The sequence below is a fragment of the Sporosarcina sp. 179-K 3D1 HS genome (assembly GCF_047228905.1).
Taxonomy (GTDB): Bacteria; Bacillota; Bacilli; order Bacillales_A; family Planococcaceae; genus Sporosarcina.
In genome coordinates, this window is the sequence record NZ_JBFEGI010000001.1 from 460,793 (window position 1) to 518,463 (window position 57,671).

General features: G+C 45.8%; 61 protein-coding genes, 1 tRNA gene and 1 other annotated feature (2 of these 63 running past the window's edge). Of the genes, 13 read left to right on the forward strand and 49 right to left on the reverse strand.

The window, feature by feature from the left end:
• From AB1K83_RS02270 to AB1K83_RS02285, 4 genes are all read right to left on the reverse strand, one after another.
• Positions 1-2,445 carry the 5' portion of an efflux RND transporter permease subunit gene (locus tag AB1K83_RS02270; RefSeq protein WP_413056524.1) on the reverse strand. The gene continues 648 nt to the left of window position 1, outside the view, so 2,445 of the gene's 3,093 nt are visible here — the first part of the coding sequence; the start codon lies at positions 2,443-2,445; the stop codon falls past the left edge of the window.
• Between the two features lie 202 nt (positions 2,446-2,647).
• Positions 2,648-4,222: a peptide chain release factor 3 gene (locus tag AB1K83_RS02275; RefSeq protein ID WP_413056525.1), complete on the reverse strand. Its 1,575-nt coding sequence runs from the start codon at positions 4,220-4,222 to the stop codon at positions 2,648-2,650.
• A gap of 431 nt (positions 4,223-4,653) precedes the next feature.
• Entirely contained in the window at positions 4,654-6,138 is a 1,485-nt protein-coding gene (locus tag AB1K83_RS02280; protein WP_413056526.1) for a UDP-N-acetylmuramoyl-L-alanyl-D-glutamate--2,6-diaminopimelate ligase, read from the reverse strand.
• Between the two features lie 211 nt (positions 6,139-6,349).
• Positions 6,350-7,738: an aldehyde dehydrogenase gene (locus AB1K83_RS02285; RefSeq protein ID WP_413056527.1), complete on the reverse strand. Its 1,389-nt coding sequence runs from the start codon at positions 7,736-7,738 to the stop codon at positions 6,350-6,352.
• A gap of 335 nt (positions 7,739-8,073) precedes the next feature.
• Here AB1K83_RS02285 and AB1K83_RS02290 point away from each other — a divergent pair, with 335 nt between their 5' ends.
• Positions 8,074-8,217, forward strand: coding sequence for a hypothetical protein (locus AB1K83_RS02290; RefSeq protein WP_413056528.1), 144 nt, complete (start codon positions 8,074-8,076; stop codon positions 8,215-8,217).
• A 114-nt stretch (positions 8,218-8,331) separates the two neighbouring features.
• On the opposite strand, the gene AB1K83_RS02295 is transcribed toward AB1K83_RS02290, so the two are convergent.
• The 14 genes from AB1K83_RS02295 to AB1K83_RS02360 all read right to left on the reverse strand — a co-directional run bounded on the left by AB1K83_RS02295 (position 8,332) and on the right by AB1K83_RS02360 (position 20,621).
• Positions 8,332-8,832 carry a hypothetical protein gene (locus tag AB1K83_RS02295; RefSeq protein WP_413056529.1) on the reverse strand — a complete coding sequence of 167 codons (501 nt, stop codon included), beginning with the start codon at positions 8,830-8,832 and terminating at the stop codon, positions 8,332-8,334.
• Between the two features lie 266 nt (positions 8,833-9,098).
• The gene (locus tag AB1K83_RS02300) at positions 9,099-9,929 is read right to left on the reverse strand and encodes an urease accessory protein UreD (RefSeq protein ID WP_413056530.1); all 831 of its coding nucleotides are present in this window, start codon (positions 9,927-9,929) and stop codon (positions 9,099-9,101) included.
• Position 9,930: 1 nt separating this feature from the next.
• Positions 9,931-10,542: an urease accessory protein UreG gene (gene ureG, locus AB1K83_RS02305; protein ID WP_413056531.1), complete on the reverse strand. Its 612-nt coding sequence runs from the start codon at positions 10,540-10,542 to the stop codon at positions 9,931-9,933.
• 39 nt (positions 10,543-10,581) lie between these two features.
• Positions 10,582-11,268 carry an urease accessory protein UreF gene (locus tag AB1K83_RS02310; RefSeq protein WP_413056532.1) on the reverse strand — a complete coding sequence of 229 codons (687 nt, stop codon included), beginning with the start codon at positions 11,266-11,268 and terminating at the stop codon, positions 10,582-10,584.
• A complete protein-coding gene (ureE, locus tag AB1K83_RS02315) occupies positions 11,261-11,716 on the reverse strand; it encodes an urease accessory protein UreE (RefSeq protein WP_413056608.1) in 456 nt (151 codons plus the stop codon). Before ureE ends, AB1K83_RS02310 begins: the two co-directional genes overlap by 8 nt.
• A 10-nt stretch (positions 11,717-11,726) precedes the next feature.
• Positions 11,727-13,439 carry an urease subunit alpha gene (gene ureC / locus AB1K83_RS02320; RefSeq protein WP_413056533.1) on the reverse strand — a complete coding sequence of 571 codons (1,713 nt, stop codon included), beginning with the start codon at positions 13,437-13,439 and terminating at the stop codon, positions 11,727-11,729.
• Positions 13,436-13,759 (reverse strand): urease subunit beta, encoded by a 324-nt coding sequence (locus AB1K83_RS02325; RefSeq protein ID WP_413056534.1) that lies wholly within the window; start codon positions 13,757-13,759, stop codon positions 13,436-13,438. The genes ureC and AB1K83_RS02325 overlap by 4 nt, the downstream gene beginning before the upstream one ends.
• 23 nt (positions 13,760-13,782) lie before the next feature.
• Positions 13,783-14,085, reverse strand: coding sequence for an urease subunit gamma (locus AB1K83_RS02330; RefSeq protein WP_413056535.1), 303 nt, complete (start codon positions 14,083-14,085; stop codon positions 13,783-13,785).
• A gap of 629 nt (positions 14,086-14,714) precedes the next feature.
• Positions 14,715-15,767 (reverse strand): ketopantoate reductase family protein, encoded by a 1,053-nt coding sequence (locus AB1K83_RS02335; RefSeq protein WP_413056536.1) that lies wholly within the window; start codon positions 15,765-15,767, stop codon positions 14,715-14,717.
• Between the two features lie 36 nt (positions 15,768-15,803).
• Complete coding sequence (locus AB1K83_RS02340; RefSeq protein WP_413056537.1) at positions 15,804-16,988, reverse strand: acetyl-CoA C-acetyltransferase; 1,185 nt, start codon at positions 16,986-16,988, stop codon at positions 15,804-15,806.
• The gene (locus tag AB1K83_RS02345; RefSeq protein WP_413056538.1) at positions 16,985-17,947 is read right to left on the reverse strand and encodes a 3-hydroxyacyl-CoA dehydrogenase family protein; all 963 of its coding nucleotides are present in this window, start codon (positions 17,945-17,947) and stop codon (positions 16,985-16,987) included. The genes AB1K83_RS02340 and AB1K83_RS02345 overlap by 4 nt, the downstream gene beginning before the upstream one ends.
• Before the next feature lie 16 nt (positions 17,948-17,963).
• Positions 17,964-19,274, reverse strand: coding sequence for a GntP family permease (locus AB1K83_RS02350; protein ID WP_413056539.1), 1,311 nt, complete (start codon positions 19,272-19,274; stop codon positions 17,964-17,966).
• A 20-nt stretch (positions 19,275-19,294) separates the two neighbouring features.
• Positions 19,295-19,951 carry a CoA-transferase gene (locus tag AB1K83_RS02355; RefSeq protein WP_413056540.1) on the reverse strand — a complete coding sequence of 219 codons (657 nt, stop codon included), beginning with the start codon at positions 19,949-19,951 and terminating at the stop codon, positions 19,295-19,297.
• On the reverse strand, positions 19,935-20,621 hold the full coding sequence (locus AB1K83_RS02360) for a CoA transferase subunit A (RefSeq protein WP_413056541.1): 687 nt from the start codon (positions 20,619-20,621) through the stop codon (positions 19,935-19,937). The genes AB1K83_RS02355 and AB1K83_RS02360 overlap by 17 nt, the downstream gene beginning before the upstream one ends.
• Before the next feature lie 173 nt (positions 20,622-20,794).
• On the opposite strand from AB1K83_RS02360, the gene AB1K83_RS02365 reads away from it, so the two are divergent.
• Together AB1K83_RS02365 and AB1K83_RS02370 are read left to right on the forward strand one after the other, a co-directional pair.
• A complete protein-coding gene (locus tag AB1K83_RS02365) occupies positions 20,795-21,409 on the forward strand; it encodes a TetR/AcrR family transcriptional regulator (protein ID WP_413056542.1) in 615 nt (204 codons plus the stop codon).
• Between the two features lie 137 nt (positions 21,410-21,546).
• Positions 21,547-22,335, forward strand: a complete 789-nt coding sequence (locus AB1K83_RS02370; RefSeq protein ID WP_413056543.1) for an SDR family oxidoreductase — start codon at positions 21,547-21,549, stop codon at positions 22,333-22,335.
• A gap of 62 nt (positions 22,336-22,397) precedes the next feature.
• On the opposite strand, the gene AB1K83_RS02375 is transcribed toward AB1K83_RS02370, so the two are convergent.
• From AB1K83_RS02375 to AB1K83_RS02405, 7 genes are all read right to left on the reverse strand, one after another.
• Positions 22,398-22,664, reverse strand: coding sequence for a YciI family protein (locus AB1K83_RS02375; protein WP_413056544.1), 267 nt, complete (start codon positions 22,662-22,664; stop codon positions 22,398-22,400).
• Between the two features lie 165 nt (positions 22,665-22,829).
• Positions 22,830-22,902, reverse strand: a tRNA-Val gene (locus AB1K83_RS02380).
• A gap of 472 nt (positions 22,903-23,374) precedes the next feature.
• Positions 23,375-24,025, reverse strand: a complete 651-nt coding sequence (locus AB1K83_RS02385; RefSeq protein ID WP_413056545.1) for an amino acid ABC transporter permease — start codon at positions 24,023-24,025, stop codon at positions 23,375-23,377.
• A 12-nt stretch (positions 24,026-24,037) separates the two neighbouring features.
• Positions 24,038-24,655 (reverse strand): amino acid ABC transporter permease, encoded by a 618-nt coding sequence (locus AB1K83_RS02390; RefSeq protein ID WP_413056609.1) that lies wholly within the window; start codon positions 24,653-24,655, stop codon positions 24,038-24,040.
• Between the two features lie 114 nt (positions 24,656-24,769).
• Positions 24,770-25,621 (reverse strand): transporter substrate-binding domain-containing protein, encoded by an 852-nt coding sequence (locus AB1K83_RS02395; protein WP_413056546.1) that lies wholly within the window; start codon positions 25,619-25,621, stop codon positions 24,770-24,772.
• Between the two features lie 21 nt (positions 25,622-25,642).
• Positions 25,643-26,371, reverse strand: coding sequence for an amino acid ABC transporter ATP-binding protein (locus AB1K83_RS02400; RefSeq protein ID WP_413056547.1), 729 nt, complete (start codon positions 26,369-26,371; stop codon positions 25,643-25,645).
• Positions 26,372-26,595: 224 nt separating this feature from the next.
• Positions 26,596-27,165, reverse strand: a complete 570-nt coding sequence (locus AB1K83_RS02405) for a phosphatidylglycerophosphatase A (protein ID WP_413056548.1) — start codon at positions 27,163-27,165, stop codon at positions 26,596-26,598.
• 109 nt (positions 27,166-27,274) lie between these two features.
• On the opposite strand from AB1K83_RS02405, the gene AB1K83_RS02410 reads away from it, so the two are divergent.
• The 3 genes from AB1K83_RS02410 to AB1K83_RS02420 all read left to right on the forward strand — a co-directional run bounded on the left by AB1K83_RS02410 (position 27,275) and on the right by AB1K83_RS02420 (position 29,078).
• Positions 27,275-27,997, forward strand: a complete 723-nt coding sequence (locus AB1K83_RS02410) for an esterase family protein (RefSeq protein WP_413056549.1) — start codon at positions 27,275-27,277, stop codon at positions 27,995-27,997.
• 86 nt (positions 27,998-28,083) lie between these two features.
• Positions 28,084-28,599 (forward strand): YjcG family protein, encoded by a 516-nt coding sequence (locus tag AB1K83_RS02415; protein ID WP_413056550.1) that lies wholly within the window; start codon positions 28,084-28,086, stop codon positions 28,597-28,599.
• Between the two features lie 2 nt (positions 28,600-28,601).
• Complete coding sequence (locus AB1K83_RS02420; RefSeq protein WP_413056551.1) at positions 28,602-29,078, forward strand: GNAT family N-acetyltransferase; 477 nt, start codon at positions 28,602-28,604, stop codon at positions 29,076-29,078.
• 141 nt (positions 29,079-29,219) lie between these two features.
• Here the strand turns inward: AB1K83_RS02420 and AB1K83_RS02425 are convergent, their stop codons facing one another.
• The 7 genes from AB1K83_RS02425 to AB1K83_RS02455 all read right to left on the reverse strand — a co-directional run bounded on the left by AB1K83_RS02425 (position 29,220) and on the right by AB1K83_RS02455 (position 32,473).
• Positions 29,220-29,519: a hypothetical protein gene (locus tag AB1K83_RS02425; protein ID WP_413056552.1), complete on the reverse strand. Its 300-nt coding sequence runs from the start codon at positions 29,517-29,519 to the stop codon at positions 29,220-29,222.
• Between the two features lie 113 nt (positions 29,520-29,632).
• The gene (locus tag AB1K83_RS02430; RefSeq protein WP_413056553.1) at positions 29,633-29,884 is read right to left on the reverse strand and encodes a stage VI sporulation protein F; all 252 of its coding nucleotides are present in this window, start codon (positions 29,882-29,884) and stop codon (positions 29,633-29,635) included.
• Between the two features lie 116 nt (positions 29,885-30,000).
• Complete coding sequence (locus AB1K83_RS02435; protein WP_413056554.1) at positions 30,001-30,135, reverse strand: YjcZ family sporulation protein; 135 nt, start codon at positions 30,133-30,135, stop codon at positions 30,001-30,003.
• Between the two features lie 105 nt (positions 30,136-30,240).
• On the reverse strand, positions 30,241-30,603 hold the full coding sequence (gene spoVAE, locus AB1K83_RS02440; protein WP_413056555.1) for a stage V sporulation protein AE: 363 nt from the start codon (positions 30,601-30,603) through the stop codon (positions 30,241-30,243).
• 9 nt (positions 30,604-30,612) lie between these two features.
• Positions 30,613-31,617: a stage V sporulation protein AD gene (locus AB1K83_RS02445; protein ID WP_413056556.1), complete on the reverse strand. Its 1,005-nt coding sequence runs from the start codon at positions 31,615-31,617 to the stop codon at positions 30,613-30,615.
• Positions 31,611-32,066: a stage V sporulation protein AC gene (spoVAC, locus tag AB1K83_RS02450; protein ID WP_413056557.1), complete on the reverse strand. Its 456-nt coding sequence runs from the start codon at positions 32,064-32,066 to the stop codon at positions 31,611-31,613. The genes AB1K83_RS02445 and spoVAC overlap by 7 nt, the downstream gene beginning before the upstream one ends.
• Positions 32,066-32,473, reverse strand: coding sequence for a hypothetical protein (locus AB1K83_RS02455; protein ID WP_413056558.1), 408 nt, complete (start codon positions 32,471-32,473; stop codon positions 32,066-32,068). The genes spoVAC and AB1K83_RS02455 overlap by 1 nt, the downstream gene beginning before the upstream one ends.
• Positions 32,474-32,590: 117 nt before the next feature.
• Between AB1K83_RS02455 and AB1K83_RS02460 the strand changes: the two genes are divergently transcribed.
• Positions 32,591-33,172, forward strand: a complete 582-nt coding sequence (locus AB1K83_RS02460; protein WP_413056559.1) for a CotY/CotZ family spore coat protein — start codon at positions 32,591-32,593, stop codon at positions 33,170-33,172.
• A gap of 108 nt (positions 33,173-33,280) precedes the next feature.
• Here AB1K83_RS02460 and AB1K83_RS02465 read toward each other — a convergent pair whose 3' ends face one another.
• On the reverse strand, positions 33,281-33,700 hold the full coding sequence (locus AB1K83_RS02465) for a hypothetical protein (protein ID WP_413056560.1): 420 nt from the start codon (positions 33,698-33,700) through the stop codon (positions 33,281-33,283).
• 88 nt (positions 33,701-33,788) lie between these two features.
• Positions 33,789-35,162 (reverse strand): magnesium transporter, encoded by a 1,374-nt coding sequence (gene mgtE, locus AB1K83_RS02470; RefSeq protein WP_413056561.1) that lies wholly within the window; start codon positions 35,160-35,162, stop codon positions 33,789-33,791.
• A 90-nt stretch (positions 35,163-35,252) separates the two neighbouring features.
• Between mgtE and prpE the strand changes: the two genes are divergently transcribed.
• Positions 35,253-35,993, forward strand: a complete 741-nt coding sequence (gene prpE, locus AB1K83_RS02475; RefSeq protein WP_413056562.1) for a bis(5'-nucleosyl)-tetraphosphatase PrpE — start codon at positions 35,253-35,255, stop codon at positions 35,991-35,993.
• A 6-nt stretch (positions 35,994-35,999) separates the two neighbouring features.
• Here the strand turns inward: prpE and AB1K83_RS02480 are convergent, their stop codons facing one another.
• From AB1K83_RS02480 to AB1K83_RS02495, 4 genes are read right to left on the reverse strand one after another with little or no spacing between them, the layout of a single operon-like run.
• Complete coding sequence (locus tag AB1K83_RS02480; RefSeq protein WP_413056563.1) at positions 36,000-36,911, reverse strand: RluA family pseudouridine synthase; 912 nt, start codon at positions 36,909-36,911, stop codon at positions 36,000-36,002.
• Positions 36,904-37,713 carry an NAD kinase gene (locus AB1K83_RS02485; RefSeq protein ID WP_413056564.1) on the reverse strand — a complete coding sequence of 270 codons (810 nt, stop codon included), beginning with the start codon at positions 37,711-37,713 and terminating at the stop codon, positions 36,904-36,906. Before AB1K83_RS02485 ends, AB1K83_RS02480 begins: the two co-directional genes overlap by 8 nt.
• Positions 37,710-38,387 carry a GTP pyrophosphokinase family protein gene (locus AB1K83_RS02490; protein WP_413056565.1) on the reverse strand — a complete coding sequence of 226 codons (678 nt, stop codon included), beginning with the start codon at positions 38,385-38,387 and terminating at the stop codon, positions 37,710-37,712. Before AB1K83_RS02490 ends, AB1K83_RS02485 begins: the two co-directional genes overlap by 4 nt.
• An 18-nt stretch (positions 38,388-38,405) precedes the next feature.
• Positions 38,406-38,795, reverse strand: coding sequence for a hypothetical protein (locus AB1K83_RS02495; protein ID WP_413056566.1), 390 nt, complete (start codon positions 38,793-38,795; stop codon positions 38,406-38,408).
• A gap of 141 nt (positions 38,796-38,936) precedes the next feature.
• Between AB1K83_RS02495 and AB1K83_RS02500 the strand changes: the two genes are divergently transcribed.
• The 3 genes from AB1K83_RS02500 to AB1K83_RS02510 all read left to right on the forward strand — a co-directional run bounded on the left by AB1K83_RS02500 (position 38,937) and on the right by AB1K83_RS02510 (position 41,005).
• Positions 38,937-39,635 carry a lytic transglycosylase domain-containing protein gene (locus tag AB1K83_RS02500; protein ID WP_413056567.1) on the forward strand — a complete coding sequence of 233 codons (699 nt, stop codon included), beginning with the start codon at positions 38,937-38,939 and terminating at the stop codon, positions 39,633-39,635.
• A gap of 168 nt (positions 39,636-39,803) precedes the next feature.
• Positions 39,804-40,196 (forward strand): globin, encoded by a 393-nt coding sequence (locus AB1K83_RS02505; protein WP_413056568.1) that lies wholly within the window; start codon positions 39,804-39,806, stop codon positions 40,194-40,196.
• A complete protein-coding gene (locus AB1K83_RS02510) occupies positions 40,193-41,005 on the forward strand; it encodes a DsbA family protein (protein ID WP_413056569.1) in 813 nt (270 codons plus the stop codon). Before AB1K83_RS02505 ends, AB1K83_RS02510 begins: the two co-directional genes overlap by 4 nt.
• 814 nt (positions 41,006-41,819) lie before the next feature.
• Here AB1K83_RS02510 and pepF read toward each other — a convergent pair.
• The 10 genes from pepF to AB1K83_RS02560 form a co-directional block, all read right to left on the reverse strand.
• Entirely contained in the window at positions 41,820-43,637 is a 1,818-nt protein-coding gene (gene pepF / locus AB1K83_RS02515; protein WP_413056570.1) for an oligoendopeptidase F, read from the reverse strand.
• A 41-nt stretch (positions 43,638-43,678) separates the two neighbouring features.
• A complete protein-coding gene (locus AB1K83_RS02520) occupies positions 43,679-44,821 on the reverse strand; it encodes a competence protein CoiA (RefSeq protein WP_413056571.1) in 1,143 nt (380 codons plus the stop codon).
• Between the two features lie 285 nt (positions 44,822-45,106).
• Positions 45,107-45,766, reverse strand: a complete 660-nt coding sequence (mecA, locus tag AB1K83_RS02525) for an adaptor protein MecA (RefSeq protein ID WP_413056572.1) — start codon at positions 45,764-45,766, stop codon at positions 45,107-45,109.
• Positions 45,767-46,023: 257 nt separating this feature from the next.
• Positions 46,024-46,419, reverse strand: a complete 396-nt coding sequence (spxA, locus tag AB1K83_RS02530) for a transcriptional regulator SpxA (RefSeq protein ID WP_340745664.1) — start codon at positions 46,417-46,419, stop codon at positions 46,024-46,026.
• Between the two features lie 759 nt (positions 46,420-47,178).
• Positions 47,179-48,339 carry a putative glycoside hydrolase gene (locus AB1K83_RS02535; RefSeq protein ID WP_413056610.1) on the reverse strand — a complete coding sequence of 387 codons (1,161 nt, stop codon included), beginning with the start codon at positions 48,337-48,339 and terminating at the stop codon, positions 47,179-47,181.
• Positions 48,340-48,474: 135 nt separating this feature from the next.
• A complete protein-coding gene (locus AB1K83_RS02540; protein ID WP_413056611.1) occupies positions 48,475-49,404 on the reverse strand; it encodes an ABC transporter ATP-binding protein in 930 nt (309 codons plus the stop codon).
• Positions 49,404-50,468, reverse strand: a complete 1,065-nt coding sequence (locus AB1K83_RS02545; protein WP_413056573.1) for an ABC transporter ATP-binding protein — start codon at positions 50,466-50,468, stop codon at positions 49,404-49,406. Before AB1K83_RS02545 ends, AB1K83_RS02540 begins: the two co-directional genes overlap by 1 nt.
• 13 nt (positions 50,469-50,481) lie before the next feature.
• A complete protein-coding gene (opp3C, locus tag AB1K83_RS02550) occupies positions 50,482-51,501 on the reverse strand; it encodes an oligopeptide ABC transporter permease (RefSeq protein ID WP_413056574.1) in 1,020 nt (339 codons plus the stop codon).
• A complete protein-coding gene (opp3b, locus tag AB1K83_RS02555) occupies positions 51,501-52,430 on the reverse strand; it encodes an oligopeptide ABC transporter permease (RefSeq protein WP_413056575.1) in 930 nt (309 codons plus the stop codon). The genes opp3C and opp3b overlap by 1 nt, the downstream gene beginning before the upstream one ends.
• Positions 52,431-52,576: 146 nt before the next feature.
• Positions 52,577-54,292: a peptide ABC transporter substrate-binding protein gene (locus AB1K83_RS02560; protein ID WP_413056576.1), complete on the reverse strand. Its 1,716-nt coding sequence runs from the start codon at positions 54,290-54,292 to the stop codon at positions 52,577-52,579.
• A 240-nt stretch (positions 54,293-54,532) separates the two neighbouring features.
• Here AB1K83_RS02560 and AB1K83_RS02565 point away from each other — a divergent pair, with 240 nt between their 5' ends.
• Together AB1K83_RS02565 and trpS are read left to right on the forward strand one after the other, a co-directional pair.
• Positions 54,533-54,877: a DUF3899 domain-containing protein gene (locus tag AB1K83_RS02565; protein ID WP_413056577.1), complete on the forward strand. Its 345-nt coding sequence runs from the start codon at positions 54,533-54,535 to the stop codon at positions 54,875-54,877.
• 55 nt (positions 54,878-54,932) lie between these two features.
• Positions 54,933-55,148: a binding site (T-box leader), on the forward strand.
• Positions 55,149-55,197: 49 nt separating this feature from the next.
• On the forward strand, positions 55,198-56,184 hold the full coding sequence (gene trpS / locus AB1K83_RS02570) for a tryptophan--tRNA ligase (protein ID WP_413056578.1): 987 nt from the start codon (positions 55,198-55,200) through the stop codon (positions 56,182-56,184).
• A 626-nt stretch (positions 56,185-56,810) separates the two neighbouring features.
• On the opposite strand, the gene fabF is transcribed toward trpS, so the two are convergent.
• Positions 56,811-57,671: the 3' portion of a beta-ketoacyl-ACP synthase II gene (gene fabF, locus AB1K83_RS02575; RefSeq protein WP_413056579.1), read on the reverse strand. The gene runs 381 nt beyond the window's last position; only the last 861 of its 1,242 coding nucleotides appear in the window; its start codon lies off the right edge, out of view; the stop codon is at positions 56,811-56,813.

The following is a 57,671-nucleotide window of genomic DNA, read 5'->3' on the forward strand; positions in this document are numbered from 1 at the left end:
CTGCGTCGATTCATATTTCACATTGAACGTCACAGAATGGGCTTGGTCAACCCGGCGGATGTTCACAGGCCCTTCTTCAATTTTGATGTTCGCCACTTCACGTAATTCAATGAACGTGCCATTCGGCGTCCGGAGTTTCAAGTTCTTCAATTTATTAATGCTGTTGCGGAAGCTCTCGTCATACAGCACATTGACGGAATACACTTCTTCCCGCTTGCCGATGATCTGCGTTGCAAGAGCACCTCTGGTCACATTATTGACCGTTTGTGCAATTTGGTAAGGCGCCAAACCATATTCGGCTGCCCGCTCCCGATTCACTTCAATCCGTATTTCCTCCACCGTATCTTGCAGGTCGTTCGACACTTCCAAGACGGACTTCATATCGGCAAGTTCCGTATTCAATTTCAGAACCGCTTCATCCAATCGAGCTTTATCGGTGTCATTCAACGAGAAGGTCAATGTATTCGGTGTGGAGCCGGATGCGGTCTGAAGATTGAAACTGACCGTCGCTTCATCTCCGACCTTCTTTAATACTGTCGGCTGTACTGCGTCGACAAATTCAAATACAGAACGCTTCCGGTCAGCCAGCGGTACGAGCTTGACATACAATTCCGCAACATTCGCTTCCGAACTGCCTTGTGCCAAACTTTGTTGTGTCCCGCCGACCAGGCTGACATACACTTCCACATCGTCCTGCTGTCTCAATTCAGATTCGATCCGTTCCACGATATCATTAGTGGCAGAAGCGGAAGAGCCATTCGGCAGCTTCACCGAAATGCTCACGAACCCCTCGTCAGTTGGAGGCAGGAATTCGGTTCCCACTTTCATTAAGCCTAGCGCACCGGCTCCCAGGAGCACCGTGGTAGCAACTAACACGAGTGTCCGATGTTTCAGGGACCATCTGACCGATCGCTCGAAGTTATTCAAGGATTTTGAGCGACGGCGGCGGGCCTCGATATTCTTTCTCGGTTTCTTTAGCATCCGGCTTGCCATCATCGGGACAACAGTCAATGCCACAACGAGCGAAGCGAACAAGCTGAACGATATCGTCAGGGCAAACTCCGTGAAGATTTGACCGATCAGACCGCTAATGAAAATAACCGGTACGAAAACGGCCAGTGTGGTCAAGGTGGAGGCCGTAATTGCACCGCCAATCTCTTTCGAACCTTCCCGTGCCGCCTGTTTCGGCCCTTTCCCCATCGCCAAATGTCTTTCGATATTTTCGATCACGACGATCGCATTGTCGACAAGCATCCCGATTCCGAGCGCGAGTGCACCAAGCGTCATAATATTAAGGGAGAAGTCTGCAAAGAACATCAAGACGAACGTGACGATCACTGAATATGGGATTGCGATACCGATGATGATCGGGCTCTTGATTCCCCGAAGGAAGAAAAATAAGACCAGCATCGCAAATAGACCGCCCAGCAACAGCGATTGACCAATATTCCCAATGGCCAATTTAACGTAATCCCCTTGGTCGAATAAAATATCCGCCTCAATATCCTTGAATTCGTCAGTCGAGAGAAGATGATCCAACTCCTGTTTGAAGGCCGTGGATACATCTGCTGTATTCGTCCCCGACTCTTGCAATACGGACATAAGAACCGCCGGATCTTCATTGGCGCGTGTTTCCGTTGCAGAATTGGCTTCGACCAGTGCCACGTCAGACGCGACATCCGCGACAGTGACCGATTCGCCCGTCAACGGATTCATGCCGACTGTCACATTCCGAATATCGGTGATCGTAGTCAATGTACTGATGATCCGGGTCGTCAGTTGCTTACCATCCGTCGTTTCGATCGGCTCTCCCGGCATCGATACATGGCTTGCTTGAATGGCTTGTACGATATCCGATTGGATCAACCCGTTGTTCTCCAGTTTTTCCGGGTCCAGGACAATTTGCACTTCCTCGACTAGCTTACCGGAAACGGTGACGCTGGCCACCCCTTCTGTCCGGCGCAGCTCGGTCTCCAACTGCTCTGCCAACTTGCGGATATCCGCTTCATCGCTCGTAGCCCTCAACGAAAGTTGAATAACCGGGAACTGAGCCGGATCAAACTTCATAAACCGTGGTTTTTGTGATCCATCCGGCACGGGCACTTGGTCGATCCGCTGCATGACCTCCAATTGGATATCGTCGATCGCCGTCGACCAATCAAACATAAGTAAAATGAAGTTCGCCCCTTCTTGGGACGAAGATTGCATCGATTTCAGACCAGGCGTTGTAGACAAACTTGCCTCAAGCGGCTTCGTCAATTTCTCATTCACTTCGATCGGTGAAGCTCCCGGATAACTGGTCACAACCACCGCAACCGGCGGGTTCAATTCAGGTATCAACGTTACCGGAATCCGGAAAAATGATACAGCCCCCAGAATGATTACGAGAAACATAGTTACGATCGTAAATACAGGTCGTTTAATCGAAAAATCACTAATTCTCATCTATCACACTACCCTCTCATCGAAAAAAACGTTACCTTCATCATATGCAAAGTTATACTTGACTTCAAATAGGAGCATCCCATTTCGAGGAATTAACGGATTTGGTACATTATGTAGAATGGAGCAGCGAGGCATTTCGGAAGTCTCTTACCAACAAAAGAAAACCCGATAAGAAGGCTAGACCCTCTTACCGGGATTTTCATTACAACAGACTATATAGTTGGATATCCGGATATTTATCATGGAACCAGCGCATCGCAAAGTCATTTTCAAACAGGAAGACATAATTGTCATAACGGTCTTTCACGAGCATCGCCCGCTGACCTGCCATCGACTCTTTAACATCTCTTTCATTTTCAATCCACCGGGCTACCTTCGAACCGATATGCTCCATCCGGACTTCCACATTATATTCGTTTTTCATCCGGTGTTCGAACACTTCGAATTGCAGCTGGCCGACCGCACCGAGCAGGACTTCTTCGGTATGGAGCGTCCGGTAATATTGGATTGCCCCTTCTTGCACGAGCTGTAAGATCCCTTTATGGAAATGCTTCGATTTCATGACGTTCTTCGCCGTCACTTTGACGAATAATTCGGGGGTGAATTGCGGCAGGGCGTCGAACTGGAAAGAGGACTTTCCGCCGATCACCGTATCGCCGATCTGATAGTTCCCTGTATCATGCAGGCCGATGATATCACCCGCGACCGCTTCGTTGACCGTTTCCCGATCATCCGCCAAAAACTGTGTCGTTTGCGTCAATTTGAACGTCTTTGATATTCGCGGAACCGTCACCGTCATACCGCGCTCGAACGCACCGGACACAATCCGTACAAAAGCGATCCGGTCCCGGTGCATTGGGTTCATATTCGCCTGGATTTTGAAAATGAAGCCGGAAAACTCCTCTGAATACGGGTCGACTTCCTGTTCCTCTTTCGTCAGGCGAGGTTGTGGCTCTGGGGCAAACTGGAGGAATGTTTCGAGAAAGGTCTGAACCCCGAAATTCGTCAGCGCACTGCCGAAGAAGACAGGAGTCAATTCCCCTTTAGCCACCCGTTCCTCATCGAATTGATTTCCGGCTTCATTCAACAGAAGGACGTCCTCCAAAGCTTGCTGATAATAGGAAGTTGCTTCCATTGGATGAGGCTCTGCCAAACCGCCTTCTTCATTTAAAGCGAGAAAATGTTGATCGCCATCAACACGTGCCTGCTCGATCCGATTATTGAACCGGTCGTAGATGCCGAGGAATTCCTTCCCCATCCCGATCGGCCAATTCATCGCATAGGATTCGATGCCTAGCACTTCTTCCAACTCTTCCATCAAATCGAGCGGCTCTCTTCCCTGGCGGTCCATTTTATTTATGAACGTGAAAATCGGGATGCCCCGCATACGGCATACTTTGAACAGTTTGATCGTCTGCGGCTCGATCCCTTTCCCCGAGTCGACCATCATGACAGCGGCATCCACCGCCATCAATGTCCGATACGTGTCCTCACTGAAGTCCTCATGTCCAGGAGTGTCGAGGATATTCACCCGTTTCCCGTCATAATCGAACTGCATGACCGAGGATGTGACTGAAATTCCCCGTTGCTTCTCAATTTCCATCCAATCTGAAGTTGCAAACTTGCCGGTCTTCTTCCCTTTTACCGTCCCTGCATCACGGATCGCTCCGCCAAAATAGAGCAATTTCTCCGTGATCGTCGTTTTTCCCGCATCCGGGTGAGAAATAATCGCAAATGTCCGACGGGACGCTATTTCTTCATGTATCGGTTTATCCATAATCGGTAATCTCCTTCTGTTCTGCTTTTCTTAGCATAGACAGATTGGAAGCTGATTTCAACAATTATTTATTGACGGAATGAAGGACAGGCATGGTTGGGATAAGGAGCCCGGGTGAAACCGTCATGTTCCAGCAAAACTCTCATGGCAAATTCCAAAACTGTTAGGGCAAATTGCCGAACTCTCATGGCCCCGCTCGAAACTGTCATGGCGCAGACTAACTCTCATGGCAATTCCCATAACTGTCAGGGCAATCCACCGAACTCTCATGGCCCAGCGCAAAACTGTCATGGCGCGGACTAACTCTCATGGCAATTCCCATAACTGTCAGGGCAATTCGCCGAACTCTCATGGCCACACTCGAAACTGTCACGTCCTCGCCCAATGGACCAACGGAAAAAGACCGTCCCTCAACAGGACAGCCTCCTCCGTCATTTCTTCATTTGTCCCGCTCCGAACTTCTGCTCTGCGGCTTCCAGTGCTATTTGGGCATCGGAATGTGGGTATTTCACGTTGCCGATGATTTGAAAATCTTCATGGCCTTTGCCTGCGAAAATGATGATGTCATCTTCATCCGCTACGGACACCGCATGGCGGACAGCTTCTTCCCGGTCACCGATACACGCATATTGATCATGGGTCATGCCCGCTTCCAGTTCGGACAGGATGGATTCATACGGCTCGTCCCTTGGATCATCGGTCGTCAGGACGACATAGTCGGCGACAGATGCTTTTTCCGCCATGACAGGTCTTTTTTTCCTGTCGCGATTCCCACCTGTCCCAATCACGAATATCAACTTCTTCTTTTTGTATGGCAACACGGCATGGATCGCCTTCTCGATTGCGTCCGGTGAATGAGCGTAATCGATATAGATCGTCAACGGCAAAGAAGTCTCGACCTTTTCCATCCGGCCCTTCACGGAAGGAATTTTCTCCAAGTGACCGATGATTTCTTCCGTCGCCATTCCTTTTGCGAATAAAGCCGCAGTAGCCGCCAGCGCATTATAGACACTAAATTCACCGATCAAATTCATCCCAACTTCGAATTCGCCATCCGGAGCGGCCAACCGGAACGACGTTCGATCTGGAGCCAGCACAATGTCCGAAGCACGGAACATCGCATCATTGCGGACCCCGTATGTCAAAGCAGGAAACGGCGTCATCTTGCCCATCCGGCCGCTCCACTCATCATCCGCATTCAAAACCGCAAACTTTCGCTTCTCCAAGTCTTGTCCAAGCTGGGCAAATAAAAGCCCTTTTGCATACCCGTAATCTTCCATCGTTCCGTGGAAATCAAGATGGTCATGCGTCAAATTCGTGAAAATGGCAATATCGAACTCCGTGCCCGCCAATCGACCCTCCACCAATCCGTGCGAGGACACTTCCATCGCCATCGTCGTACACCTTTCCTGGACGGCACGGGCAATCATCCCTTGCGTTGTCAGGACATCATTCGTCGTATTCTCGGTTTCATACAGAATTCCATCCAAATTAAAGCCGATCGTCCCGGAAACGGCCGTCCGCTCTCCGCTCTCTTGCAAAATTGCGTGGATAATATTGCTGACGCTTGTCTTTCCGTTCGTCCCAGTTACGCCGATCATGGTCAATTTTCTAGATGGATACCCATAAAAGCGGGAAGCCAGCAAGCCGACTGCCCGGGATGTATCATCCACCCGCACGACCGCCACTTTTTCTGGATCGATATCGACCTGCTTGGAAGCGACGATGACCCGGGCTCCGTTGTCCACGGCTTTTCCGACATAATCATGGCCATCGACCGTGAATCCCTCGATGCAGATAAACACGCCTCCTGCGTTGACCGCCCGCGAATCGACTGCCATATCCGTCACAGTCGCCGGCAGCTCGCCGATCACTTCCTTGATCGGTAATATTGCAAATAATTTTTCTGTATCCATATTTATCTTCCTTTCATCTCATTATGGCGCTCTATTGCAGCTTAGCCATCCCCAGCCGCGCCTACAACGGTTACTATATTCTCAACCGCCTTTTGCGGTATATCAGAATTTCTCTCCATTAGGTCGCTATGGTCAGCGCCCTTTCATCCATTCATTATACTTTTTTTCTGGCCCGATTACACTTCTCTACCTACAAATCAAAAAACCGCTCTTATCGAAGGAGCGGTTTGATCCATTTTAATTTATTTTTATAGGGCGGAAAGGCGATGCGCATCGGAATGGCGGTGCTTCTTTGGAACATCGACTTGGCATGGGTGAACGTCTCGAAGCTCGTTTTTCCATGATAGGCATTCATCCCGGATGGACCGACTCCGCCAAACGGAAGATGGACATTGCCGGCGTGGGAAATCGTGTCATTGATGCACCCGCCGCCAAATGGCACGTTTTCGATAAAGTAGTCCGCAGCCTTCTTGTTTTCCGTAAACATATAAGCCGCCAATGGTTTTGGCAATAGGCGGATCTGATGAATGGCTTCGGCCAAATTATCATATAGTAGAATTGGTAGGATTGGACCAAAAATCTCTCCCTCCATCGCAGGACCATTCCATGCGACGTTACAAAGCAGCGTCGGTTCGATAAATAGATCTTCCCGGCTGCTGTTTCCACCGAAGAAAAGATGCTGCCGTTCCTGCTGAATGATTTTCGTTAAACGATCAAATTGTTTTTCATTGACGATCCGTCCATAATCGGGACTGGCAGCGACATCCTTACCGTAGAATCTATGGATTGTCCGCACCATTTCCGAAACAAACAGCTCTTGAACGGATTGATGAACCAGAACATAGTCCGGCGCGATGCAAGTTTGTCCATTATTAATAAATTTCCCCCAGACAATCCGTTCCGCCGCCTTTGCCAAGTCCGCGGTCTGATCGACTACGGCCGGGCTTTTGCCCCCCAACTCCAGTGTAATTGGCGTCAGCCGTTCTGCTGCTGCCTTCATGACAATTTTCCCGACCTCTGCACTTCCTGTGAAAAAGATATAATCAAACGACGCATGGATGAGCGTCGCTGTCTCTTCCCGCTCCCCTTCGATGACACAGATGTACTCTGCCGGAAACGTTTCCGAAATGATCTTTTTTACAATCGCGACAGTGTGAACCGCAGTTTCCGACGGTTTGACAACCGCACAGTTCCCGCCTGCTATTGCACCGATCAACGGTTCCATAACCAGTTGAAATGGATAATTGTAAGGACCTATAATTAATACCGACCCGTACGGCTCCCGGACGATAAAGCTGGAGGCCGGTTGAAGATGAACGGGTGTCTTGACGACTTCCGGTTTCACCCACTTATCCAAGTGTTCGACCATATAAGAAATGCTTGCTAATACAAGTCCATTTTCTGTGGCATACGATTCAAATCGGCTTTTTCGCAAATCTTGATGCAGCGCCTCAAAAATTTCACGTTCATACGATTCGATTGCTTGTTTTAACTTCTGTAGCATATCTTTACGAAAGGCAACACTTTTCGTGATTCCAGTGAAATAAAAGGCGCGTTGTGAGGCAATGACGCTTTCTGCCTGTTCGGATGTAAATTTCATTAAAATTCCCTCCCCCTTTGATATTCTTTCCATTATAATGTCTCATTATGTTTTTCCGCAAAATCATGCTCCAAATTAAACCCAATCGTAAGCGCTTACAGCTCTTCTAAAAGTCAATCTTTCAAAAGAACTGTCTTTTTTCATTAAAGTTCCGACCAAATGCGCAGTTTCGAAATGAAACCAACTCCATATACTATGTTTGACACTCGATTCCTATTCCAATTTTACATACGAATTTCAAATAGGCCTTCCGATTCTTTTTCAGTGATTGACGTTTTGCTTTTCCGGAGTCTGGGGTAAAGATAGGACAACAGCAATTAGAGGAGGAAATGGTTATGACATCTACAGAAACTTGGTGGGAAACAATCTTTGAAGGAAACCTTGCATTAGGGATCAATAAAGAGCGACTTACCGAACTGGACGAAGAAAGTTTCCTCTACTTCGACGAGGAACACCAAGCGCTAGAACCAACCCAATAATTAGCGAGAAAATAATAACAACATATCATGCTAAAAGCATAAAACCACTTTTCCTATCTCCTTGGAAAAGACCGAAAAGCCCGGGATCACCGTTAAATGATCCCGGGCTTTTCATCATAATTGATTTTCTCCTTCGGTGCGAAGGGCATCGCCCATATCTTCAGTAGTATCGAGCTCTTCCTGGATCTGAGATTCAAGCGCTTGGACCTGCTCCTCTTCCAGTTTCTGTTGGGGTTGTGGATGAAACCATTGGATTTTCCCTTTATGAATTAACCCCTTAAATTCTTCCCCATCGACCTGCATCGTGAATTGGTAACATTCATGCGGCCGATCTTCGAACGCCGCCTTCACTTCGATGTACTTCTCTTCCTCAAGAATTCCCGCTTTCTTCATCAGCTTATGAATGGCGGTTTCGATTAATTTGGCAATATCCTCGCCGATAAGCTGTTTTGGATGCGGATGTAACCATTGGATTTCCTCTTTATGAAAATGCCCCTTGAATTCGTCCCCCTCGATTTTGAAGGTAAAGGCATAACGCTCATGCGGCCGGTCTTCGAATACCCGTTCCACTTCGAAATTATCAAGTACCGGTTCGGGTGCTTGGTTCTCATACATCGTATGATTCCTCCTTCTCTTAATTTTTGGTTTCCCTCACCTTAAAGCAATCAAACTTTTTTTTCAAATGAAAAGAGGCCTGTTTAGCTAAGAAAAAAATTTAAAAAAACTTCATAAAAAAGGGTATTTTTTAATTATACTGAAAATAATAAGGCGATCCCTAAGCAGAGTTCAAACATAGCATGGCTTCTTAAAATGGTTTCCACACCTTCAGTTTTGATAAAATGAAAAAAATCCGGGGCCATTTCGGCTTCCGGATTCATAAATCAATATTTCCTTAGAGAGGCGGGAGTAAGACCCAGCCATTCTTCGCTGATCTTCCGGTGACAGGCAGCCAGCATTTTTTCGATCTGTCCGGTGGAGCCGGCAAGAATCCGGATGCTGAAGCCTGGAACCGCAAGGCGTGAAATCCCAAATCTTACTTCTTTATCCCCTCGGACGCTCTCTAATAGGTCATGAAGCGCATCGATAAGCCCGTCAGTCGTCTGTTCTCCGACGGCAATCATCGAACCGAGATGTGTAAAACCTTCCATAAATCCAAGACTGCCGATGCCCTGATCGGCAGGAATGAGTTTAATATGATCGAAGACCGCCGGCTCACCGTCCAGATAGATTTCATTGAGGAGCTGTACGGATTTATACGTGAATCTGCCCCCGTCAGGAGACCAACCTGGCGTTAGGATATCGGTGTAGAGAAAAGTCGATCCCCGCTCCATATGGACGACGTTCTTTTGTCGGTAGCGCGCATTCTGGTAGGCAATAAGCGGATCAGGCAGGAATTCCAAGTAGCTGCCTTCCCGTAGATTGATCGTGGTCTCTTGGTACGCATGGTCGGACGGCGTCTTGTAGACTTTCGTAGCAGACTGGGTCGTCAGCGTTACACGGGCGCCGCTATCCGCCGTGATGTCCATCCGATAGCGGTCTCCGTCCAGATAGCCACCTCCCGGGTTCAGGAGGTAGTAGCAGACCATGCCCGAATCATCGTGATAAATGGGACGCATCACTTTGAATGCACCCTGGAAGTAAACGTTCCGGGCAACAGTCCTGCCGCCCCGATCTTCGAGGGAGAGGGAAAGCTCCCCAGTCCATTCCGTCATATCACGACAGCCCTTTGAGCAGGGCATGTTTGTTAATCCAGTCGACTACTTCTTCAAGGCCATCTTCCGTTTTTAAATTCGTGAAGACGAACGGCTTGGTGCCCCGGAATTTTTTCGTATCTTCCGCCATAACTTCCAGGCTGGCGCCGACGTACGGTGCAAGATCTGTCTTATTGATAATGAACAAGTCAGATTTAATCATCCCTTGTCCGCCTTTACGCGGAATTTTCTCTCCTTGCGCTACGTCAATGATATAAATTGAAAAATCGACGAGTTCCGGACTGAACGTTGCGGCAAGGTTGTCCCCACCGCTTTCGACAAAAATCAGTTCAACATCCGGATGGAGGCTGATGAGATCATCAATTGCTGCAAAGTTCATGGAGGCATCTTCCCGGATGGCGGTGTGCGGGCATCCACCAGTCTCAACGCCAATAATACGGTCTTCACCAAGGACGCCGTTTTCGACTAAATACTTCGCGTCTTCCTTCGTATATATATCATTTGTCACAACTGCCATGTTAATGTCGTTGTGCAGACGGCGCGTCAGCTTCTCGACGAGCATCGTTTTGCCCGCACCGACTGGACCGCCAACTCCGATTTTAATTGGTTCCATACAAACACTTCCTTCTTCTGCGAATTGATTTTTTCGTGATTAAGACATGAAAATGCGGACATTGACCCGCTCATGCTGCATTTGTGAAAGCTCTAGGCCAGGTGCCACGATCCCAAAATCATCCTCTGAAAGTCCGAGGATCTTTTCAACCGTATCTTGGAGCACAGATCCAAACCGATAGAGGATATGTTGCCCTGCTGTTTGGCCAAGGGGAATTGCTCTTACGGCATTTTGGACAAGACCTGAAATAGAGGAATAGAGATAATAGAGGATGGCCTCCTCCCGGCTGCAACCGAATTCATAGGCGATGATTGTGAAAACGATTGCGGGGTGAGGAACAGTTCGCCCGTCTGAGACGAGGGTCTGATAATTATGGAGAAGCGGAAGATCAAATAGGTCGACAGTAAGCTTTAACATTCGCTCCCCCATCATCCGGGACCCTTGGCGTGTTTCTCTCGGCAAATTTTGGATATGGAGAAGCTGCCCTAGCCTACCAATCTCGTTCATCTCACCGCTGTCCAGTGCATCATAGGTCATCCGGCAAACCAACCCATCCGTATAGGCGAGCTGTTCTTGGACATAACAAACTAGCCACTCTTCAAAGGAAGGGCCATCCGTAACGGCCCCGGTTTGAATATAAGTCTCCAGACCGAACGAGTGGCTGAAAGCCCCCGTCGGTAAACTGGAGTCACAGAGCTGAAAAAGCGGAAGTAGCCGGTTAATCATGGCTGTGTCCGATATGCCGGAAAGCTTCCTTCACTTTCCTGTTTTCACGAGCGTAAGGAATGCCGAGCTGTCCCAATAGCTCCTCTACGAGGTAATCGTATTGTACTAGCATTTCATCCTCCTCAAACTGGGCAGGGAGATGCCGGTTGCCAAGTTGATGCGCAATCATGCCCATCTCTCCAATGGAGCGGGGACGGATGACGAGTAGATCATCAGTCAGTACATCGACGACAATCATGTTACGTTCGTCCATATGAAGCACGTCCCCTGCCCTCAGATCTCCCTGCCCTTTCAGACGAATCCCAAGTTCCGTCCCATGGTCAGTCTGGACGCGCTGAATACGTTTGACGAGCGCGTCGCTTTCAAGGAGTACTTTTTCTACGTGACGACCTTCAATCTCCTTAGGATCCAAGTCCTCGAGATTGGCCAAAACCCGTTCTATGATCATCATATTCACCTCAGAATAAGAAATATCGCTGCCCCATTGGCACAGTGTCCACCGGGTCACACGTCAGATGTTCTCCGTTAACGTAAACTTCATAGGTTTGCGGATCGACCGTGATTTCCGGTGTCTCCGAGTTCAGTTTCATATCCTTTTTGGTTAAATTACGGATGCCACCGACCGGGAGTATACGTTTCTGAAGACCCAGTTTTTCGTGGACGCCGTCTTCATATGCTGCCTTGGAAATAAACGTGATGGAGCTCTCATGAAGCGCTTTGCCGTATTGGGCATACATCGGTCGCATGATATATGGCTGTGGTGTCGGGATCGAAGCATTCGCATCACCCATCAATGCGCTCACGGCAAAGCCGGATTTCAGCACCATTTCGGGTTTCATGGCAAAGAAGGCAGGATTCCAGAGCACGAGGTCAGCAATCTTGCCGACTTCAATTGAACCGACATGCTCGGCAATTCCATGAGTGATGGCCGGGTTAATCGTATATTTGGCAATGTATCGTTTCGCCCGATTGTTATCCGCATATTCGCTATCCCCAGGGAGAAGGCCGCGCTGCATTTTCATTTTGTCGGCAACCTGCCAAGTGCGGATGGCAACCTCCCCTAACCGACCCATCGCCTGTGAGTCAGAGCTGACCATACTGAAAACGCCCATGTCTTGCAGGATATCTTCGGCCGCAATCGTTTCCCGCCGTATTCTTGAATCTGCAAATGCAATATCTTCCGGTACGGAAGGGTTGAGGTGGTGGCAAACCATCACCATGTCGAGGTGTTCGTCTATCGTGTTGACGGTATAAGGTAAGGTTGGGTTGGTGGAGGAAGGCAGGATATTCAGATAGCCTGCAGACTTGATTAAATCGGGTGCGTGTCCCCCGCCGGCGCCTTCTGTATGGTACATATGGAGGACACGGCCCTTGACCGCAGCCATCGTCTCTTCCATGAATCCTGATTCATTTAACGTATCGGCATGAAGAGCTACTTGTACATCGTATTCATCCGCAACCTGAAGGGCATGATCAAGCGAAGAACCCGTGGCTCCCCAGTCCTCATGTACTTTCAGGCCAATAACACCAGCGCGAACCTGCTCGGCGAGTGGTTCGGTCGCAGCCGCGTGCCCCTTGCCGGTGAACCCGACATTGATCGGTAGGCCTTCTGCCGCCATCAACATACGGTGGATGTTCCATTCCCCCGGAGTGACAGTAGTCGCCTTCGTTCCGGTCGCCGGGCCTGTCCCTCCTCCAATTAAGGTAGTCGTCCCTGAAGAAAGGGCAACCTGTACTTGCATCGGGTTCATGAAATGGACATGCGTATCAATTGCTCCCGCAGTGACAATCCGGCCTTCGCCCGCGATGATTTCAGTAGATGCGCCGATGATGATATCGACATTGTTCGTAATAAGCGGGTTGCCTGCCTTTCCGATACCGACGATGCGCCCGTCCTTGATTCCCAAGTCCGCCTTGACAATACCAGTATAGTCAAAAATAATGGCGTTTGTGATGACAACGTCGGCAGCCCCGTCGGCACGCGTGGCAAGTGGATGTTGGCCCATTCCATCGCGGATGACCTTACCGCCTCCAAACACGACTTCTTCCCCGTAGGTCGTATAGTCTTTCTCAATACGGATGTACAGGTTCGTGTCTGCCAGACGGACCGAGTCTCCTGTTGTCGGACCGAACATTTCTGCGTATTGCTTTCTCGTCATTCTGAAGCTCATGTTCCAACCTCCTGATCAAGCGGTCCGTCGACCTTGTTGTTGAATCCATAGATACGACGCTCGCCCGAAAAATCGATTAATTCAATTTCCTTTTCGTCCCCCGGTTCAAATCGAACCGCTGCACCGGCAGGCACATTCAACCGTTTGCCGTATGCTTCCGTCCGGTTAAATTGAAGGGCGGGATTCGTTTCATAGAAATGGAAATGAGACCCGACCTGGATGGGGCGGTCTCCAGTATTCGTTACGGTGAGAATCGAGACAGTCTTACCTTCATTGCAGATGATGTCTTCTTCTTGCAGAACATATTGTCCTGGATGCATCGCTGCATCCCTCCTCTCAGTAATTATCGAATTGGATGATGGACGGTTACAAGCTTCGTCCCATCCGGAAAAGTAGCTTCCACTTGAATGTCCGGAATCATCTCCGGCACGCCTTCCATGACATCTTCCCGAGAGAGGATGTTCGCGCCATATTCCATCAGCTCCGCGACGGTCTTCCCGTCCCGGGCCCCTTCCAACACTTCATAGGTGATCAGCGATACCGCTTCGGGGTGGTTCAACTTCAGTCCCCGCTCCCTTCTGCGGCGTGCTAGATCTGCCGCCACAACGATGAGCAACTTATCCACTTCACGAGGTAGCAAGTGCATATCCAAACACCTCCATTCAATCTGTCCAACGAAAAAAAGCCCACAAAGAGACTTTTTCGAAAATTATGTGATGAATACGCCTAAGTGTTCCCCGAATACCGGGGAAATAGACTATTCCAACGCTATCTTATTATAAATGAAAGACAGAGAAAAGAAAAATTATTCACCTTAGAAATAGGTCTGTTAATCCCGGTATGAAAAGGTTTGGAAGGAGTTGATTAGGCTTAAGCGAATATGACGTGTGGGTATATTTGCTAGTTGTGGGATAATAAAGAGAATGGGCGAATTGGGGTGACTTAAATTGGTATTATCTGCGAGATTCTCAATGCAAGTCTATGGATGTTCTTCCCGGCTTAGCTTAATAGAGTTAGGGATTGCACTGCAAGTGGCATCTAATTGCCCCCAAAATCTTCCTTAATGCTTAATAACCCAAAATGGTTATTCTCTATCACTTTCCCATTGGCTTGATTGTTAACCAGAAAAAGACCCTAGTCTTCACAAACAAAGAGCGAGTTGACCATCTATCAATATGATCAACTCGCGTCATTTCCTTCGGTTAAAGTGAAATTTGATGACTAGGCCGCCATCAATATATTATTGTGAATACCTCCTTATAAAAAATGTTCAGTTTATGTCGAGATCACTTTCTCTGCTTTTTTGCCATTCAAGCGTTTGAAGTGCTCCAAGTTAACCGACATGTCCGGAACTACTTGTAGCTGTTCAGCTGCCGTTACAAGTTCTACTACCAAATCATTAAATGGTGTTGGTATCCCATTCTTCCTGCCATTTTCGGATACATGTCCATTGATGAAATTAATTTCTGTCTTAATTTTCTTTTCCAAGTCTTGCAGCATGCTCGCCTTTAAATTTTTATGAGGATTCCATACCTCATGATAAAATTCCATTTTTTCCTGAACACTTTCATTTGCCTTCAGCTCAAGAAACTCCATATCCTTTCCCTGCATGGTTGCAAGTCTTACCCCCAACGAATGAGCAGTTTTGATTGTTTCGTCAGCAATATGCGCCAAACTCTCCATTGCACCCTTGTTGGATAAAACCTCTCCAAATGTACAACCTAGAGCTGCTGACATGCCGCTGAAAGTCGCATTCATTAGAAGTTTGGACCACTTGATGCCCATGATATCAGAGGTTATATTACAATGCCCAACATGATCCAACACAGCTTTAACCTTTTCTAACCTAGGAGTCAGTTCACCATTCACTTCTCCGATATCAAAGGCGTATTTTTTAACAATATCCCATTCGGTCGTTAATTCGGACTGACCATGCCCCTTCCATGTTGCACCAAAGCCAACAACGCCCCCAATTGTTCTTTCAGCCCCCACGCTGGATGCCACATCATTTTCAGGGACGCCGTTTTGCAGTGTACATACGATACTTTCCGCATGCAAGCAAGGTAACAATTGTGCAAGCGATTCTTTGTTATACACTTGTTTTGTCAGTAAAAAAACTAAATCATATTGCCCTTGCAACTCATCCGGGGTAATTGCTCTCACTGGAATTGTTTTATTAATAAATCCCGACAATTTAGCTCCTGACTTATTTAACGCATCTACATGGCTTCGGTTAATATCGATTAATTCGACGTTCTCTCCCCCATCCGCGATCAGAGCACCAATAATCGTACCAAGGGAACCCGCACCCATAATTGCAATTCTCATTTATGATTCCTCCTCACATTGTGATCTTCTACACATTTACACATCCGTATTTTCTAAAATAATCGCTATTCCCTGTCCACCGCCAATACATAATGAAGCCAGCCCATATTTAGCTCCCCTTTTCTTCATCTCCAACGCTAGTGAATATGTGATACGAGTACCGCTTGAGCCGACCGGATGGCCGAGGGCAATGGCACCCCCATTTACATTCACTTTCTTTGGATCAATTCCTAACTCTTTCATAACTGCTAAAGATTGAGCGGCGAAGGCTTCATTTAATTCAAAGATATCAATTTCTTCGATTGATAAATTGGCTCTCTGCAGCGCTTTTTTGCAAGCGGGGACAGGACCGATGCCCATAATGCTTGGATCAACCCCGACAACAGCCCAAGAAACGATTTTTGCAAGCGGTTTCATCTTTTGCTCATTTACGTATTCTTCAGAAGCTAGCAATACAGCCGCCGCGCCGTCATTAATCCCGCTCGAATTCCCCGCAGTGACAGTCCCATCCTCTTTAAAAACAGGTTTCAACTTTGCAAGGCTTTCTATAGAAATGCCTTCCCGTATATGCTCATCCGAATCTATCACAAGATCTTCGCCTTTTCGCCCTTTCAATGTAATAGGCACAATCTCTTCGGCAAATCGCCCACTATTTCTAGCTGCACTTGCTTTTTCTTGTGATTCTACAGAATAGCGATCCTGTTCTTCCCGTGAAATTTCATATTGTGCGGCTAAGTTCTCCGCTGTCATTCCCATGCCACAACCTGCATAATGATCCGTTAATGTTTCCCATAACATATCCTCAACGATTGGCGCTTTATTTGGAGATCCAAAACGCGTATTTCTCAATACTTGCGGGGCTAAACTCATATTTTCCGTTCCACCTGCCACTATTACATTGGCTTCGCCTAAGGCAATGGACTGTGCGCCCGACACAATGGATTGTAAACCGGATCCGCAAAGCCTATTTAAGGTTAATGCTGACGAGTCTTCTGATAAGCCGCTTCTTAAACCAATATGCCGGGCTAAATAAGCTGAATTCTTGTTTGTGTGAATTACATTACCAAAGATAATTTCATCAATATCGGAAACTGGGACACCGCTGCGCTTGATTGCTTCAGTTGTTGCACTTACTCCTAAATCGAGTTCACTTACATCCTTTAAGGAACCCCCAAATGTACCAAACGCTGTTCTCGCTCCTTCAACAATATAAATGGTCATATTTTCATGGCACCTTTCTCTCTTAATTTTGGATTTCTACTTAATAAATGTTGTATTAAATCGGTATCACGTTCCATAACATAGTCATCAAAGCCCTTGCCGGGATAGTTGTAAAATCCTTTTCCAGTCTTTACACCCAATGCCCCCGATTCTATTCGTCTAGCAATGGCACTGTAAGATCGATCAGTCGATTCAATTTTAGACTGCAACTCTCGAATCGTAATGTCCCAAATATCCAGACCGCCAAAATCCATGATTTTCAACAATCCGCTCGATGAGAATCGAAAACCTGGCCCATTGAAGATTGCGGTATCGAGGTCATTCTCACTAACCACTCCATCTTCAATTAACGATAGCGCCTCTCTTGCCATCGCGGTTTGAATCCGGTTTGCAACTAAACCGGACACTTCTTTTTTCACTTCTATTGTCGTCTTGTTATTTTCTTCTAAAAAAGCTTTCACTTCAGCAAATACTTCCTCATTCGTTTCTTTTGTCCGTAAAAGCTCAACGAGAGGAACAATGTGAGCCGGATTAAAGAAGTGTGTCAACATGACCCGATCTTTATGTTTCTCCACGTTTTTCGTAATTTCCGAAAGACGTAAACTAGATGTATTGGAAGCTAGGATTGTCTCCGGTTTGCAAATGGCATCTAGTTCTTCAAAGATTTTTTGTTTCAATGGTAGATTTTCTGATACGCTCTCTATGATAAAATCACTATCCGCAACATCATTAAGTGATGTTGTAAAAGAGATACAAGATAAAACTTCCTTATCGCTTAAAGTAATAGAATATCCCTGATCGCGAAATATTTTCAAGTAAATAACAAACTTGTCCTTCGCAACACTAAGCGTATCATCGGACATATCACATAAAACCGTTTTCACTCCATTAATTGCAAACTGAAAAGCGATCCCAAAACCCATCGTTCCCGCTCCAACTACTCCAACTTGTTTAATCAATTAATATCTTCCTTTCTTAATAGAATAGAATTGCAACAAATAATGCCGGAATAGCCGCTAGAATAGGAGCTACCACACAAGTCATGAATACGTGGATGTAGCCATCTTTGTGTGTTAATCCGGTTACGACTAAGGTAGTAATAACAGCCCCATTATGCGGTAAAGAATCCAAACCGCCGGATGCCAACGCCGCTACCCTATGGATGGCATCTGGATTTAATCCCAGATTTACATACGTCTCAGACAATGTTTCCATGGCTATTCCCAAGCCGCCCGATGCAGATCCCGTGATTCCAGCTAAAGCAGTGGTTGCAATATAAAGGGAGATAAGCGGACTCCCCGGAACATTTGTCATTAATTCCACAAAAAATGAGAAGCCCGTTGTCGCTGCGATAACAGCTCCATACCCAACATCCGCACTCGTATTAATAAGTGGTAAAACAGCATTTGTTGCCCCAATGTTGATAGTCTCTTTTTTCTTTTCGATAAAACGCCAAAAGACAATTGTACAGATCAGTACCGAAATCATTAAAGTATATAAAACCTCTATTTTTAATACGTTTAGTAGCAATAATAAAAGTATGGGAGGAATTAAACTAACGAATAAATTAGGAAGTCTTTTATTCGCATACTGATCGATGACTTCCTGGTCTTTTCCGTCATCCAGGTTTTTCATCGACGCATACGTCTCCCCTTTTCTCTCAGACTTTTTCAGGGCATACCGTAAGTACCAGAGATTTAGTAAAATAACAGTGATAGTTGCCGTAATTCCAATCCATGCTCCCGATGTGACACTTGTATCCAAATAACTGATAGGAATGATGTTTTGAATCGAAGGCGTCCCTGGCAGCATGGTCATCGTAAATGTTCCGATTCCAAAGAAAAAAGAGGCAAGAAATAAATGCCACGGTATGTCCATTTCCTTGAAAAGGGGTTTGGCAATTGGCAACACTGCAAAAATCACAACGAACAAACTAATGCCGCCGTATGTCAAAAACGCACAGATCACCATGATAGAAACCAACACTTTATATTTGCTGTTCTTGCCTAGAACCTTCAGCAGCGATTCTGCAATCCTTCTTGCAGCTCCACTGTCCTCCATGAACTTTCCGAACATCGCAGCAAAGAGGAAGATCAAGTAATACTTTTTCGCGTAATTGACAAAACCGCCCATATAATCATTTTGGAAGGCATCCAAGATCACCATGTCGTTGAGCAAGATAACAAATAAGCTGACAATCGGTGCAATGATGATAATCGTGAATCCTCTTAATGCAAGAATGATTAGCAAGATTAATGACAAAATGATTGTTGCAACACTCCACATACCCTTTCCCCCTTACATTTTTATTTTTCCAATACCATGTCTTTCAAATATTCCAATCGGAAACCAACCTTTTCACTCAATTCTTCAATTGAAATGTCCTCCAAAATTTCAACCACTTTAACCCCATCAAGTGTGAATGTAAAAACAGCGTAATCCGATACAAATAAATCAACCCGCCGAACGCCACTCGATTTATAAGATAACCTCCGGACCAGTTTGGAATTTTCGTTTTTGTCAAATAACGTGGCAGCAATAATGACTTTCTTCGCTCCCGTCAATAAATCCATGGCCCCTCCAACTCCTAGAATGGGCTGATCGGGAACAGCCCAATTGGCAATTTCCCCTCGGATGTCCACCTGTAAAATACCAAGCACAGCCACATCAACATGTCCCCCGCGAATAAGGGCAAACGAATCGGCACTGCTAAAAAAAGACGATCCTTTCAAATTCGTTACAGGTTCCTTGCCGGCACTAATCAAATCAATGTCGAGATCTTCTTCTGAAGGCGGAGGACCCATTCCCAGCAACCCATTTTCCGATTGCAAGTAAATTTCTCTATCACCTAAATACTGCGTAACTAAAGTCGGGATGCCAATTCCCAAGTTGACAACTTGTCCTTCTTCCAACTCTTCTGCAATACGTTTGGCGATCAATAATCTTTTATTCTGACTCAACATACCTCGCTCCCTTCTTTGTATATTTACTTTTCACAATGAAATCTACATAGGCATGAGGTGTAACAATATGTTCAGGGTCCAATTCTCCAACTTCGACAATCTCATCCACCTCAGCTATTACTGTTTTTCCGGAAGTGGCAATCATCGGGTTAAAATTTCTAGCAGTCGTATGGTAAATTAAATTCCCTAACTTGTCCGCTTTCAGAGCCTTAACCAAAGAAACATCTCCCTTGATCGCCTTTTCAAAAATATAGTGCTCTCCGTCAATTTGTCGTTCCTCCTTCCCTTTCGCCAGTTCTGTTCCTACAGCAGTTTTTGTATAGAATCCTCCAATACCTGCACCGCCCGCTCGTAATGCTTCAGCAAGTGTTCCTTGTGGAATCAATTCAATTTCCAGCTCCCCTTTTTGCCAAGCAATCACAGCCTCTTTATTCGCTGTAAAATACGACCCTATGGCTTTCTTGACTTTCCCTTGCATGAACAACTTGTGTAAGCCCTGCCCGTCGTCCCCCAAATTATTACTGACAACTGTCAACCCCTGAATGTCAGTTTCCAATAACTCATCAATTATTGTTAAAGGTGTTCCTGACAAGCCAAATCCACCGACAAGAAGCTTATCGCCGCTTTTAACTAGATTTCTAACTTCCTTTGGGTCAATCACTTTCTTCACCTTATCCCCTCCAAGTGTAAGCGCTCTCTCATGACTGTAAAATATTTGCTAAAAGAAAATATTAGCTATAAAATTAACAGTATAATTAGAACGTAGTACAGTTATAACTAGACTGTAGTCTGATTGTAATTCAAGGGCGAAGATTCTGTCAACAATAAATTGGAGTGATTTTTTTGATTGAAGAAGGAAATAAACAACGCAGAGGAAAAAAGACACAAAAAAAAATATTGGAAACGGCATTAAAATTATTTGCTGATAAAGGCTATGATAAAGTAACGGTCGATGAAATCTGTAAAAAAAGCGAAACATCGAAAGGGTCTTTTTATCAGCATTTTTCTTCAAAATCATCCATATTTTTAGCCAAATTCTTAGAAGCGGATGCCTATTATGCTGAAGTAATAGAATCCCTGCCAAAAAATATGGACGTGTTTGAAAAGTTGTCCATGTTTAACAACAAGGCATTTTCCTATTTGAATGATCAAATGGGAAAAGACTTATTGAAAGTAATTTATAGTTCCGCACTTACCTCAAAGGAACATACTTATTTTTTAAATAAAGACCGGGAACTCACACGCATATTCATTTCTTTTGCCGAAGAAATTAAGAGTATGCTGCCTGCCGGTTCTTCCCGGCGAGTGGAAGATCTAGTAATGATGATGAATCAAACAATGCTAGGGGCAATTTATTATTGGTGTATAACTACAGATGATCGAAATCTACCAGAAGTTGCACAAGACTTAACAGATACTATGATTAGAGGTTTGAAATCGTTGATTGAAAGGAACTAAGGACATTAAAATGAAATTCGGCTTTTCCAATGAATCATTGGAAAAGCCGTTTCTCATTCCCCCACTTCCTTCCCGGGTGTCGTATAATGGCAGGGACGTTATTTTGAATTGCTGAAAAATTTAGGGAGGGAACTGGCATGGAATTAGGATTACAGGGAAAATCCGTTTTAGTCCTCGCCTCAAGCAAAGGGCTCGGGAAGGCGACAGCGCTCCAGTTTGCGCAGGAAGGCGCCAACGTCATGATCACGAGTCGAAGCGAAGAGGGACTGAAGCAGGCAGCGGAAGAAATCCGGGAAGCAACGGGTTCCGAGGTAGCTACGTTCGCATGCGACTTGACACGTCCGAACGATATCAAAGCGCTCATTGCGGAGATAGTATCCCGGTTCGGAACGGTCGACGTCCTAGTCAATAATACCGGCGGGCCCCCCGGCGGGACGTTCGACGACTTTGATGACGAAGAGTGGCAGCACGCCTTCGAACTGACTTTGTTGAGCTACGTACGGACCATCCGTGAAGTGCTTCCGCTTATGCGAAAGCAGCAAAGCGGGAAAATCATTAACATCACCTCGACATCCATCAAGCAGCCCATCGATAACCTGATCTTATCGAACACATTCCGGAATGGCGTGAACGGCCTCGCGAAAACTTTGGCGACCGAGCTGGCGAAAGACAACATCCTCATCAACACGGTCGGCCCCGGACGGTTCGATACGGATCGAGTTCAGGAAATCGACGAAGCAACATCCGTCAAACTCGGGAACACTGTCGCGGAAATCAGAGAAAAGGCTAGCAAAGCGATCCCCCTTGGCCGCTACGGCAATCCAGGGGAATTGGCGAAGCTCGTCGTTTTCCTCGCATCGGACGCCAACACCTACCTCACCGGCCAATCGATTCTTATAGACGGCGGGCAGACGAAGGGGTTATAAGAATCAAAAGAGGAATCCTGTTTTTCTGCAGGATTCCTCGGACTTTATTCACAGAACGGTAATCAAGTCCCGCTGACCATTTCCCATTCGTGTATCTCATACCCTCTGGCCCCATGAATAACATAAGGATCAAGTTGGACAATTTGTTCGACTTCATCAAAGGATTTTACTTGATAGATGATCAATCCCCCCGTATTATCCACAAACCGTCCGTTGGCAAATATCTTTCCTTCTTGGCGCTTTTGCTCTAAATATTGAAGATGTTGAGCGCGATATTCCTGGCTTTTTTCTTGATGTAACATTGGTAAAAAAACAGCGAAGTATTTCATTCAGCAATCACCCTTTCGTGGAATTGGAATTTATTGAATTTATATAACACTACTTTACCACATGACTGCCAACACAAAAAAACAGACCCTAGGCATCCGGCCTAATAGGTCTGTCTTTGGAGAAGGTTGTTGTTCCGACAACCTTCCTATGGGTTTGGCACCCTATGATTCCGACTGGGCTCGAACCAGCGACCTCCACCCTGTCAAGGTGGCGCTCTCCCAGCTGAGCTACGGAATCGGGAGAAAATCTTATGTGTTTCTCTACTGGACAAGTTCTATTATAGCAAGTCTGCAAGGGAAGTCAACACTTTTTGAAAAAGTTTTTTCGAGAATTTCTATTGTGGTAGCAAATCATTGATAAAACATGCGGGGAACGTTGTCAGGTTGCCTTATCACGTCATGAAGTTGGAGCGAACTTGATCCACTTATCTTCGTTATGAGCGCTTCTCAAGAGTTATGATCGCCCCTTCGTTACTTATGAGCGGTTGTAGCGAAATATGAGCGCGCAGCTGGATTTATGAGCGCTCAGCGGAAAATATGGGCGCGAATTCATTTTTATGAGCGCTTGTGCGGAAATATGGGCGCCCCCTTGTGACCATGGATAAACCTAAATTCCCACGCTCTCCTCCCAACCCGATAGCAAAGTTTGCTCTTTATTCACCCCAAACAAAAAACCTGAATCTCGAATAAGGAGGATCCAGGTTTTGTTGCTATGCTCGCTTGAGTTCGAGACGTTTTGCCAAGATTGAGAGGGCGTAGTTGACGACGAAATACATCAATGAAATGAGAAGGAAAATCGGAATGACGAATTTCGAACTTTGGCCTTGTATAATTTTGGCGTGATGCAGCAATTCCGGCAATGCGATGATGATGGCGAGCGACGTATCCTTCAGCAAGGAAATGAACTGGCTCACCAAGTTCGGCACCATTCTTCTCAACGCTTGTGGTAAAATCACTGTCCGCAATGACTGGACATATGTAAGTCCCGACGACCGTGCCGCTTCCATTTGACCCTTCTCGATTGAGTTCAGGCCGCCGCGTACGATTTCCGCAATCATGGCCGACTCGAACACAGTTAGTGCCACGATAGCCGAAACGGTGATGCTTAAATTGATCCCCAATTCGGGAAGTGCAAAATACGTGAAAAGTATAATGAGGAGGAGCGGCAAGTTCCGGATCGTTTCAACGATTACGGCTAATACTTGTGATAGAACCGGAACCTTTGAAAAGCGTAACGTACCGACCAATCCACCGATGATAAAACTGAAGAGAATGGAGATAAACGCCACTTTTAGTGTGACCATGAAGCCTTCCATCAAAAACTTCAAGTTGTCTGGAGAAAACGCTCCGACGAAATCCATCATGACACCTCCTTAATGGCTCTTGGCTAGGCGTTTTTCTAAATACCCAACGCCTAAACTCAATGGAATCGTAATAGCTAAATAGAATAGCGCAACAAAAATATACACATCAAACACGATATACGTCTTAGCCGAAATTAGATCGGCTTGATACATAAGATCCCCACCCGCGATCAGCGCCAGAATGGATGAGTTTTTCACCAAGTTGATGAACTGATTGCCAATCGGCGGGATCACGATCTTCACCGCTTGCGGCAAGACGATCATGCGCATCGCCTGGATATACGTCAAGCCGGATGACCGGGCTGCCTCTAACTGTCCTTTCGGAACCGACAGGATACCCGACCGGATCGCCTCCGCAATAAAAGCGGATGTATAGACCGATAGTGCGATCGCCCCCGCCGTCAACCCCGAAAAACGGATGCCTAGCGTCGGAGTGCCTATAAAGAAGAAAAAGGCAATAATGACAAGCGGAATATTTCGGAAAAATTCCGTATAGGCTGCACCGAACCAACGCAATGGCGCAATCGTCGTAATCCGCATCACCGCGATGATCGCTCCGATGATAAAACTGGCCACTAGGGCTATCAGACTGGCAATGAGGGTCACCTTAAACCCCTCCATGAACATTCCGAAATAATTTGTCAAAATCGAAAAGTCCAATGAAATTCCACCTCGCTTAACTTAATCAGGATGAGCATTATTGCTCACCCTGATATCATTGATAATGACTGACTGGCAGAATTACTCTACATTCAACCAAGTGTCGTAGATTTTGTCATACTCGCCGTTTTCCTTTAATTCCTTCAGTGCTGCATTCAATGCTTCTAATAATTCTGTTTCGCCTTTTTTCACTGCAATTCCATAAGGCTCATCTGTAAAAGTACCGCCAACCAATTCATAATTGTCATCTTCCGAAGCCATTCCAAGAAGGATGGAGTTATCTGTTGTCAACGTGTCCCCTTGGCCCGCTTTTAGTGCAGTGAATGCCTCCGCATAGTTTTCGAATTCAAGAACTGGTGCTTCCGGAGCTGCTTCCCGGATATTATCTGTAGATGTGGAACCTTTAACTGCAAGAACCGTAGTTTTGGAATTTAAATCTTCAATGCTCTTGATTGGGCTCCCTTTTTTAACAAGGAGAGATTGTCCCGCTTCGAAATAAACGTCTGTGAAGTCTACTTCTTTTTTCCGCTCTTCCGTGATAGTCATCGTCGCGACGATGGCATCAATGTCACCTTTATTCAATAATGGCATTCTCGTTTTCGATGTTACTTCGACCAACTCGATTTTACTTTCATCGCCTAGGATCGCTTTCGCCAATTGTTTGGCGATATCGATATCAAAACCTTCCACTTCTCCTGAAGATGGATTTTTCAAGCCGAATAATTTCGTGTCATATTTAACTCCAACAACGAATTTATCACGCTCTTTAATCGTTTCCAGAGCGTTTCCTGCTGTTTCGGAACCGCTTGACCCTCCCGCGTCACTACCGCTCGTGCTTCCTTCTTCTTTCTTGTCCGTACCGCATGCTGCCAATAGAATGATTGACAGGATAGCTGTTAGAGCAAGTAACAACAGTTTCTTTGATTTCAACATAGTCAACATCTCCTTTTTCTTTTAATGATTTAATATACGGCTGAGGAATAGTCGCGCCCGTTCTTCTTTCGGACTCGCAAAAAACTCGACCGGTTTTGCCTCTTCGAGAATGCGTCCTTGGTCCATAAACACGATACGATCGCCCACTTCTTTGGCAAACCCCATTTCATGTGTCACGACAACCATCGTCATTCCTTCTTGTGCAAGCGTTTTCATAACATCCAATACTTCTCCGACCATTTCAGGATCAAGTGCCGAGGTCGGCTCATCAAACAGCATGATCTCCGGCTTCATCGCCAATCCTCTGGCAATCGCCACCCGCTGTTGCTGCCCGCCTGATAACTGCGATGGATAAGAAGACGCCTTATCCGGAATTCCCACTTTCTCCAAGTAGTACATTGCCGTTTTCTTCGCTTCTTCCGCAGATTGCTTCAGGACATTGATCGGGGCGAGGGTGATGTTTTCGAGGACTGTCTTATGCGGGTACAGGTTAAAATGTTGGAACACCATGCCGATATTGCGCCTTAATTTATTAATATCCGTACTTTTCGCATTGACTACCGTATTATTGACCGTTAAAGTCCCTTCTGTAATCGCTTCCAATTTGTTAATACAACGGAGCAAGGTACTTTTCCCGGAACCGGATGGTCCGATGACAACGACCACTTCCCCATCTTTCATTCTCACATTAATATCTTTGAGTACATGAAAATCCCCATAGTACTTATTGACGTTTTCAAATGAAATCATGTCATACTCCTTTCTAAGCACTTTTGAATTCAGACAATTCCAAGTGTCTCTATTTTTAGAAACTGAACATAAGCAATTATATCCGTTATAAGATTAATTGTCCAATTGGTTTTTTAAATTATTTTTATAGAAATCTACATTTTTTTAAGTATAATCCCATCATTCATTTAGAAAGAAAAGAGACTGAATGGGTGCAACTTTCAACCCATTCAGTCTCTTTGTCATCATTCCATTTTTTCTATTTCCATTTCTTCCTGTTCCACATCTTGCAGAAGCGCTTCTGCCTCTTGCAGGTCACGTGTCCTATGTGCTGTTCTGGACGCTGCGCAAGCTGCAATGCTGGCAATCAGATCATCCAGGAATGTATGGATACCGTTTCCTTTATTGGTATCCAATTCGTTAATGATTCCAATCTTGTTTTTATCCAAATGACCGAATGTTGTCACGGCGATTGAACCGTATGTAAAAACGGCACCGAGAGCAATCGTCTCATCCACCCCAAATAGCCCTTCATCCGCTTCTACAATTTGTTGGAGTGGCGCCGAAAGCATTTTCTTCTCCGCTAGCTCATCCAATTCAATGCCGACCAGGATCGCGTGTTGAAGTTCCCGTTTCCGGAGCACGCTTTCCACGGCGTTGATGCAGTCATCCATTTTCAATTCTGCATTGTATGGCACCTGCATTTCGAACACGATCATCGCAATATCTTTCACTGTCACTCCACGTCGGAGCAAAGCCTGTTTCGTTGCTTCTGTCACAACTTTTGAATGGACAATCTTTGATGTATCAAACATAGTAGTCAACCCCTTTATTTGTCATGCGTCTCACAATACAACCATTATGCCTGCCCCATTCTTTGTGTTACAATTCCGATAGTATTGGATATACTAGGAGGAATGGAACATGAATTATGGAAAAATTGAAGATATTTCATTATACAGTAAAGAGTTGGATGAGGAAATGCAACTGCTCATCCACTTGCCACATAATTATACCCCGCTCTTCACCTACTCCGTATTGATTGCTTCAGACGGGAAAGACTATTTCCAGTATGGCCGGATCGGACGGGTTGTGGACGAACTGTTGGATGAAGGCGAGATTGAAAATGTTATCGTTGTCGGTGTTCCTTATAAAAGTGTTGCTGAGCGGCGACGCCTATATCATCCGGAAGGCGACCGCCATCAGGCCTATATCCGATTTCTCGCCCATGAATTGGTCCCCTATATCGATGCCAATTATCCGACCAATCAAGTAGGCAACAGTCGAGGGCTGATCGGGGATTCGCTCGCTGCCACCATTTCACTTTTGACTGCGTTGAAGTACCCTAATATATTCGGAAAAGTGCTCCTTCATTCCCCTTACGTAGATGAAAGTGTCCTTCATACCGTGGAAGCTGTAAAGGATCCTTCCCGTTTTTTCATTTACCATGTTATCGGTGAGGGAGAAACCGAAGTGAAGACAACGGTGGATGGGATACAAGATTTCTTAACTCCTAACCGGAAAATGAAAGAGATTATCGACGCGAAAGGAATTCCATACTATTATGAAGAGTTCAAAGGGGACCATACGTGGAAGTATTGGCAGCCCGACGTCAGGCGTGCAGTCCAAATGGCATTCAGCGAGTAATTCCCCATACAGACATCCATCAGTATATCTGGTATAATCGAAATTAGATTGTCTATACTAAACATTCCTACAAGGAGGGCTTCATTATGAAATATGGAATTGTTGCGTTTCCATCCAAAAAACTCCAAGATCTTGCAAATGCCTATCGGAAGCGGTACGATCCGCATTATGCACTGATTCCTCCGCATTTGACATTAAAAGAAGTGTTCGATGCAGAAGATCATGAAATCAATGAGGTCGCGAAGGCATTGAAACAAGTGACGATAAAACACAGTCCCTTTGAATTGAATGTCTCCAAAGTAAGTACATTCGCACCAGTTACGAATACAATTTATTTTAAAGTTGAAGCGAATGACGAACTACTCGCACTGCATAAAGATTTAAATTATAATTTCTTCGGAGAAGAACCTGAATTTAAATTTGTTCCGCATATTACAATCGCTCAAAAACTTTCTTCCGGAGAACATGATGATATTATCGGCCAAATGAAGATGACCGGAGTAGATAATAGTGAGATCATTGATCGCATCCACCTCCTCTACCAACTTGAAAATGGTTCTTGGACGGTGTATGAGACATTCCGTCTCGATGAGGATGAGTGACATTGGTGACGGTCAAGTTTGCAGCTTCGCCTATTGAGCAAGAAGATGCGTTTGCTGTCAGAAGAAAAGTGTTTGTGGAAGAGCAAGGAGTACCCCTCAACTTGGAACTGGATGAGCATGATGAATCTGCAAGCCATTTCGTCGTCTATGAAGGAATGACGGCGATTGGCGCAGGTAGAATCAGGGAGATCGGCGATTCCATCGGAAAAGTGGAGCGGGTCTGTGTATTGGCGGAACATCGGGGCAAAAGGCTGGGAAAACTGGTAATGGAAGCCCTTGAACAGCATGCAGCAGTGACAGGCATGAAGAAAATCATCCTGAACGCACAATCATATGCCATTCCTTTCTATGAAAAATTGGGCTATATCATCACATCCCCGGAATTCATGGACGCGGACATCCCTCACCGGGCAATGGAAAAACCTATTGTCGGGCAAGAGGGAAAAGGTCCCGTCCATGATTCTGTTCCTACAAACTGAGCACTATAATACGAGATATAAAGGTCCGGATGCTAGAAAAGCATCCGGACCTTTATTCGTCCTCATGCCAGGGCGCCGGCTTAGCTCCATTAACCATTCCGGTAAATGGAACTACGGCGGCGTCCTGTATATGGGTATGGGTCATACATATAAATTGATGGACATCCCTTTTCCGATCACTTGTGAAATGGCCGGAGATAGATTGACAGGGTTTGGATGGATGAAGCCCTGGTACGGTGGAGGGGCTGATCGAGTCACTGGCTCTTCCTCGTCTTTCAATTCTTCTTCCCGTACAATTTTCCCTGTTAATTGTTCAGAAAAATCAGGTTCGAGTTCCACTTTTTCGACTCGTTCGATATACGTGAACCGTTTCTCTTCGTTTTCCATCCGATTCGCATAAATCTGTGATTGGATTGGTTGATACGGTATGATATATCCCATGGCGCACACCTCTTCCCCATTTTATGTGTAGATCCTTTCTATCTATATCCGTTTTTCTAGTGTACGAAACCTATTATATTGATTATTCTATTTATTGCCTAAGTTTTCCTGCATTATTTACCAAGCATATCTTGTATATCTGTGAGATTCACTGATTTTCCATTGCTCAATATGGATTTGACCAGCTCGTCTTCCACATGCGCAGGCACATCTTTTTTGGCCAGCTTCCCCACTTTCCTTACGATTTTCCTCACTTGGCGCTCATCGCTGAAATCCGCGAATTGAATTGCATTTGCTAAAGCAAACACTTCTTCCATCGGGACACCTGTCTTGGATTCGATTTTCCGGAAAAACGAATCATTCATTTGGTAAACTCCTTTCTTTCCATTCCATTTTTGAGGAGGTGGAAAAGGACCGTTGCCGACAATTCGTCGGCTAACGGTTCCGTTATCTGTTGGCCTGACCAGCGTCCGTTTTCCTCTTAATAGAAACTTTTTCCTACAATGATAAGTAGGATAAAGAGGACAACGATTAGGACGAAAGTGGAACCGCCATAATTATAGCCTCCCCTTCCATATGCACCTTGCACGCCGCCATACGGATAGCATCCAAACATGAAAATCCCTCCTTCCCTTCCACATATACTATGCGGTGCGGAAAGGAAGGAGGGGGCAATGGCACAATTAAATGAAATTAATTATGCCATGAATATAATAGTGAGTCAGATATTCCCTTTCGGTTTAAAGAGGATAGCCGCGATAAAACCAAAAATGATGGCAGAACTGATTCCGGAGCTCGTTACTTCGAACATGCCCGTCACAACTCCGATCAAACCATGCTTTTCCGCTTCCGCCATGGCACCATGGGTCAAGGCATTGCCGAATGAAGTAATCGGAATCGTGGCGCCTGCCCCGGCGAAATCGATAAACGGTTCGTATAGTCCGAACCCATCCATGATTGAACCGACTACGACGAGTAGACATAGTGTATGTGCAGGTGTCAGTTTTGCTACATCGAATAGCAACTGGCCGATAACGCAAATCAGCCCCCCGACGATAAATGCGGTGAGATAAATTGATAGCATCCGATCCACTCATTTCATCGTTAATTCAACAGCGTGTGCAATGCACGGAATGGTATCTCCTTGTTGGTACGATAATGGGGATAATAAAGCACCTGTTGCAATGAGGAGAACTCGTTTCAACTTGCCTTTCATCATGTTTTCATGCACTTCGGAAAAATACACAGCAGCAGAACAGCCAGAGCCGCTCGCCCCTGCCAGGAATGAGGAGTCATTTCCATAAAACTCCGAGCCTGCATCCCTAAAATTTGGCGTGATTTCGATACTATGATTCCCCGCCAACGTCTTGTATAATTCGAAGCCGGTTTTCCCTAGATCCCCTGTCATGATTAAATCATAGTCGGCAGCTTTCATGTCATGTCCCTGTAAATGCCGGACGAGTGTGTTGGAAGCGGCTGGTGCCATCGCAGCGCCCATATTCAAGGGGTCTGTCATGCCAAGATCGATCGCGCATCCAATCGTAGCTTTCTCCACACTCGGATAACCCGCTTTCTGAGGGGTAATTGCAGCAACTCCCGCTACAGTCGCCGTCCATTGTGCCGTTTCCGCCTTTTGGACTCCATATTCGATCGGATAGCGGAATTGCCTTTCGATTGCATTATGATGGCTGGAAGACCCTGCCAATGCGCAATTTGACATGCCCATTTCAGTTAGCACGGCAGCTGTGATGATGGAAGAGACGGAGGTGGCACAGGCGGAAAAGAGACCCAAATACGGAATTCCCAATGTCGTCGCACAAAAACTCGATGGTGTCATTTGATTGACCAAGTCGCCTGTCAATAAAAAATCGACGTCGGTCGGTATTAAATCCAATTTACTCAACGCAATCATGGACGCATCTTCCATCATCTTGGCATGGGCATGTTCATTGGTCTTTAGCCCGCAGCGTTCGTCATCATACCCCTTGTCGAATCGATCTGCAAAAGGGCTTTTTTTCATTTCCAAGGGACCTGCTGTTACGCCTGTCGCCGCTAGACTGGGGGATGTTCGGAATGTCAGGACCCCGCGTTTCACCATGAAACGACCCCCAGTTTGACAAGAATGGTCTTGATTAAAGCAACGAGGAATGCGGAAAATACGCCGAAAAGAATGACAGAACCGGCCAGCTTGAACATATTCCCACCAACCCCGAGAACATAGCCTTCAGTTTTATGTTCGATCGCTGACGAAATGACCGCGTTGCCAAATCCCGTGATTGGCACGGCGCTCCCCGCCCCACCAAATTGTCCGATTTTCTTATATTGCCCAAACCCGGTTAGTAGCATGGCGAAGAAAATCATCGTTGCCACAGTCGGATTGCTTGCGGTTCGCTCCGTAAAGTCAAAAAACATAATATAAAAGAGGGAGACAAGCTGACCGACCAAGCAAATGAGACCACCTGTAAGAAAAGCTTTGAACAAGTTTTTCATCAAAGGGGTTGCGGGTGATTTCTCATTTTCAAGTTTCGCGTACTTTTCTTCATTCATCAGGTCTCTTCCTTTAATAAAGATTTTAGGTCATCTATTTTCTTGCCAATGTCTTTTTGATCACTCTCGTTAATCAATTTCGTCGCTTCATATAAGATCTTGCTGTCAGCCGATACGGTGATATCCATGTCGGGATATAACTTTTCCAACTTCTTTTTCAATTCCTTCTCTATTTTCCCTTTGCGGAACCGGGAGAATGTATCGACCCGCACGCCAGTTAACAACTGTTCCTCATAGAACAGCGCACTGACTGACATGAGCCGTTCGTCTTTCTTGAACAACTCTTCCGCCTTCGAACTGTCTTCATCCGTTTCATTATAAATCCGGATGCCATTTCCAGTACAACCCGACAGGAAAACGAGTAGGGAAAATGCGATTATCAGCTTGCGGATAGGCGTCCCCTCCACTTTTTTTCACAGTATGCCTTTTCCGCAGCAACTTTATTCAAAACCGGTATGTCTGCCCTTACACACGCTGAAACGCTGCATAAAGTATAGGGAATTGAGAAAAAGGAGGTGGAATGAATGGGTTGTGGAAAAAATGAGGATGTTGGAGGAGTTCGCAGACATGATAACTGTATTTGTGAAGTCGTACGGGCGATTAAGCGCGTGCAAGATCTTCGCGATGATCGGGACTGCGACGATTGCGCATCCGACTGCTTTACGAGTCCGCTCGGAAGCATCGTAAGCCCGGCTCGTCAACGGGCCAATACACGGGTGTTCACCCTTTCAAATGACAAAGGTGACTTGTTCAAGGCGTTGTTCAAACGGGAACGCCGCAGACGCCGAGGACACGGTGGACACGGTGGACACTCTGATGGTGTAGGTGGAGAATCCGATGGACGCCATCGTCACAATAACTGTATCTCTGTCTTCTTTAGAGTGCAGAACGTTTTTGACAACTGCTGTGCTACATTACAAGTACTCGAACCGCTTGATCGGGATGGGGATCCGGTAGACATCACAAAACACGGAAAGATTGACCTCGAGGAAATCTGCAGAGTCGAAAACTTTGAACCGACAGGATCCTGTATTACCGTCGACTTGAAGTGCTTCTGTGCAATTCAGTGTGTTAAAGATATTTTCATTGATTGCGACGATTTTTAAGAGCTGACCTGCAATGCTCATTTGCCCGACCAGCCCAGCTGGCGGGCATTCTTTTAAGATTATTTACATACAAAAAAGCAGAACGGGAATATCCGCTCCGCCAACTTGTCATACCTCCTGAAAAGAGGTCCCTCTCCAAAGAATGTCTTCAATTTCATGTAGTTCTATGGCGATCACCTGTTTATCCTCACCCTCCAACTCAATAAAAACAGAGTTCCCCTCGATTTTCTCTATAGTTCCTGTCACGGTTTGCTCGCTCAATAAAAATTGCAGCGGCTTATAGATCTGCCTGGGAAATGAAGAAGCCAAGTACATAACACGCCGGATTATGGACGGATCGATTACCTCCTCTTCAGGTAACGCCTCCTTTTCCAAATCCTTATTTATAAGTTCCTCGGAGTGCTCCTCCGACCGCGAGTAAAAAATGGACGTACTCTCTTCCAATTCCCGGATGTCCTCCTCATCTGTAAATGTAATTCTGATATAAACCGGCGGCGCTTGGATGAACAGCAATGGTTCATTTTGCACTCGACAGCACATCCTTTTTTAAAAGTAGTATATGCGCCCGGTTTCTTACTGGTTCACGCCTACTCGATTGTACAAAAAACCCTCGGCGTTATAGATCGCCGAGGAAAAGTGTGGCCAGTCCTAAATAGATAATGATACTGATCACATCGTTCAATGTGGTGATAAATGGACCCGATGCGACTGCTGGGTCGATTTTCATTTTATGCATGAATAAAGGGATGAAAGAGCCTGAAATGGTCGCCACGAAAATGGAAACGAAGATTGCCGCTCCGACGAGAAGACCGATGATGAATTGATGTTTCCATACGTAGATGAGAGCTACCACGAAAAGTGCACATAGTAATCCGGTAATCAAACCGGTCCCCGCTTCCCGAAGCAACAGTTTAAATTTACTTTCGTCTTCGACATCTCGCGTCGCAATCCCGCGTACCGCTACGGCAAGCGCTTGAGTCCCACTGTTCCCCGCTGTTCCGGCAATCAAAGGAATGAAAGCGGCAAGCAACGCCACTTTCGAAATCGTCTCTGTGAATAAATCGATCAAATTAGCGGTTAACATCCCTAGCACAAGGAGAATAAGGAGCCATGGCAATCGCTTTTTCGCAGCCGAAAAGGAATTCTTATCAAATGTATCCATATTTGAGACCGCAGCAAGTTTTGAATAGTCATCAGATGCTTCTTCATCCAACACATCGATGATATCGTCAACGGTGATAATCCCCAAAATATGATTTTGGAAATCGACGACAGGCATAGCCAATAAGTTATAGTCCTTGATCATTCGTGCAACTTCTTCCTGGTCCTCGGAAACGAGAACATTCACGACCCGCTCGCTCATGATGGAACTGATAAGCGCATCCTCATCCGCAATGATCAGATCACGAAGTGAGACGACACCCGTCAAATGATTATCATCATTTACAACGAATACATAATAAATGGTTTCCGCACCCGGTGCTTCGTTACGCAAAATGGTCATGGCAGAACGGACAGTGGAATTTTCCGGCACCGTGACGTACTCCGTCGTCATGATAGATCCGGCCGTATATTCCTCATAATGCAGCAAGGCCTTAATTTCGGCAGCTGCTTCTTTCTTCATTAAGGTTAAATAGCTGACGACTTGCGATTTGTCTAATTCGTTCAAGACATCGACCGCGTTATCAACGAACATATAGGAAATCATGTCAGCTGCATACGTCGTATCCATTTCTCGGAGATACTCGCGATATTCGTCTTCCGCAATCTCACTCGTCTCGAAAATTTCCGCCAATTCCTTCGGAGATAAATATTGGTAAATAATTCTTCGGAGTTCCGGACCTACTTTCTCATAAAACTTCGCCCGGTCGTATGGGTGAAGCATGAAATATTCTTCACGGAACTCTCTAATATTCAAACCGGCCAAAGTCTCTTGCAACTTTTCTTCATCGTAAATGATTTCTTCTTTATGTTCTTGTTGCATGATCATCGTCACACCTTTCTCTCGATGCGCGGGAGTGATTGCTTTCAATAGGGGATACTATATACTTATACATAGAACAAAAAAGGGTGAGCATAAATGAAATATGACATTATAGGCGATATTCACGGTTGTTTTGACGAACTTTTGTCACTAATCGACAAACTAGGATATATTATGCAGAATAATATTCCTGTCCACCCGGATGGCCGATCGCTTGCATTTGTCGGAGATGCCATGGATCGAGGCCCGAATTCAGTAGAAACATTGTCGCTATTATTTCGAATGCAGGATGCCGGTTCACTGCATTATTCCCCGGGAAATCATTGCAATAAATTTTACCGTTTCGCTAAAGGGAATCATGTCGAGCAGATCCACGGCTTAGAAACGACAGTTGCCGAACTCGACGCACTTCCTGTCGAAAAACGTCTTGATTTTTTAAAACGTTATCGGCATTTTTATGAGGCACTGCCTCTCTATCAATTGCTGGACAATGAAAAACTTGTCATTGCCCATGCTGGAATTCGTGAAAGTATGATCGGATCTCCGGAATCAAAAAAAATCCGGGTTTTCGTTACTTATGGAGATGTTACCGGCGAGAGGCACCCTGATGGCCGACCCGTCAGACGGGACTGGGCCAAAACATATAAAGGCGCTCCATTTATCGTATACGGGCATACCCCAGTCAGACAGGCCCGTTTTTTGAACAATACTGTAAATATTGATACAGGTTGCGTTTTTGGCGGTGCCCTGACCGCCATCCGTTACCCTGAAATGGAAATAGTAGAGACGCCATCCTTACAGCCCTATATGCCTGATCGTTTTACCACATTTAACTAACAGCACTTATTCCGTGCCGATGAGTTTCATCATATCTGCGGGGATTTCACTTCGGAACATCAGCTCTTCTCCTGACAACGGATGTGTAAATCCGAGCGCCCCGCAGTGCAAGGCCTGCCGCCCGATCAAGTTACGAGTTCCCCCGTACAGGTCATCTCCTGCGAGAGGGTGGCCGAACCATTGCATGTGCACCCGGATCTGATGTGTCCTTCCCGTATGAAGTACGAGCGAAATGTAAGTGAGTTCTTCCCCGTTCATCTTATGGTTGGAAAGCACCTCAACATCTGTCCTCGCATATTTACCATCTATTCGGACAATCCTCTCAATAATGCTTCCCTCTTTTCGGCCAATCGGTTGCTGAATTGTAAACTGTCCTGGTTGAAGAGGACCCTCAACAATCGCAAAATAGTTGCGGTAGATCCCATCCACCTTAAACTGCTCGCTTAACAAGTGATGGATATGCCGATTTTTTGCAATGCAAAGCAATCCCGACGTGTCCCGGTCCAACCGCGTGACAATGTGAACCGTTGCCGGAATCCCTTCCCTTTTGAATTTTCCCGCCACCCGATTGGCGATGGAGCCTCCTGGGTGGTCCCTGGAAGGAATCGTGCTTTGGTTTGCGGGTTTATCTATGATCAGTAACGCTTCATCTTCATAAAGGATCGAAAGCGGTCCTTCTTCAGGTCGAAGCCCGTCGCTGGTCTGTTCCTCAGGAAATATTACCGTCACCTGGTCGCCGTGCGCCAATGAATGGCGGACCGTTCGCTCCGTGCCGTTCACTTGAATGGAACCGCCCCCATATTTCAATGCGGTCAGCGTTCTTTTCGATATCCCGTTGAATTGAAGGAAGTCCCTCAACAGAATATCCTTTCCTTCCACGCGATACTGAAGATGAAAACGGCGATCTGTTCTATTCATCTTTCACTTCGCTCGCCACGAATGAATCGGAGACCCGTTTCCAGAACGGGAATGGACGAAACCTGGCAAAGCGGACTTTCTCCTCCGCCACCCTGTATTCAATCGACTTCACGTCTTTATGCAGCAATTGCAAATGGTCGATCGTTAACATGAAATCGGGACCGTTTACCGGAACCAACATCAAGCTATGATGTTTCGGTAAAACGAGCGGCGATCCGACAGTCCGGAAGACCCGGTTATTGATGGATGCCATTTCCGTCAACTGGAGTGCCGGGATGGCAGGGTGTATGATTGCTCCTCCAAGCGCTTTATTGTACGCAGTAGAGCCGGAGGGAGTAGATATGCACAAGCCGTCGCCCCGGAACCGCTCAAAGTGTTCGCCGTTCAACTCCACATCCATTACGAAGGTCACTTCCGGGGACTTGACCGTTGATTCATTCAACGCCAAATACTTGGTGCTCTTTTGGTAATGTTGGTAATTGATAGTTACTTCTAGAAGCGGATAATCAGCTACTTCAAATTCCTTGCGTGCAATCGCAATGACAAGTTTTTCAATTTCAGAAGGTTTCCAATCCGCGTAGAATCCGAGATGACCCGTATGGATCCCGACGAACGACGTATCCTCTAGCCGATGGATATATTTATGGAAGGCATGTAGCAATGTTCCATCGCCGCCAATCGACAGTACAATTTCCGGCTCCTCTTCATCAAAGGTCAAGCCGAATTCCGTCAAATATTTTTTTGCTTGGGCCATTAACTCGTTTGATAATTTATCATTTCTAGATTGAATTGCGAATTTCATTCCTCCCGTCCTCCCTTCTTTTTCTTATTCGGATAGCTGCGGGTCGCCGTTTCCTTGAACGCGCTGAAATATTGTTGGGCATCCTGAATTTCGTCCCGGATCTGCGACATTTCCTCATCCAGTTGGAAAGCGGCTTCGGCAGCCCGCTCTAACCGGTGTCGAATCTCTTCGGGCATTTCGCCCTCATATTTATAATTTAGCGAATGCTCAATCGACGCCCAAAAATTCATCGATAACGTGCGGATCTGGATCTCTGCGAGAATCGTCTTCTCCCCGTGGATCGTCTGCACCGGATACTCGATGATCATATGATACGACCGATAACCGCTCGGCTTTTTTCGGGCAATATAATCCCGCTCTTCGACCACCCGAAGATCCTTCCGCTCCCGTAAGGCGCGGACAACCGTCGGGATATCATCGACAAACTGGCACATAATACGGAGACCTGCAATATCCGGTAGTTCCGAGGCAAGCTCACTCGACGGCTCGAAAGGGATCCCTTTTTCAAGCGTCTTATCATAAATGCTCGGTAGCGGCTTGACACGGCCTGTCACAAATTCAACAGGCGTGTGGACGACCTCCAGCTCATACTGGGCCCGCAGCCCTTTGAGCTTCACTTTCAACTCGGAGACCGCTTGCTTATACGGTTGTAGAAATTCTTTCCACTCTTTCAAATGGATCCCCCCATGCTCTTATTCCGCGCTCTGTAAGATCGAACCGAAAGCATGCTCGACCGCTGTGGAGAATGCCTCTCCATAGTTATCGTTACCCTCTATGTTATAGATAAGCATCATCAATTCATCTTTAAATCCGACAAGCGGAATCTTTTCACCTTGCCATGCAAGAACCGGATCGGCATCCTTTGCCAAAGCATCCACCATGGACGGCCACACTTCCTCTGGAAATCGGAGCTGTCCGTAGCCCGCATCCTGTTCGAATAAATATACGAAGGCTAGTCCGTCGGAATCCGTGATCATTTTCCCGGATGGCTCGCCTTTGGGACATTCGGATGTTTTACTCAGTTCAAAATGGATATTCCCTTCGAATTCGAATCCGTGTTCCACATTATTTTGAATAGCCACAATCTCTTCTTCCCTTCTCATGTCTTTACGTTTAGTCTACCATATGAGCGGCAGCGGTGCAGTTCGGATGATGTGTTTTTCATTCAGAATTGGTATAATAGAGGAGAAGGGTATTCATGATTGTCGAAAGGAATGAAAAGGATGGATGTACGCTCACTTCGCACGTTGATGGAAATCAATTCACTGCAATCCCTTGGTAGCGTTCAGACGTATGCGGGGCTGGCCGATTCCTCACCTGCTTTATTTCAGATGATGCTGGAGGATATGATCCATACCACTTCCATGGCGGAATCCTTGTCTTCCGTATCGGCAACGGCACTCGAAACGGCAGCTGCTTCAGAGCCGCTGCATTATGGTGGAATGAACCATGTTTTCATTCCCGACTCTTTACTGTCTGTACAAGCTATTAATATACCGAATGCCGTCCCAGCCACAAGCCAAACTAAGGTGAGCGGAGGACTTTATGCTGATATCATAAAGCAAGCGGCAGAGAAATATAATATACCGGAAAAGCTAATTGCATCGGTTATTCGGCAAGAATCCAATTTTAACAATGAAGTCGTAAGTCGATCCGGTGCCCAAGGGTTGATGCAGCTTATGCCAGGCACTGCAAGATTTCTTGGTGTTACCAATAGTTTTGACCCGGTCCAGAATATTATGGGAGGGTCAAAGTATCTCCGGCAAATGTTAGATAAATTTGGAGGGAATGTCGAGCTTGCCCTCGCCGCTTATAATGCAGGTCCGGGAAATGTGAAAAAGCATGGTGGGATACCTCCTTTCAAGGAAACCCAACAATATGTCAGAAAAGTGCTCGGCTATTATAATGGAGTTTCGGTTTAATTTGCGCTGCGCCAATAGAGTTGGGGACGGCACCAATGGGTAGTTGAAGTGGACAGGAGTTCCTTGTCACGCTTGCTTTCCCCCTGTGTGCATAAGCTGTTTTATTTGTGTAAGATCTGCGGGATTGATAGAATGTCAATACAGTCAGAGCAAAGGAGATTGACATATATGACTCGAAAACCTTTGATCCCTTATGAGGAGATCGGTGCTGAGAAGTTGTCGGACCTAATCGATAGATTTTATGATAAAGTTGCAAAGCACCCGGACTTGTACCCGATTTTCCCGGATGACCTGACGGAAACAGCACGGAAACAAAAACAATTTCAAACCCAATATTTAGGTGGGCCTAATTTATATACGGAAGAACACGGCCATCCGATGATGAAAGCACGCCATATGCCTTTCCCCATCACGCCGGTGCAGGCGGAAGCATGGCTTTCATGTATGGCAGAAGCGATGGATGAAGTGGGACTAGAAGGACCGTTACGGGAAATGTACTACAAGCGCCTCGTGATGACTGCAAACCATATGGTCAATCGAATTGGGGAGGATCGTCCGTGAATCGGCGAGTCCTCTTAGATAATCCAATTAGCCCGTCCCCGTCGACACGGCCGATTGAATTGTACGTTTTCATTGATCCACTATGTAACGATTGTTGGTCATTGCAGCCGATTTTACGTAAACTGCAAATCGAATATGAGCGCTATTTCACACTTCGGATTGCTCTGCGAACATCCATGCCGGCAATGAATATGAAATGTCTTGAAGACAATGCGGATCCGAAAGCATGTGGTAAACTACATCCCACTTTTCCAAGCATTGCTGTTAAAGCCGCCGAGTTTCAAGGAAAGCGGGCTGGATTCCGGTTCCTATCCAAAATGTTGGAATATTCATTTTTAAAATCCCGAAATGTCACATCATTTTCGGTTCTCGTTGAAATTGCAGAAAAGGTCAATCTAGATGTAGATGAGTTTATCCGCGATTTTTCATCAAAAAATGTGTTACGGGCCATGCAAGTGGACTTATATTTAGCAAGGGAAATGGATGTCGAGACAGCCCCCACTTTTGTTTTTTTCAATGAAAACATCGAAGACGAAGGGCTGAAGGTGAGCGGGCTATACACTTTTGCCGTATACGAACAGATTCTCGGGGAACTTCTTGGAGAACCCCTGGCACCCGACCTACCACCGTCACTCGACGATCTGTTCCACCGCTTCGACACCCTAACAACAGAAGAAATTGCAAACATCTACCGGATTTCCGAAAAATCCGCGGAACGCGAACTCAAAAAACGCCTACTGCAACAACACGTGGAACGTCTTCTCGTCCAAGACACCACCCTGTGGCGTAAAAAACAACCATCTTCATAAATTATAAAAGCCTCACGACCGGAGTATCTCCGGCGTGAGGCTTTTTGGTTGGTTCGAGATTGAGCCACGACAGTTTCGGCGATTGCCCTTACAGTTGCCCGAATTGCCATGACAGTTTGCCTGGGACATGACAGTTTTACGACGAGCCATGACAGTTTCGGCGATTGCCCTTACAGTTGTCCGAATTGCCATGACAGTTTGACCGGGACATGACAGTTTCGGCGATTGCCCTTACAGTTGCATGAATTGCCATGACAGTTTGCCCGGGGCATGACAGTTTCATGACGCCCCATGACAGTTTCGGCGATTGCCCTTACAGTTACCCGAATTGCCATGAGAGTTTGCCCGGGGCATGACAGTTTCTAGCCGCGCCATGACAGTTCCATGGATTGCCCTTACAGTTGCCCCATTTGCCATGACAGTTCCGCTAGGCCATTAGAGTTCCCGGCTGTGCCATGACAGTTCCTCGAATTGCCTCCGAATCGCCATGACAGTTTGCCCGTGACAGGAAATGCCCCAGTTCCCCATCGGAGCACGGCCCTATCCCAGACAAACGAAAAGAGCATCCACTCCTGGGGGGAAGTGGATGCTCTTTTACAAAGGGAATGGGAGAAATGTTCACGTTCAAACAAAAGGGGTGTATGTTTGGGATTGTGATTTATTTCACGTCTTTAATTTATCATAAAATAATAGTAACGACAACATTTCACAATGAAGTTCACAAAATCGTCACATTTGATGAGCGATTTCCGTTCACATTCTATTCACAAGTAAATCCCTCTATCCAGTCAAAGGATAAAGGGATTGCTCGATTTCATTTCAGCAACAGGGCTTCCAACTCGTTTAACTTTTCTTCAAAGACCCGGCATGCTTCTTCGATTGGAGCGGCGCTCGTCATGTCGACGCCGGCCTTTTTCAAGACTTCAATCGGATAATCCGAGGATCCGGCTTTCAGGAAATTGTTGATATACCGCTCGACTGCGGGCTCCCCTTCTGTCAGAATCTGATGGCTCAGAGCAACTGCTGCGCTATAGCCTGTCGCATATTGATAAACGTAGTAATTATAATAGAAGTGAGGGATCCGCGCCCATTCCAAACCGATCTCTTCATCGATGACAAGATCTTCTCCAAAGTATTTTTTGTTTAACGCGTAGTACTCTTCCGTTAGTTTTTCGGCTGTCAACGCGACGCCTTGCTGGTCCAATTGGTGGATCAAATGCTCGAACTCGGCAAACATCGTCTGGCGGAACACGGTGCCCCGGAACCCATCGAGCCAGTAATTCAGCAAGTAGATCCGTTTCTGTTCATCTTCCGTCGTCTTTAGCAAATAGTCATTCAAGATTGCCTCATTCACCGTAGAAGCCACTTCTGCAACGAAGATTGAATAGCCGCTATAAATGAATGGCTGGTATTTTCGTGAATAATAGCTGTGGACGCTATGCCCGAATTCATGGGCCAATGTGAACAAGTTGTTGATATTATCTTGCCAATTCATCAGGATATAAGGATTTGTGCCAAATGAGCCCGAGGAATAGGCACCCGATCGCTTCCCTTTATTCTCCCGGACATCGACCCACCGGTTTTCCAATCCTTCTTTGACAATCGATACATAATCATCACCAAGCGGCTGGAAGCTTTTCAACATCGTCTCTTCTGCTTCCGAGTAGCTGATTTTCGTGTTAGCTTCTTTAATGAGAGGTGCATATAGATCCCACATATGGAGTTCGTCGAGGCCATACACTTTTTTACGAAGTGCTACATAACGCTGTAGCAGGTGGACATTTTTATTGATGGTTGAAACTAAGTTTTCATATACCGTTTCGGGAATATGATTATTCGACATTGCCGCTTCACGGGCGGATCCATAGTTCCGGATTTGCGCATTGACGTTGTGGTTTTTAATATTTCCAGATAATGTTGAAGCAAATGTATTTTGAAATTCTCCATACTTCGAAAACATTGCTTTGAACGCTTCTTCTCTGACGCTCCGGTCATCACTTTCCAAAAATCGGATATAGCGCCCATGAGAGAGCTCTACTTTTTCACCGGACTCGTCTTTTACCAGCGGAAACGTCAGATCGGCGTTGTTCAACATATTGAAAGTTTCAGATGGATTACCAGTCACTTCAGCCAATTGGGCGAGAAGTGCTTCCTGCTCTGCTGGCAAGACATGCGGCCGCTGTGTGTTGACTTCTCTGAATTCTTGTTTATACAATTGAAGGCCTTTATGGGATTCCACCAATCGATTCAACTCTTCTTCATCAATCGCAAGAAGTTCCGGCAAGAAAAAGGAGAGTGCTGTGGATACTTTGACATATAATGTTTTGGCCCGGCTGTCCATCGCTTGATAAAAGCTGTTCGTCGTATCTTGATCTGCTTTTAAATGAGCATATGTGTAAAGCCTACGAAGCTTCTCAGATAACTTATCGCGGTATGTCAAGGCATCATAAAGGGCGTCTGCTCCGTTACGGAGCGTTCCTTTATAGGAGTCCGCCTTCTTTGCAAATTCTTCAATCACCTTATATTCCTTTTCCCAAGCCTCATCCGTTTCAAAAATATCCTCGAGGCGCCATGTTTCTTCCGTCTTGATTTCCTCCCGTGTCAACACTTTATTTTTTGATTCACTACCCATTAATAGTCCTCCATTCCAAGCAAAGAGTAGACTTCATTTTCTCAATATTCGCTTGGTATTGCAAGGAATCTTCCTGCTAAAACCTTGATTAGACAGCTTTCGAGGAGGTTGTCCCGATTCTTTCGAATATCGACATGTGATTTGATTAAAAAATCTCGATAGGCGAGACAAGCTTTCTCCAAATTCTCTCGATTTCCGTCATATCGATTGAGAAACTTTTTTATATGAGATTTGGACAACTGGTCAATCTGCAACTCTCTCTTACGTGCAAAATAAATGAAAGCGGCTTGCCATTCGCAATCATGCTCACGAAAAGCTTCCGAATTACGGGTAGGGACTCCGATCCATGTCGGCAATTCGGAAGGAATGATTCGCATTTCATAGCATTTTCGCAAAAAGGGATCTCTTAGCCCTTTCCGATTTCTCCATATACTTGTTTTCAAAAAGGTAGAGCGGGCCGTCTGATATAACACGTAATAGTACTGTATTTCTTCTTCGGTTGGCACCTTAGGACGTGCAAGCGGAACGCTTTGTCGGCAACTAGGCAACTTTCGGTGGTTGCCGATATATCGTCTTCCGGCAATATGGAGAAGACTACTGAAATAATGGAAACAATCTGATTGAGGATGGTAGGTGATTAACATAGATCCTTCAGGGGGATGGGAGGTGAAGAATTGTTCCTGAAATCGGGAAAATTGAAAGATGCCGATTCCTTGTGGCTGCTGTCTAGACTTGTCCGGTGTGTGCAGTAGCCAAAACGGGGCTATGCCAGCTCGTTGATAACCAGCTGTCCTATCATTCATCCGGAGGGCAGAAATGGGACTGCATTGGAATTCAATCGCAATTTGCTTAGAATCAAGGGTAACAAGCAGATCAGGCCGCTGGGAAATCCGTTCGACAAACGGTTCCAGTTCAACCCGTTCCGCGTGTTTTTGCAAGAAAGTGAACAGGTGTTGCTTTCCGAGTAAATGCTCAAAGGACTCTCCTTCCGAAAAAGCATTGGAACAGGATGTGTCATGTAGATGGGCAAAATGGGGAATGACGATATCTCCCACTTTTAGTTGAACGGGATTTTCACACTGGGGACAATAAAATAGACTAGTCGTTCTAGACTTTCGTAACATATCCTTCTCCATCGAAGGCAAAAGAACAACCAAATTACCATTCTGGTCAAGGGCAGTCAAAATAGGCAACACTCCTTTCTTTTCATTTTACAAATTTTCAGTCATATATGCAACTGCAAAAATAAAAAACAGCCACTTCGCAGCAGCTGTTTTATCTTTATTCAGCAAATCCCAAACTCTTAGGGTAATGGGATTAATGTGGTTTAATTCCCTATTCAGCGGGTGTTCAAATGCCCGCTGAATAAAGATAAAGCCTCCGGCAGATGTCACAGATTTTGAAAGGAGTCAATCGAGCAAGCTCGATTCAAAATCTGGACGCAATTACGCCGAGGCGTAATTGATACATTATGAAAAATATTTCTCAATCGTTTGAAAAACATCAGATTCAATAATGGGAGTGCCGTATTCTTGGAGTCGATGGATGGTGACGTTCGATATATGACCGAACTCGGAGATGACGCTTAATAAATCTGTCTTTCGAAAGTCTTGAATGGCATCTGGGTCGTAGGTTAGATACAAGTAATATTTATCTTCAAACGAATATAACGCAGTTCTGGCCTTCTCATACCCTGACATGCGGCTAGCAAGTTGAATCAACTCTTCGAATTCATTAAAGACAAACATATTATCTATCCAATCAAATCCGTTTTCCTCTTCCTCATTCTCCAGGTCCGTTATTTCATCAAACACTTCACCATCGGATTGAAACATCTTACGAGGGTCATCCATATCAAATGGGGATTCCAATTGTTGCCCATCCGCAGGCATTTGGGCCCGAGTCACGGTCACTTCGATGCCGCCGCTCATGGCGTGGACTTGGATCCATAAAGGCCCTTCGATTTCAAAGTCGCCTTCATCGTTGATTTCGTCCATCATTTCCCAAAATAATTCCTCGCTTTTATCACGGTTATACCATACTTCTTCACGGGTGAACCCGCGCTCTTCAATGTCGATATATGATAGGAAAAACTTGACAGTATTTTCATTGATGCGTTCTATTTCCATCCCTTTTCTCTCCCTTCCTCCGGAACCAGTCCGAACTAGTCCCTCTATAATGTGTAGAGCACCTGCAATGCTTAGTACTAGTATATGAACGTCCGTCACAATATGAAAGGATTCCGTCACGGCAAGAACATTATAATTTTGATAATACTAGCATTGTAGATAACATCCGCCGGGAAAGCAAGGAAAATCGAAAATGCTGATAGGCATACGGCATTTTTCAATGTCATTCCCATCAGCTTTTTGGATAGTATGTTTAGTTAATTGACCATGCGCCGTGCTTCTTGCAGCTGATAGGCCCTCACTTTTCTCGGTAGGAATCGACGGATTTCATCTTCATTGTACCCTACCTGCAATCTCTTTTCATCTAGAATGATTGGTCTTCTGAGAAGCCCTGGATGTTCTTGGATCAGTTCATACAACCGTTGGAGTGGAAGGCTCTCTACGTCGATGTTCAACTTTTGGAAGATTTTCGAGCGAGTTGAAATGATTTCGTCTGTTCCGTCTTCCGTCATTCGAAGGATCTCTTTTATTTCGTCGATATTTAATGGCTCTGAAAATATATTGCGCTCTGTATATGGAATTTCATGTTCCTCTAACCATGCTTTTGCTTTTCTGCATGACGTACAGCTTGGCGATGTGAATAATGTAACCATCATACATTGACACTTCCTTTCAGTCGGCTTATTAGATATTTAAATTGATGTTTAAATTAGAATGATTGTAAAAAGAATAGTTCTACACCTATTATACACGTTATTGACACCAATGAATACACTTTTCCTGAAAAAATTAGAGGTATCTTCACAATTCCGCAACAGTAATGACTTTCTACGTAATTCTTCGTTCTAATTCAGAGGCTCTTATCTGTTATACCCGATAAGATATTTTTTTAAACATCCTCTTGTCAAATATTTTGCTTTCTCAATTAGATTTATATTAATGAAAAAAGAAATATTATCCTTTGCTACTATATAGTACGTATGGAGAGGCAAAAAGGTTTCATTGGAAATGTCAACGAAAATGTCAATAATCGTTATCCGACATAGTATACCCACCTTTGTTATTTTATATTCAAACTGTGAAAATTGTGCGGAGTTCCGAACAAATAGATGATAAAAGGACAACACCTTATTTTTCATACAAAAAGGAGCTGTCCTTTTAGCTGGAAAGCCCCTTTTTATGGTGCGGAGGTGCGCTTCAGTTATGGGCGGTTGTTTTAGGATATGAGCGGTTCTTTGCCGCTATAAGCGATTGTCGGGAAATATAAGCGCCAACCTAGACTTATGCGCGGTTCTCCTAAAATATAAGCACCAATCCAGTTTTATAAACGCCAGTGGGAAGTTATGAGCGCAGCGGTCTCATGCGAAAAGGACTGCCTATCCTAGACAGCCCCTTGCCTTTTCTACTATTCATTATGGAGTATAATTGACACCTTCCGTATAACGATTGCCTGCGTTCCATAGAAGGAACTCATCGATGCCATTTTCTTTCAACGCTTTGATCTGCGCTTCGACTTCCGCTTTCCCGTATCGTTTATAATTGCCCGACCCTAGCCAGGATGCCGTAAAATCTTGAAGCCATGGACGGGATATTGGGGGAGCCTCCAGTTTCGATAGCACTTGGTTCTCCACTTTGGCATATTCGGCCACAAGCCGATAAGGCTCCAAATCCGGTTTTGAAATACCGAAGTAAGAAGTCCAGTGACTTGGATAAATCATTGATGAAATGACATCGACATTTTCGGATATCTTGGAAAAGTTCTGTCCGATTCCCGGTGCTTCGGGCAACGTGGCCGCATAGCCGAAAATATCGACAGAAACGTCGACGTCATAGGGTTGCAACTGTTCTCTCGCATAAGCAACAAAATCGGTCACAGCTTCCACCCGACGCTGCACCGGATCCAATTCGGATTCTGTGTATTCGCCCATTTCGTATTTCAGCGTTTCATGCCGTTTCTCAAATCCTTCCGGGAAACGCACGTAATCGAATTGGATTTCCTGGAATCCCATCTCGGCCGCCTCTTTCGCAATGGCGACATTATGATCCCATACTTCTTTCAGATACGGATTCACAAAGGACTCGCCCCTTCCATTCTTCCAGACTTCCCCTCCATCTGTAAATGAAAGTTCGGGACGCTTCTGGGCAAGAACGCTATCTTTGAAAACAACGACCCGGGCAATCGGGTAAATCTTCTTCCCTTCCAATGTTTTCAATAGAGAATGAGGATCTTTTATATACGGTTGCCCGATATCCAAAGCGGCCAGTTCGGAATCTTGCCCCGGTATATAGGTGATATATCCATGATCATCTTTGATGTCGATGACCATTGAATTTAAATCGGTTTTGTCAATCAAATTCACCAACTGGTCAAACCGCTCTCCGCCCGCAGAATGACCGGTCACATAAACACCGCGGACTGCATCGGGATAGTCGAATGTCAGACCTGACTGAAACCGGAACAGTTCCGAGGAAGCAATCACAGCTTCATCGATTGTTGTAAATCCATATGTACGTTCCGCAAACTCTCGGAAACTTCCATCTTCCTCCGCGGCAGTAGAAATTGCATTCCCCATAGCTATCACTAGGCATACTCCTAGTATCCACACCCATCTTTTCATGCATACACACTCCCTTTTTGCCATCGTACCAGAATTGTATGAAAAATACAGAAAGATCGGTTTCACCTTTGAGAACCCGATCCTCCTACATTATTGTTTAGCTACTAATTCCCGGTACTCCCGTTCCGAACAGAGGACGTAATGGCCTGGTGCCACTTCCCGCATGGTCACCTCCTCCCCCTCCTTGTACTGATGGACGGAAGGGTCATATGTTTTCCTTACCCGCGTCCGCTCATACTCCGGATCCGGCAAGGGAATCGCAGAGAGCAACGATTGGGTATACGGGTGCTTTGGCGATGTATAGATATCGTCGGCTGGTCCCAACTCGACCAATTTTCCGAAATACATGACCCCGATCCGATCTGAAATATATTTCACCATCGACAGATCATGGGCGATGAACAGATAGGTTAACCCGTTCTTCTCTTGCAGTTCCTTCAATAAATTCACGACTTGAGCCTGGATGGACACATCGAGTGCAGATATTGGTTCGTCCGCGATGATGAATTCCGGTTCCACCGCAAGCGCGCGTGCTATTCCAAGACGTTGGCGCTGCCCTCCGGAAAATTCATGCGGATACCGATTGGCATGCTCCCGATTCAAGCCTACCGTTTCTAACAGTTCATACACCCGCTGCGTCCGTTCTTTTGAACTTTTGGCCAAGCCGTGGATATCCAGTCCTTCCGCGATGATATCAAGCACTTTCATTCTCGGATTCAGTGAAGCGTACGGGTCTTGGAAAATCATCTGCATTTTCCGGTTGAAAGTTTTCAATTCCTTTTTCGACTTTTTGGCATGGACATTTACGCCATCATAGATGACTTCCCCTCCAGTCGCTTCGTACAGGCGGATGATGGTACGGCCAGTCGTTGATTTTCCACAACCCGATTCACCCACTAAGCCGAGTGTCTCTCCCCGATAAATATCAAAGGAAATATCATCCACTGCACGCACTTCATTTTTTTTGCCTTCATTAAAGTACTGTTTTAAATGCTTGATTTCCAGTAATTTTTCGGTCATCATCTTGCACCTCCTGCTTTCCCTTCATAATATCGACTGCCCGGAAATACTTTCATCCGTTCCACAATGGGAGCTGGAGGTTCTACAGGTGGCGCATCGGGATGAAGCAGCCAAGTGGCAGCATAATGGGTGTCACTCACTTTAAAGAGCGGCGGCCTCTTCTCCAGATCGATTTTCAACGCATACTCGCTTCGAAGGGCAAAGGCATCCCCCCTTGGCGGGTCCAATAAATCCGGAGGCGAGCCGGGGATGGCATATAATTGTTCCTCGTCCGTATCCAAGGACGGCATCGAACTGAGCAAGCCCCATGTGTACGGATGTTGCGGATTATAGAAAATTTCATCGACCGTTCCGACTTCCACAATCTGCCCTCCATACATAACAGCGACGCGGTCCGCCACATTGGCGACCACCCCAAGGTCATGTGTGATGAAAATGATCGCTGTCTCAATCTGTTTCTGTAACTTTTTCATGAGTTCTAAAATTTGCGCTTGAATGGTGACGTCCAACGCAGTTGTCGGTTCATCCGCAATGAGGAGTTTCGGATTGCAAGCCAGCGCAACCGCAATAACAATCCGTTGGCGCTGCCCACCAGAAAATTGGTGAGGGTATTGCTTCATCCTCATCTCCGGTTGAGGCATACCGACAAGTCCAAGCAATTCAATCGACTTTTGCCAAGCTTCTTTTTTGCTAAGCTTTTGGTGCTTCAATAAGGGCTCCATAATTTGCTTGCCAATGGTCATCGTCGGATTGAGCGAGGTCATCGGGTCCTGAAAGATCATCGAGATATCCTTCCCGCGCACTTTCTGCATCTCCTTCTCGGAAATAGACAGCAAGTCCCTTCCACCGAATAGGATCTCTCCATTTTTATACTCTGTACTGGAATTCGGCAGAAGCCGCATGATCGCTTTGCTCGTCACGGATTTACCCGAACCGGATTCTCCCACGATGGCAAGCGTCTCTCCTTTGAACACTTCGAAATCGACACCCCGGATCGCTTTCACTTCACCCGCAAATGTATGGAAGGAAAGCTCCAAGTTCCGCACCTCTACTATTTTCTCCATTTCGCTTTCCCCCTTAGTCTTTCATTTTCGGATCAAGTGCATCCCGCAATCCGTCTCCGATCAAGTTGAAGGCGATCATGAGGACACTTAGCACAATAGCCGGAAAGAACAGCATATGCGGCTGGTATTCCAAAAATCTATATCCATCATTGATCAATGTGCCAAGGGATGCTTTCGGTGCCTGAAGTCCAAGTCCGATGAAGCTTAGGAATGCTTCGAAGAAAATCGCCGTCGGAATGGTGAACATCATATTGATGACGACAATCGCCATGATATTTGGCAATAAATGCCTCTTGATGATCCGTCCATCACTAGCACCTAGCGTTTTTGCCGCTAAGACAAATTCCTGGTTCTTAAATTTCAACACTTGCCCACGGACAATCCTTGACATGCCAATCCATCCGGTTATGGAAATCGCAATGATGATCGACCAAATTCCGGGCTCCATGACCATAATCATTAAAATGACAATAACGAGAGTCGGGATCCCAATCAATATTTCTACAATCCGCTGCATGATATCATCGACACGGCCTCCATAATAACCGGAAATGCCGCCATAGATGACACCGATCAACATATCAATCACTGCCGCAACAAAAGCGATATATAGTGAGATTTGCGTCCCTTTCCATAATCGACTGAACAGATCACGGCCCAAGCTGTCCGTTCCGAACCAGTAATACTCCTCGACTTTTTTTACTTCATATAAATTAACAGTTTTAGAACCGAGCTTTCCTTCACCATTAAAGATACCGAGATCCTCCAGACCTGGAATCTTCGGAGGCAGGTTGGCATGGGTGACCCGTACATTTTCAGGGTCATGCTCCACCATATAAGGCCCGGCAAACGCCATGATGATGAGGAATAACAAAACAAACGCGCTAACAATAGCAGCTTTGTTTTTGCGGATCCGCAACCAGGCGTCTTGCCAAAAACTGAGACTCGGCTTGGAAATTTTCTCTGCTTGTGCGCTATCCACCACAACTTGTTCAAATGCATCTTTCGGCAAGCCTTCCATATGATGCGTCATTACTTAGCACCTCCCGACAACCGGATACGCGGATCAATAATTCCATACAAAATATCCACGATCAGGATGATAACTATCAGGAACACCGAGAAGAAAAGTGTCGTCCCCATAATGACAGCATAATCATTCGAACTGATCGATTTGACGAATTGCTCCCCGATTCCCGGAATGGCGAAAATCTGTTCTACGACGAGAGAACCTGTCAATAAGCTGGCGGCCACTGGGCCTAGCACGGTGATGAGTGGGATGAGTGCATTGCGGAACGCATGCTTGAATGCGATTTCATACCAACTCGCCCCTTTTGCTTTCGCCAACAAGATATAGTCCGAACTCAACACTTCAATCATTTCCGTTCGGATGAATCGGGCCGCCATCGCAATCGGTGTCATCGCCAGCGCAAGAGATGGCAGCACACTCGATTTCCACCCTTTCCAAAGACCGACATCAAACCATTGCCAATGAACGGCAAACGCATATTGCAATAAGGCGGCGAAAACGAAAGACGGAATGGATACTCCTAGAATCGCTATCACCGTACTTCCGTAATCCCATATCGTATTTTGTTTCAAAGCCGCAATCATCCCGAGGATAATTCCGACCAATGTACCGAAAATAAGCGCTTGCGAACCAAGTATCATGGAATACTTCAACTTCTTAATAATCAATGCCATAACATCGGCATTTTTATATTGGAATGAAACCCCAAAATCCCCTTTTGCCAAATTCCCCATATACCTGACATATTGCACGGGCAACGGATCATTCAATCCATATTTTTCATAGACGACTGCCCTTTGTTCGGCTGATAGTTTTTCAGCGGAAGCTAATGGGGAACCGGGCAGCATTTTCATTAATATGAAAGTGAAAGTCGCAATCAAGAAGAGAGAAAGGAACATATACACGACACGTTTCGCAATATATTTCGCCATCTTTGCACCCCCTGTATGTATAATTTATAAATAGACCAATCAAACAGTTAGGAAAATTTAAAATACGCTCTCTTAGTGAAAAAGAGAGTACATGGTCTATAACTACCATATACTCTCTTTTTATGAGATTTTAACTGCGATGTTAATTATTCTTTCCCTGCGATATACATCCATTTGAAGGAGTAGTCCCCACCGAATGGGTGTGTAGCAAGCCCTTTGACGTATGGTTTCATGAGAGCCATCCGTCCGCGTTGATACGTCGGGGCAATCGCGGCATCGTCTTCAAGAAGAATTTTTTCCGCTTCCGCGAATGCTTCGTACCGTGCAACCGGGTCATCCGCAAGCTCAATTTTTGTCGACTCAATCAATTTGTCGAACTCTGGATTCGAATAGCCCATCAGGTTTTGAGGACTGTCTGTCGTGAATAGTTCCAAATAAGAAATCGGGTCCTGGAAGTCCGCTCCCCAGCCCGCGCTTTGGATTTCATAATCACTGGAATTATCCAACTCAAGACGTACTGCAAATGGAACTTCTTTCAATTTGATAGTGAGACCTGAAAGATTCCGTTCCAATTCGGACTTGAACCACTCTTGTTGTTTCTTCGCGTTTTCCGTATCGCCACCCAGTATTTCAAGTGTCACTTTATCCGTACCCAGCTCTTCTAAGCCTTTTTTCCAATACTCCTGAGCTTCTTCCACATTGTATACCGTAAATTCATCACTATATTCCCGGAAGTCTTTTCCATCTTCATCGTATGTGAATTCAGCAGGTACTAGGAAGTTGGCCGCTCTGGAACCGTTTGCAAGTACAGCTTCCGCCAATTCATCTTTATTAAAAGCACGTGCAATCGCTTTACGGATATTTTCATTAGCGAGCGGTGTTGCTTTTCCGTTGCGCTCTTGGTTCATCTTGAAATAGAATAGCGCTGTTTCCAACTCGTTGACCACTTCTGGATCATCTGCATATTGCATGGCATATTCAGCAGACAAAATAGCGCGGTCGATCTGGCCTTGCTCATATAGTTTGACTGCCGTAGCCGTTTCTTTTACTACATCAACTGTGATCTCTTCCAGTTTCACAGTGTCTTTATCCCAATACGTTTCGTTCTTCACGTATTTCCAGTTGCCCGTTCCATCCCAATCCGCCAATTTGAACGGACCGTTATAAATCATGGCATCTGAAGTGGAAGCATATTTATCTCCTTGTTCTTTGACGAACTCTTCATTCAACGGATAGAAAGTCGGGAACGCCATGAGAGATAGGAAATAAGGGATCGGATTTTCCAATTCAATAACGAGTGTCTTTTCGTCTTCAGCACGAATTCCCAACTCCGTAATTTCGGCTTCCCCTTTACCAATTTCAGTCGCATTCTTCACCATGCCTTCCATCAAATACGGACCGTATGGTGAAGCGGTGTCCGGATCGATCGCCCGCTGCCAGGAGTAAACGAAATCATGGGCAGTGACAGGCGTTCCGTTCGACCATTCAGCGTCACGGATTTTAAATGTATACGTTTTTCCATCATCACTAATTTCAGGTTCACCTTCTGCCATTGCCGGAATCGGCATACTCTCTTGGTCCAGACGGTACAAACCTTCCATGACGTTGTTCAATACAACGAAGCTGACGGCATCTTCTGAAATGGAATGATCCACTGAAGGGATTTCATCAACTTCGATCAGGTGCAATACTTGTTCAGCATCCGGCTGTGCCGTTTCTTCCGTTTTCGCATCCTCATTATCCTGTCCATTGTCTGCCGGTGCAGATGTGTCATCCTTCGTGTCCTTGGCACCGCCACAGGCAGCGAGGAATGCGCTTACAATTAGCAATAGACTTAGTAGCCACACTAAACGACTCTTCAAACAAATGACCTCCTCTTTTTTTGTTGTTTTCCGAAAAAGGTACAAGTCCATTATACAATTTTTCTTACAGTTGTATAGACTGATTTCTAACACATTTTATTTTTTTGAAATAATAAATCCTTCAAAAACTGATTACACCAATGTTTAGAAGCAATAATTTTAATATATTTTAAGAAGAGGAAATACATTTTGATTTCATTGCATTAAAGCGTTAAAATGAGGTGGTAAGGAGGAGATGTTATGAGAAAAGCCTTAAGGAACTTTATCCTAGGTCAAGTAATTATACTGATTCTTATGTTTATTACTAATAATGATTTCTCATTGCTCGCCTATGTAAATATGTCATTTTTTGTCGGCGGAATCATGTTGTTTATCGGGCTTGTTTCCTACGTTTTTTCGTCAGGATTCTTTGATATTTTTATTACCACTTCCAGAAAGATCTTCACGCCGAGTCACCGGTTGGATGATGTCGAATCGATGCGAGCACCATCTCAGCTATTTACCGGTTCTGTCACTCCGTTGGTTGGCGGAGGTGCAATGATTTTAGTGGTGATGGGCATCGGTCTTCTCTTGTATTACGTTTAAAGGGCACTATTTGCATTCTTCCTTACCCCGTATTATAATTTGATAAACATGATGAAGAACGGCTTTGAAGGAAAAAAGTAATTCAGTATCAAGCTTTGCAGAGAGCCTGTGGCTGGTGGGAACAGGCAAGCTGATCTGGGTGAATGGGATCCTGAGCCTGACAAGTGAACGCCACGGCCAGTAGCTCGTCACGTTTTCCACGTTACGGAATTGGAGTGGCCTTCGGGCAATTCGGGTGGTACCACGGTTGAACACATCAATCGTCCCTAGTAAGGGGATGATTGATGTGTTTTTTTGATTTTAATTAGGAGGAGATTGAATTGACGACCATTTTTTCAGGCGTACAGCCTACAGGTATTATCACATTGGGGAATTACATCGGGGCGTTTCGGCAATTTGTCGAAGTCCAGCATGAGGCAGACTGCATTTTTTCGATTGTCGACCAGCATGCCATCACGGTCCAACAAGATCCGGATGACTTGAAAAAGGCGATCCGTTCCCTGGCGGCGACCTATATTGCCAGTGGAATCGATCCGGAGAAATCCGTTTTATTTATTCAGTCGGAAGTTCCGGCTCATGCACAAGCGGGATGGATCATGCAGTGCGTTTCCTATATAGGAGAATTGGAGCGCATGACGCAGTTCAAAGATAAATCAGAAGGACAGGAAGGCGTGTCCGCAGCCCTTTTGACCTATCCTCCTTTAATGGCGGCGGATATCCTCTTGTATAACACAGATATCGTCCCTGTCGGGGATGACCAAAAACAACATTTGGAACTGACCCGCGATTTGGCGGAACGGTTTAATAGACGCTACGGAGATGTCCTGACAATTCCTGAAGTCCGTATTCCGAAAAACGGAGCCCGCATTAAATCCCTGCAGGATCCGTTGAAAAAAATGAGCAAGTCCGACCCGAATAAAAGAGGGACGCTTTATTTATTGGACACGGCAAAAGAAATCGAGAAGAAGATCAAAAGTGCCGTGACCGATTCGGAAGGAGTCGTCCGATTCGATGTAGCGGAAAAACCGGGTGTGTCGAATTTATTGACCATTGAATCCGCATTAAGCGATGTAGCGATCGAAGACCTTGTCGGCAAATATGAAGGGTTAGGCTATGGAGCATTCAAAACCGGTGTGGCGGAAGCAGTGATCGAGCACCTTGCGCCGATCCAGGAAAAGTATTATGAGTTGCTGGATTCTACCATCTTGGACGAAATTTTGGACCAAGGTGCGGAAAAAGCGAATGCTATCGCTTCGGCCACTCTTCAGAAGATGGAGGCCGCGATGGGGCTCGGACGGAAACGGTGATTGTTAAGATGAGAACAGCCGCCGCAATAAGAAAGAGGGAAAAATCGGCCGTCCGGATAATGTATCGAAAAATCTGGTTCCATTCATAACCGAGCGAGCGATAATTGAAGTAGAAGATCATGTGAGACAACGAGATCACTACGAGCCCGTAGCTGATCAGAAAGAGAAATAGTCGTGTCATCCGGCATCGTCCTTTGGATTTTCTACGAGTATATGTAAACGCCCCCCTCGTTTAGACGAGAGGGGCGTTTGTTGTGGGGTGTAAGTTGACCGGGAAACTGTCAGGGGCCGGTGGAACTGTCATGGCAAATGGGGCAACTGTAAGGACAATCCACGGAACTGTCATGGCGCGGCGAGAAACTGTCATGGCAATTCAACAAACTGTAAGGGCAATCCCCAGAACTGTCAGGGCCCGGTGGAACTGTCATGGCTATTCGCCAAACTGTAAGGGCTAATCCTCGAACTGTAAGGGCGCGCCGGAAAACTGTCATGGCTCAGGCAAACTCTCAGGACAATTCCCGAAACTGTAAGGACTCCCGAAAAAACTGTCGGGGCAATCCCGCATACTCTCAGAGCTATCCTCGATATAAAAAAACGCCCCACCTCAGTGGAGCGTTCCTATACAATCAATCTTCAATTTTCTTGAACACAAGCGAAGCATTATGACCGCCGAAGCCGAGCGAGTTGCTCATCGCGTATTGGATGTCAGCCTTGCGGGCACCTTCTGTTACGTAATCCAGATCACATTCTGGATCCGGATTTGCATAATTCATCGTTGGCGGCAGGATTCCTTCGTGGAGCGCCTTGACGGTGAAGATTGCCTCGAGTCCACCGGCAGCACCAAGTAGGTGACCTGTCATGGATTTGGTCGAGCTCATTGCCAGTTTATAGGCATGATCGCCAAAGACTGATTTCGCTGCAATTGTCTCATACAAATCGTTGTATGGCGTGCTCGTGCCATGCGCGTTAATATAATCGATTTGATCCGGAGTGATGCCGCCTTTCGCAATCGCTTCGCGCATTGCTCGTGCGCCGCCTTCCCCTTCTGGAGCGGGCGCTGTAATATGGTGAGCATCCCCCGTCGCTCCATAGCCGATCACTTCCGCATACATTTTGGCTCCACGTGCTTTTGCATGCTCGTATTCTTCGAGAATCAGGATACCGGCCCCTTCCCCCATGACGAAGCCGTCACGCTCCGCATCAAATGGACGGGAAGCCGTCGCCGGGTCGGGATTCAATGAAAGTGCGGTACTAGAGCAGAAACCGGCAACCGCCATCGTCGTAATTGGCGCTTCCGTTCCACCCGTGACCATGACATCAGCGTCGCCACGACGAATCACTTCGAACGCATCCCCAATCGAGTTCGTTCCAGAAGCACAAGCTGTCACGGAACATGAGTTGATGCCTCTTGCACCTAAATGGATGGATACTTGGCCAGACGCCATGTCCGGAATCATCATCGGGACAAAAAACGGACTGACCCGACG

Excerpts from the sequence above, each read along its gene's own strand:
- AB1K83_RS02500 (WP_413056567.1), top strand. The coding sequence starts at position 38,937 with ATGGATGTACGCTCACTTCGCACGTTGATGGAAATCAATTCACTGCAA.
- AB1K83_RS02535 (WP_413056610.1), bottom strand. The coding sequence starts at position 48,339 with ATGGGGAATGCAATTTCTACTGCCGCGGAGGAAGATGGAAGTTTCCGA.
- AB1K83_RS02445 (WP_413056556.1), bottom strand. The coding sequence starts at position 31,617 with ATGGTGAAACGCGGGGTCCTGACATTCCGAACATCCCCCAGTCTAGCG.
- AB1K83_RS02565 (WP_413056577.1), top strand. The coding sequence starts at position 54,533 with ATGAGAAAAGCCTTAAGGAACTTTATCCTAGGTCAAGTAATTATACTG.
- AB1K83_RS02415 (WP_413056550.1), top strand. The coding sequence starts at position 28,084 with ATGAAATATGGAATTGTTGCGTTTCCATCCAAAAAACTCCAAGATCTT.
- AB1K83_RS02430 (WP_413056553.1), bottom strand. The coding sequence starts at position 29,884 with ATGAATGATTCGTTTTTCCGGAAAATCGAATCCAAGACAGGTGTCCCG.
- spoVAE (WP_413056555.1), bottom strand. The coding sequence starts at position 30,603 with ATGCTATCAATTTATCTCACCGCATTTATCGTCGGGGGGCTGATTTGC.
- AB1K83_RS02480 (WP_413056563.1), bottom strand. The coding sequence starts at position 36,911 with ATGAATAGAACAGATCGCCGTTTTCATCTTCAGTATCGCGTGGAAGGA.
- AB1K83_RS02505 (WP_413056568.1), top strand. The coding sequence starts at position 39,804 with ATGACTCGAAAACCTTTGATCCCTTATGAGGAGATCGGTGCTGAGAAG.
- AB1K83_RS02290 (WP_413056528.1), top strand. The coding sequence starts at position 8,074 with ATGACATCTACAGAAACTTGGTGGGAAACAATCTTTGAAGGAAACCTT.
- AB1K83_RS02370 (WP_413056543.1), top strand. The coding sequence starts at position 21,547 with ATGGAATTAGGATTACAGGGAAAATCCGTTTTAGTCCTCGCCTCAAGC.
- AB1K83_RS02325 (WP_413056534.1), bottom strand. The coding sequence starts at position 13,759 with ATGCATCCAGGACAATATGTTCTGCAAGAAGAAGACATCATCTGCAAT.
- AB1K83_RS02350 (WP_413056539.1), bottom strand. The coding sequence starts at position 19,274 with ATGTGGAGTGTTGCAACAATCATTTTGTCATTAATCTTGCTAATCATT.
- opp3b (WP_413056575.1), bottom strand. The coding sequence starts at position 52,430 with ATGGCGAAATATATTGCGAAACGTGTCGTGTATATGTTCCTTTCTCTC.
- AB1K83_RS02330 (WP_413056535.1), bottom strand. The coding sequence starts at position 14,085 with ATGCACTTGCTACCTCGTGAAGTGGATAAGTTGCTCATCGTTGTGGCG.
- AB1K83_RS02425 (WP_413056552.1), bottom strand. The coding sequence starts at position 29,519 with ATGGGATATATCATACCGTATCAACCAATCCAATCACAGATTTATGCG.
- AB1K83_RS02485 (WP_413056564.1), bottom strand. The coding sequence starts at position 37,713 with ATGAAATTCGCAATTCAATCTAGAAATGATAAATTATCAAACGAGTTA.
- AB1K83_RS02390 (WP_413056609.1), bottom strand. The coding sequence starts at position 24,655 with ATGTTCATGGAGGGGTTTAAGGTGACCCTCATTGCCAGTCTGATAGCC.
- AB1K83_RS02335 (WP_413056536.1), bottom strand. The coding sequence starts at position 15,767 with ATGAGAATTGCAATTATGGGTGCGGGTTCCCTTGGTACGATTATTGGT.
- AB1K83_RS02285 (WP_413056527.1), bottom strand. The coding sequence starts at position 7,738 with ATGAAATTTACATCCGAACAGGCAGAAAGCGTCATTGCCTCACAACGC.
- AB1K83_RS02375 (WP_413056544.1), bottom strand. The coding sequence starts at position 22,664 with ATGAAATACTTCGCTGTTTTTTTACCAATGTTACATCAAGAAAAAAGC.
- AB1K83_RS02340 (WP_413056537.1), bottom strand. The coding sequence starts at position 16,988 with ATGACCATTTATATTGTTGAAGGAGCGAGAACAGCGTTTGGTACATTT.
- AB1K83_RS02300 (WP_413056530.1), bottom strand. The coding sequence starts at position 9,929 with ATGACGGAATGGACTGGGGAGCTTTCCCTCTCCCTCGAAGATCGGGGC.
- ureE (WP_413056608.1), bottom strand. The coding sequence starts at position 11,716 with ATGATCATAGAACGGGTTTTGGCCAATCTCGAGGACTTGGATCCTAAG.
- pepF (WP_413056570.1), bottom strand. The coding sequence starts at position 43,637 with ATGGGTAGTGAATCAAAAAATAAAGTGTTGACACGGGAGGAAATCAAG.
- AB1K83_RS02405 (WP_413056548.1), bottom strand. The coding sequence starts at position 27,165 with ATGTTTGATACATCAAAGATTGTCCATTCAAAAGTTGTGACAGAAGCA.
- AB1K83_RS02460 (WP_413056559.1), top strand. The coding sequence starts at position 32,591 with ATGGGTTGTGGAAAAAATGAGGATGTTGGAGGAGTTCGCAGACATGAT.
- spoVAC (WP_413056557.1), bottom strand. The coding sequence starts at position 32,066 with ATGAATGAAGAAAAGTACGCGAAACTTGAAAATGAGAAATCACCCGCA.
- opp3C (WP_413056574.1), bottom strand. The coding sequence starts at position 51,501 with ATGACGCATCATATGGAAGGCTTGCCGAAAGATGCATTTGAACAAGTT.
- mgtE (WP_413056561.1), bottom strand. The coding sequence starts at position 35,162 with ATGATCATGCAACAAGAACATAAAGAAGAAATCATTTACGATGAAGAA.
- ureC (WP_413056533.1), bottom strand. The coding sequence starts at position 13,439 with ATGAGCTTCAGAATGACGAGAAAGCAATACGCAGAAATGTTCGGTCCG.
- AB1K83_RS02435 (WP_413056554.1), bottom strand. The coding sequence starts at position 30,135 with ATGTTTGGATGCTATCCGTATGGCGGCGTGCAAGGTGCATATGGAAGG.
- AB1K83_RS02540 (WP_413056611.1), bottom strand. The coding sequence starts at position 49,404 with ATGACCGAAAAATTACTGGAAATCAAGCATTTAAAACAGTACTTTAAT.
- AB1K83_RS02310 (WP_413056532.1), bottom strand. The coding sequence starts at position 11,268 with ATGATTAACCGGCTACTTCCGCTTTTTCAGCTCTGTGACTCCAGTTTA.
- AB1K83_RS02395 (WP_413056546.1), bottom strand. The coding sequence starts at position 25,621 with ATGTTGAAATCAAAGAAACTGTTGTTACTTGCTCTAACAGCTATCCTG.
- prpE (WP_413056562.1), top strand. The coding sequence starts at position 35,253 with ATGAAATATGACATTATAGGCGATATTCACGGTTGTTTTGACGAACTT.
- AB1K83_RS02295 (WP_413056529.1), bottom strand. The coding sequence starts at position 8,832 with ATGTATGAGAACCAAGCACCCGAACCGGTACTTGATAATTTCGAAGTG.
- AB1K83_RS02385 (WP_413056545.1), bottom strand. The coding sequence starts at position 24,025 with ATGGATTTCGTCGGAGCGTTTTCTCCAGACAACTTGAAGTTTTTGATG.
- AB1K83_RS02410 (WP_413056549.1), top strand. The coding sequence starts at position 27,275 with ATGAATTATGGAAAAATTGAAGATATTTCATTATACAGTAAAGAGTTG.
- AB1K83_RS02545 (WP_413056573.1), bottom strand. The coding sequence starts at position 50,468 with ATGGAGAAAATAGTAGAGGTGCGGAACTTGGAGCTTTCCTTCCATACA.
- ureG (WP_413056531.1), bottom strand. The coding sequence starts at position 10,542 with ATGGAACCAATTAAAATCGGAGTTGGCGGTCCAGTCGGTGCGGGCAAA.
- AB1K83_RS02400 (WP_413056547.1), bottom strand. The coding sequence starts at position 26,371 with ATGATTTCATTTGAAAACGTCAATAAGTACTATGGGGATTTTCATGTA.
- spxA (WP_340745664.1), bottom strand. The coding sequence starts at position 46,419 with ATGGTTACATTATTCACATCGCCAAGCTGTACGTCATGCAGAAAAGCA.
- AB1K83_RS02355 (WP_413056540.1), bottom strand. The coding sequence starts at position 19,951 with ATGTTGAGTCAGAATAAAAGATTATTGATCGCCAAACGTATTGCAGAA.
- mecA (WP_413056572.1), bottom strand. The coding sequence starts at position 45,766 with ATGGAAATAGAACGCATCAATGAAAATACTGTCAAGTTTTTCCTATCA.
- AB1K83_RS02280 (WP_413056526.1), bottom strand. The coding sequence starts at position 6,138 with ATGGATACAGAAAAATTATTTGCAATATTACCGATCAAGGAAGTGATC.
- AB1K83_RS02275 (WP_413056525.1), bottom strand. The coding sequence starts at position 4,222 with ATGGATAAACCGATACATGAAGAAATAGCGTCCCGTCGGACATTTGCG.